General features: G+C 59.7%; 48 protein-coding genes, 2 tRNA genes and 1 pseudogene (2 of these 51 cut by a window edge). 33 read left to right on the forward strand and 18 right to left on the reverse strand.

Features of this window, described 5'->3' with window-relative positions:
• From AACY45_RS12820 to AACY45_RS12835, 4 genes are all read right to left on the reverse strand, one after another.
• Positions 1-750, reverse strand: the 5' end (the start) of a protein-coding gene (locus tag AACY45_RS12820; RefSeq protein ID WP_339545819.1) for a Rieske 2Fe-2S domain-containing protein. 972 nt of this gene lie to the left of the window's left edge; only the first 750 of its 1,722 coding nucleotides appear in the window; the start codon lies at positions 748-750; the stop codon falls past the left edge of the window.
• Complete coding sequence (locus AACY45_RS12825; RefSeq protein ID WP_339545820.1) at positions 747-1,622, reverse strand: aromatic ring-hydroxylating dioxygenase subunit alpha; 876 nt, start codon at positions 1,620-1,622, stop codon at positions 747-749. Before AACY45_RS12825 ends, AACY45_RS12820 begins: the two co-directional genes overlap by 4 nt.
• A 227-nt stretch (positions 1,623-1,849) precedes the next feature.
• A complete protein-coding gene (locus AACY45_RS12830) occupies positions 1,850-3,634 on the reverse strand; it encodes an IlvD/Edd family dehydratase (RefSeq protein ID WP_339545821.1) in 1,785 nt (594 codons plus the stop codon).
• A gap of 48 nt (positions 3,635-3,682) precedes the next feature.
• Positions 3,683-4,864, reverse strand: coding sequence for a fumarylacetoacetate hydrolase family protein (locus tag AACY45_RS12835; RefSeq protein WP_339545822.1), 1,182 nt, complete (start codon positions 4,862-4,864; stop codon positions 3,683-3,685).
• 113 nt (positions 4,865-4,977) lie between these two features.
• On the opposite strand from AACY45_RS12835, the gene AACY45_RS12840 reads away from it, so the two are divergent.
• The 6 genes from AACY45_RS12840 to AACY45_RS12865 all read left to right on the forward strand — a co-directional run bounded on the left by AACY45_RS12840 (position 4,978) and on the right by AACY45_RS12865 (position 11,422).
• The gene (locus tag AACY45_RS12840; RefSeq protein ID WP_339545823.1) at positions 4,978-5,958 is read left to right on the forward strand and encodes a LysR family transcriptional regulator; all 981 of its coding nucleotides are present in this window, start codon (positions 4,978-4,980) and stop codon (positions 5,956-5,958) included.
• Between the two features lie 97 nt (positions 5,959-6,055).
• Positions 6,056-7,636 (forward strand): aldehyde dehydrogenase (NADP(+)), encoded by a 1,581-nt coding sequence (locus AACY45_RS12845; RefSeq protein WP_339545824.1) that lies wholly within the window; start codon positions 6,056-6,058, stop codon positions 7,634-7,636.
• A gap of 91 nt (positions 7,637-7,727) precedes the next feature.
• Complete coding sequence (locus AACY45_RS12850) at positions 7,728-9,110, forward strand: MFS transporter (protein WP_339545825.1); 1,383 nt, start codon at positions 7,728-7,730, stop codon at positions 9,108-9,110.
• Complete coding sequence (locus AACY45_RS12855) at positions 9,107-9,847, forward strand: SDR family oxidoreductase (RefSeq protein ID WP_339545826.1); 741 nt, start codon at positions 9,107-9,109, stop codon at positions 9,845-9,847. The genes AACY45_RS12850 and AACY45_RS12855 overlap by 4 nt, the downstream gene beginning before the upstream one ends.
• A 40-nt stretch (positions 9,848-9,887) precedes the next feature.
• Positions 9,888-10,736 (forward strand): ureidoglycolate lyase, encoded by an 849-nt coding sequence (locus AACY45_RS12860; protein WP_339545827.1) that lies wholly within the window; start codon positions 9,888-9,890, stop codon positions 10,734-10,736.
• A 218-nt stretch (positions 10,737-10,954) separates the two neighbouring features.
• Entirely contained in the window at positions 10,955-11,422 is a 468-nt protein-coding gene (locus tag AACY45_RS12865; protein ID WP_339545828.1) for a GNAT family N-acetyltransferase, read from the forward strand.
• Between the two features lie 42 nt (positions 11,423-11,464).
• Here the strand turns inward: AACY45_RS12865 and AACY45_RS12870 are convergent, their stop codons facing one another.
• Entirely contained in the window at positions 11,465-13,654 is a 2,190-nt protein-coding gene (locus AACY45_RS12870; protein WP_339545829.1) for a TonB-dependent siderophore receptor, read from the reverse strand.
• 739 nt (positions 13,655-14,393) lie between these two features.
• On the opposite strand from AACY45_RS12870, the gene nirB reads away from it, so the two are divergent.
• Together nirB and nirD are read left to right on the forward strand one after the other, a co-directional pair.
• The gene (nirB, locus tag AACY45_RS12875; RefSeq protein WP_339545830.1) at positions 14,394-16,955 is read left to right on the forward strand and encodes a nitrite reductase large subunit NirB; all 2,562 of its coding nucleotides are present in this window, start codon (positions 14,394-14,396) and stop codon (positions 16,953-16,955) included.
• Positions 16,955-17,335 (forward strand): nitrite reductase small subunit NirD, encoded by a 381-nt coding sequence (nirD, locus tag AACY45_RS12880; protein ID WP_339545831.1) that lies wholly within the window; start codon positions 16,955-16,957, stop codon positions 17,333-17,335. Before nirB ends, nirD begins: the two co-directional genes overlap by 1 nt.
• Positions 17,336-17,369: 34 nt before the next feature.
• Here nirD and AACY45_RS12885 read toward each other — a convergent pair whose 3' ends face one another.
• Positions 17,370-17,516: a hypothetical protein gene (locus tag AACY45_RS12885; protein ID WP_339545832.1), complete on the reverse strand. Its 147-nt coding sequence runs from the start codon at positions 17,514-17,516 to the stop codon at positions 17,370-17,372.
• A 111-nt stretch (positions 17,517-17,627) separates the two neighbouring features.
• Between AACY45_RS12885 and AACY45_RS12890 the strand changes: the two genes are divergently transcribed.
• From AACY45_RS12890 to AACY45_RS12925, 8 genes are all read left to right on the forward strand, one after another.
• Positions 17,628-18,791: a DUF1624 domain-containing protein gene (locus AACY45_RS12890; RefSeq protein WP_339545833.1), complete on the forward strand. Its 1,164-nt coding sequence runs from the start codon at positions 17,628-17,630 to the stop codon at positions 18,789-18,791.
• Positions 18,792-19,024: 233 nt separating this feature from the next.
• Positions 19,025-19,615 carry a peroxidase-related enzyme gene (locus tag AACY45_RS12895; protein WP_339545834.1) on the forward strand — a complete coding sequence of 197 codons (591 nt, stop codon included), beginning with the start codon at positions 19,025-19,027 and terminating at the stop codon, positions 19,613-19,615.
• Positions 19,616-19,851: 236 nt separating this feature from the next.
• Entirely contained in the window at positions 19,852-20,628 is a 777-nt protein-coding gene (locus AACY45_RS12900; RefSeq protein ID WP_339545835.1) for an ABC transporter ATP-binding protein, read from the forward strand.
• The gene (locus tag AACY45_RS12905) at positions 20,625-21,347 is read left to right on the forward strand and encodes an ABC transporter ATP-binding protein (RefSeq protein ID WP_339545836.1); all 723 of its coding nucleotides are present in this window, start codon (positions 20,625-20,627) and stop codon (positions 21,345-21,347) included. The genes AACY45_RS12900 and AACY45_RS12905 overlap by 4 nt, the downstream gene beginning before the upstream one ends.
• Positions 21,348-21,455: 108 nt before the next feature.
• Complete coding sequence (locus tag AACY45_RS12910) at positions 21,456-22,670, forward strand: ABC transporter substrate-binding protein (protein WP_339545837.1); 1,215 nt, start codon at positions 21,456-21,458, stop codon at positions 22,668-22,670.
• Positions 22,671-22,743: 73 nt separating this feature from the next.
• A complete protein-coding gene (locus AACY45_RS12915; protein ID WP_339545838.1) occupies positions 22,744-23,631 on the forward strand; it encodes a branched-chain amino acid ABC transporter permease in 888 nt (295 codons plus the stop codon).
• Positions 23,632-23,633: 2 nt separating this feature from the next.
• A complete protein-coding gene (locus tag AACY45_RS12920) occupies positions 23,634-24,638 on the forward strand; it encodes a branched-chain amino acid ABC transporter permease (protein ID WP_339545839.1) in 1,005 nt (334 codons plus the stop codon).
• Positions 24,639-24,722: 84 nt separating this feature from the next.
• Complete coding sequence (locus AACY45_RS12925; protein ID WP_339545840.1) at positions 24,723-25,991, forward strand: OprD family porin; 1,269 nt, start codon at positions 24,723-24,725, stop codon at positions 25,989-25,991.
• Between the two features lie 161 nt (positions 25,992-26,152).
• On the opposite strand, the gene AACY45_RS12930 is transcribed toward AACY45_RS12925, so the two are convergent.
• From AACY45_RS12930 to AACY45_RS12940, 3 genes are read right to left on the reverse strand one after another with little or no spacing between them, the layout of a single operon-like run.
• Positions 26,153-26,761: a TetR/AcrR family transcriptional regulator gene (locus tag AACY45_RS12930; RefSeq protein WP_339545841.1), complete on the reverse strand. Its 609-nt coding sequence runs from the start codon at positions 26,759-26,761 to the stop codon at positions 26,153-26,155.
• Entirely contained in the window at positions 26,748-27,599 is an 852-nt protein-coding gene (locus tag AACY45_RS12935; protein ID WP_339545842.1) for a 3-hydroxybutyryl-CoA dehydrogenase, read from the reverse strand. The genes AACY45_RS12930 and AACY45_RS12935 overlap by 14 nt, the downstream gene beginning before the upstream one ends.
• A 14-nt stretch (positions 27,600-27,613) precedes the next feature.
• Positions 27,614-28,798, reverse strand: coding sequence for an acetyl-CoA C-acyltransferase family protein (locus AACY45_RS12940; RefSeq protein WP_339545843.1), 1,185 nt, complete (start codon positions 28,796-28,798; stop codon positions 27,614-27,616).
• A 176-nt stretch (positions 28,799-28,974) separates the two neighbouring features.
• On the opposite strand from AACY45_RS12940, the gene AACY45_RS12945 reads away from it, so the two are divergent.
• The 6 genes and pseudogenes from AACY45_RS12945 to AACY45_RS12970 all read left to right on the forward strand — a co-directional run bounded on the left by AACY45_RS12945 (position 28,975) and on the right by AACY45_RS12970 (position 33,927).
• Positions 28,975-30,009: an AraC family transcriptional regulator gene (locus tag AACY45_RS12945; RefSeq protein ID WP_339545844.1), complete on the forward strand. Its 1,035-nt coding sequence runs from the start codon at positions 28,975-28,977 to the stop codon at positions 30,007-30,009.
• 61 nt (positions 30,010-30,070) lie between these two features.
• Positions 30,071-30,296, forward strand: a pseudogene (locus AACY45_RS12950) (amidohydrolase); the annotation flags it as partial.
• Positions 30,297-30,384: 88 nt separating this feature from the next.
• On the forward strand, positions 30,385-31,674 hold the full coding sequence (locus AACY45_RS12955) for an NAD(P)/FAD-dependent oxidoreductase (protein ID WP_339545845.1): 1,290 nt from the start codon (positions 30,385-30,387) through the stop codon (positions 31,672-31,674).
• A 25-nt stretch (positions 31,675-31,699) separates the two neighbouring features.
• Positions 31,700-32,257 (forward strand): helix-turn-helix domain-containing protein, encoded by a 558-nt coding sequence (locus tag AACY45_RS12960; protein WP_095169638.1) that lies wholly within the window; start codon positions 31,700-31,702, stop codon positions 32,255-32,257.
• A 23-nt stretch (positions 32,258-32,280) separates the two neighbouring features.
• Positions 32,281-33,627, forward strand: a complete 1,347-nt coding sequence (locus AACY45_RS12965) for a glutamine synthetase family protein (RefSeq protein WP_339545846.1) — start codon at positions 32,281-32,283, stop codon at positions 33,625-33,627.
• Between the two features lie 226 nt (positions 33,628-33,853).
• Positions 33,854-33,927 (forward strand) — tRNA-Cys (locus AACY45_RS12970).
• Positions 33,928-34,185: 258 nt separating this feature from the next.
• Here AACY45_RS12970 and AACY45_RS12975 read toward each other — a convergent pair.
• Both AACY45_RS12975 and AACY45_RS12980 read right to left on the reverse strand, forming a co-directional pair.
• The gene (locus AACY45_RS12975) at positions 34,186-34,815 is read right to left on the reverse strand and encodes a DUF3313 domain-containing protein (RefSeq protein WP_445261182.1); all 630 of its coding nucleotides are present in this window, start codon (positions 34,813-34,815) and stop codon (positions 34,186-34,188) included.
• A 167-nt stretch (positions 34,816-34,982) separates the two neighbouring features.
• A complete protein-coding gene (locus tag AACY45_RS12980; protein WP_339545847.1) occupies positions 34,983-37,070 on the reverse strand; it encodes an alkyl/aryl-sulfatase in 2,088 nt (695 codons plus the stop codon).
• A gap of 170 nt (positions 37,071-37,240) precedes the next feature.
• Between AACY45_RS12980 and AACY45_RS12985 the strand changes: the two genes are divergently transcribed.
• Positions 37,241-38,062 (forward strand): transporter, encoded by an 822-nt coding sequence (locus AACY45_RS12985; protein WP_339545848.1) that lies wholly within the window; start codon positions 37,241-37,243, stop codon positions 38,060-38,062.
• 150 nt (positions 38,063-38,212) lie between these two features.
• On the opposite strand, the gene AACY45_RS12990 is transcribed toward AACY45_RS12985, so the two are convergent.
• From AACY45_RS12990 to AACY45_RS13000, 3 genes are all read right to left on the reverse strand, one after another.
• A complete protein-coding gene (locus AACY45_RS12990) occupies positions 38,213-39,280 on the reverse strand; it encodes a tyrosine-type recombinase/integrase (RefSeq protein ID WP_339545849.1) in 1,068 nt (355 codons plus the stop codon).
• A gap of 2 nt (positions 39,281-39,282) precedes the next feature.
• Positions 39,283-39,540, reverse strand: coding sequence for a hypothetical protein (locus AACY45_RS12995; protein WP_339545850.1), 258 nt, complete (start codon positions 39,538-39,540; stop codon positions 39,283-39,285).
• Between the two features lie 66 nt (positions 39,541-39,606).
• Positions 39,607-39,798: a hypothetical protein gene (locus AACY45_RS13000; RefSeq protein ID WP_339545851.1), complete on the reverse strand. Its 192-nt coding sequence runs from the start codon at positions 39,796-39,798 to the stop codon at positions 39,607-39,609.
• 79 nt (positions 39,799-39,877) lie between these two features.
• On the opposite strand from AACY45_RS13000, the gene AACY45_RS13005 reads away from it, so the two are divergent.
• Positions 39,878-39,962: transfer RNA gene (locus AACY45_RS13005), tRNA-Leu, on the forward strand.
• A gap of 243 nt (positions 39,963-40,205) precedes the next feature.
• Here the strand turns inward: AACY45_RS13005 and AACY45_RS13010 are convergent.
• Entirely contained in the window at positions 40,206-40,598 is a 393-nt protein-coding gene (locus AACY45_RS13010) for a tautomerase family protein (RefSeq protein WP_339545852.1), read from the reverse strand.
• A gap of 108 nt (positions 40,599-40,706) precedes the next feature.
• Here AACY45_RS13010 and AACY45_RS13015 point away from each other — a divergent pair, with 108 nt between their 5' ends.
• Positions 40,707-41,570, forward strand: a complete 864-nt coding sequence (locus AACY45_RS13015) for a LysR family transcriptional regulator (RefSeq protein WP_339545853.1) — start codon at positions 40,707-40,709, stop codon at positions 41,568-41,570.
• 556 nt (positions 41,571-42,126) lie between these two features.
• Here AACY45_RS13015 and AACY45_RS13020 read toward each other — a convergent pair.
• Both AACY45_RS13020 and AACY45_RS13025 read right to left on the reverse strand, forming a co-directional pair.
• Positions 42,127-42,423: a hypothetical protein gene (locus tag AACY45_RS13020; protein WP_339545854.1), complete on the reverse strand. Its 297-nt coding sequence runs from the start codon at positions 42,421-42,423 to the stop codon at positions 42,127-42,129.
• A 257-nt stretch (positions 42,424-42,680) separates the two neighbouring features.
• Positions 42,681-43,301 (reverse strand): TetR/AcrR family transcriptional regulator, encoded by a 621-nt coding sequence (locus AACY45_RS13025; protein ID WP_339545855.1) that lies wholly within the window; start codon positions 43,299-43,301, stop codon positions 42,681-42,683.
• Positions 43,302-43,603: 302 nt separating this feature from the next.
• Here AACY45_RS13025 and AACY45_RS13030 point away from each other — a divergent pair, with 302 nt between their 5' ends.
• The 8 genes from AACY45_RS13030 to AACY45_RS13065 all read left to right on the forward strand — a co-directional run bounded on the left by AACY45_RS13030 (position 43,604) and on the right by AACY45_RS13065 (position 56,661).
• Positions 43,604-45,175 (forward strand): sulfatase-like hydrolase/transferase, encoded by a 1,572-nt coding sequence (locus AACY45_RS13030; protein ID WP_339545856.1) that lies wholly within the window; start codon positions 43,604-43,606, stop codon positions 45,173-45,175.
• 104 nt (positions 45,176-45,279) lie between these two features.
• The gene (locus tag AACY45_RS13035) at positions 45,280-46,977 is read left to right on the forward strand and encodes a DUF1302 domain-containing protein (protein ID WP_339545857.1); all 1,698 of its coding nucleotides are present in this window, start codon (positions 45,280-45,282) and stop codon (positions 46,975-46,977) included.
• 9 nt (positions 46,978-46,986) lie between these two features.
• Complete coding sequence (locus AACY45_RS13040; protein WP_339545858.1) at positions 46,987-48,342, forward strand: DUF1329 domain-containing protein; 1,356 nt, start codon at positions 46,987-46,989, stop codon at positions 48,340-48,342.
• A gap of 153 nt (positions 48,343-48,495) precedes the next feature.
• Positions 48,496-49,446, forward strand: a complete 951-nt coding sequence (locus AACY45_RS13045; protein WP_339545859.1) for a formylglycine-generating enzyme family protein — start codon at positions 48,496-48,498, stop codon at positions 49,444-49,446.
• Between the two features lie 140 nt (positions 49,447-49,586).
• A complete protein-coding gene (locus tag AACY45_RS13050) occupies positions 49,587-51,803 on the forward strand; it encodes a beta-glucosidase (protein ID WP_339545860.1) in 2,217 nt (738 codons plus the stop codon).
• Between the two features lie 116 nt (positions 51,804-51,919).
• Positions 51,920-53,593 (forward strand): sulfatase family protein, encoded by a 1,674-nt coding sequence (locus tag AACY45_RS13055; RefSeq protein WP_339545861.1) that lies wholly within the window; start codon positions 51,920-51,922, stop codon positions 53,591-53,593.
• A gap of 292 nt (positions 53,594-53,885) precedes the next feature.
• Complete coding sequence (locus tag AACY45_RS13060; protein WP_339545862.1) at positions 53,886-55,250, forward strand: DUF1329 domain-containing protein; 1,365 nt, start codon at positions 53,886-53,888, stop codon at positions 55,248-55,250.
• Positions 55,251-55,770: 520 nt separating this feature from the next.
• On the forward strand, positions 55,771-56,661 hold the full coding sequence (locus tag AACY45_RS13065; protein ID WP_445261185.1) for a D-hexose-6-phosphate mutarotase: 891 nt from the start codon (positions 55,771-55,773) through the stop codon (positions 56,659-56,661).
• Between the two features lie 318 nt (positions 56,662-56,979).
• Here the strand turns inward: AACY45_RS13065 and AACY45_RS13070 are convergent, their stop codons facing one another.
• Positions 56,980-57,671 carry the 3' portion of a LysR family transcriptional regulator gene (locus AACY45_RS13070; protein WP_339545863.1) on the reverse strand. 226 nt of this gene lie beyond the right edge of the window, so only the last 692 of its 918 coding nucleotides appear in the window; the start codon falls outside the window, past its right edge; it ends in the stop codon at positions 56,980-56,982.

The raw sequence follows: 57,671 nt of genomic DNA on the forward strand, positions 1-57,671 counted from the left end.
GGGCGCGATGGGCAGGCTGACAGGGGGCCGGCTGCTGGCGATCAACCCGTTCTGGTTTTCCAGGCGCTGGCGCAGCACGTTGAGGATCTGGTTATGCCAGCGCAGTGGGTCGATGCCAGGGTGCCCGGCGAGGGTGCTGCTGTGCACGAGGGTGCGCTCGGCACTTGCCGGCTGCAGCCAGAATCGCACCTGGCAGAGTTGCTCGGCGCTGTGCCAGGACAATTGCAGTTCGTTGTCGGTCTGTTGCAGTTGCACCGAGTCAGGCTGGCAGTGCGGGTCCAGTTGGGCATAGCCGGCCAGGGCCTGGCGCACGTCGTCGAGGGCGGCCTGGAAGGGCAGACTGCGCAATGGCAGGGCCAGGGGCGGGAAAGCCGGTGCAGGGAGGTCTTGAGCCTGCTGCACTTGCAGGTTGACCCAAATCAAACCGTGGGCCTCGCTCACCGCAAAGGTCCGCGCGCACACACTGGCCGGCGGGGTGCTTTGGGAGGCCGCCGGAATCAGCGTGCAGCGGCCATCGCCGCCCCGGTACTGCCAGCCGTGGTACTGGCAGCGCAGCCGGGAGCCGAGGTTGACCCCCAGGGTGAAGCGCACGCTGCGGTGCGGGCAGCGGTTTTCCCAAGCGTTGACCCGCTGCTCGTCATCGCGCCAGAGCGCCAGTTCCACCCCTAGCAACTGACCGTGGAACACATGGCGCAGGGCGAGATCGCTGCTCTGGGCCACCGGGTACCAACGATTATCGGGCTGTTTCATGGCTGCGCTCCCGCTGCCGGTGCCGGCTGGTAAGTGCCGTAGCGAATGCCCTTGTCACGCAACCAGCGGCGATAGGCGCTGGACATCGCGTCCGCCCGGGTGGGGATCTCGAATTTCGGGTCCAGGGGCAGGGTCCGGGGCAGGTGGTTGGAGAGGATCATCAGGTCCTGGCTGAAAATGGTCTGCTGGAACAGGCGCAAATCGCGGTCACTGCTGGTGGCGTCGACATAGGCCAGGACCACATGGGCGATGCACCACTGTTCATCCAGCGGCTGGACAAACAGGCAGATGGCGTCGCGTCGCTGCGGCTGTTCGGGGCTGGTCTTGTAGAGAAGGGCAACGAAGGGGCGGGTCACACGATAGACGTAGTGTGCCTCGATCGCTTGTTTCGACGCGGCGGCTGCCATGGGCTGGAAGATCCGGCAGTCGGTGGCCAGGATCTCGTCCTTTTCCTCGTCGACCTCCACCTGGTAAGTGCTGATGTCGGTGTAGGGTTCGGCCCCGAGAAAGCCGGTATGGACGTAGGGGAAGTGCGCCATGTCGAGGAAGTTTTCCACCACGCGCAGGCCCGAGGCATGCACTTTCATCGAACCGGCCCCCAGCACCCGGCGGTCTGGCTCGGCGAATTCCGCTATCTGGAAAAATTCCCCGTCGGGCTCGCCCAGGGAGGCCCAATGGGTGTGATACAGGGTCGTCGTCCGGCAAGGCGAGCCGCTGTCGTCGGCACGCGTGGCACTGAAGTGCCCCTCGCCATCGCGACCAAAGCGGATCTCGTGCCCCAACAACTGCGTCCGGTAAATCCTGCCATCGACCAGGTCTTCCACGACGGCCAGCGGATACCACTGGTTCCAGATGCTCGATTCGATGCTCATAGGTTCCTCACCGGCGGATTTTTCTTTTTTCGCGACAGTAGAGAAATCCACGGCATGAAACTAACGAGTAATGCTAATGGCTGGTATGAACAAAAATACTACCGGGGAAAATGGCCGGGTAGGCACAACCAGCATCACCGATACCTGACACACCGCCATCCCGAGCAAGCCGCAAGCGAGCGCCCGCTTGCGGCTTGCTCGCGAAGGGGCCGGCCCAGTTTTCCCCTTTAGTGAGAATGCCGCGGCTCGCCGCTGCGGGCGATGATGCGCAGGTGCAGGGTGGCGGGTTCCAGGCAACCGCCAGTGGACAATTGCCCGACCAGTTGCCGGTAGAGCTCCTGCCACGGGGTTTGCGAGGCTGGAATGTTGGGCGCCCAGGCTGCGCGGCGACGGGCCATTTCGGCTTCGTCCACCAGCAGGTTGACCGTCCGCGCATTGAGGTCGACGCTCAGTCGGTCATTGGTTTTCAGCAGGGCCAGGCCACCGCCCACGGCGGCTTCCGGGGACATATTGAGGATCGACGGGCTGGCCGAGGTGCCGCTCTGGCGGCCGTCGCCCAGGCAGGGCAGGGAGTCGATGCCTTGCTTGATCAGTGCCGCGGGCGGGGCCATGTTCACCACCTCGGCACTGCCGGGGTAGCCCACGGTGCCGACGCCACGGATCACCAGGATGCAGCGCTCGTCGATGTCCAGCGCCGGGTCGTTGATCCGCGCGTGGTAGTCCTCCGGCCCCTCGAACACGATGGCCCGGGCTTCGAAGCTATTCTCCGCGCCGGGCTCCGACAGGTAAGTCTTGCGGAACGCTTCGCCGACCACCGACATCTTCATGATCGCGCTGTCGAAGAAGTTGCCGCTGAGCACGATAAAACCGGCGCGGTGCTTGAGTGGGGAGTCGAAAGGGTGGATCACGTCGGTGTTGCTGGTCAGGGTGCTGCGCACGATCTCGCCGATGGTCTGACCGCTGACCGAGGCGCAGTCTTCGTGCAGGCGACCGGCCTTTTGCAGTTCGTGCATCACCGCCGGTACGCCGCCGGCACGGTGGAACCCTTCGCCCAGGTATTTGCCGGCCGGCATGCAATTGACCAGCAGCGGCACGTCTTCGCCAATTCGCTGCCAGTCATCCAGGCTCAGTTCGACGCCCATGTGCCGAGCGATGGCGATCAGGTGCGGCGGGCAGTTGCTCGAGGCGCCCAGGGCCGAAGCCACGGCAATGGCGTTCTCGAAGGCTTCGCGGGTCATGATCTGCGACGGACGCACGTCCTGGCGCACCAGTTCGCAGATGCGCTTGCCGGTGGCATAGGCCATCTGGCCGCGCTCGCGATAGGGCGCCGGGATGCTGGCGCAGCCGGGCAGGGACATGCCCAGCGCTTCGGCCAGGGCGTTCATCGACAAGGCGGTGCCCATGGTGTTGCAGTGACCCACCGAAGGCGAAGCCGCGGTGGTCATTTCCATGAAGCCTTCGTAGTCGATATCGCCGGCGGCGAGCAGGTTGCGCGCATGCCAGAGCACGGTGCCGGAGCCGATCAGTTCACCCTTGTGGTGACCGTCGAGCATCGGCCCGCCCGACAGCACAATCGCCGGCAGGTCGGTGGTTGCGGCCGCCATCAGGCAGGCTGGCGTGGTCTTGTCGCACCCGGTGGTGAGCACCACGCCATCGAGTGGGTAGCCGTGGAGGATTTCCACCAGCCCCAGGTAGGCCAGGTTGCGGTCCAGCGCGGCGGTGGGGCGGCGCGTCTGCTCGGCAATCGGGTGCACCGGGAATTCCATGGGAATGCCGCCGGCATCACGGATCCCGGCCTTGACCCGTTGCGCCAGCTCCAGGTGGTGCCGGTTGCAGGGCGTCAGGTCACTGCCGGTCTGGGCGATGCCGATGATCGGGCGACCCGACTGCAGCTCTTCACGGGTCATGCCGTAGTTCATGTAGCGCTCGACATAGAGCGCGGTCATGTCGGCGTGGGCCGGGTCGTTGAACCATTGCTCGCTACGCAGCGGGCGTTTCGGGGTGTCACTCATGATTCATGGCTCTCTTATAATTGGATGAATCGTCAACCGGCGTCGGGCTCAACGGGCGAGCAGGCCTCGGGACGCCAGGTTGCGCAACAAGGCGCCAACGCCAAAGGTCCAGGGCGTGGCGGCAGAACTGTGGGTGACCCGGTTGTGCAGGCTGCCGAGCAACGGGCTGCTGATCCGCACCTGGTCGCCCAGTTTGTGGGTGAAGCCGCTGCCGACGTGATCACGGTCCTCGGTCGGGGCGAACAGGGTACCGAGAAACAGCAGGAAGCCGTCGGGATATTGATGGTTGGCGTTGAGGGTCTGCCCGGCCAGGTCCTCGGGGTCACGGCTGATCTGGCTCATGGAACTGGAACCGTGCATCCGGTAGCCGTCCGTGCCCTCGACCTGCAGGTCGACCACACAGGCGCGCACATCGTCCAGGCTGAACTGCTCGTCGAACAGGCGAATGAACGGGCCGATGGCGCAGGACGCATTGTTGTCCTTGGCCTTGCTCAGCAACAGCGCGCTGCGCCCCTCGAAATCCCGCAGGTTGACGTCGTTGCCCAGGGTCGCGCCGTGGATCTGCCCGCGGCTGTTGACCGCCAGCACCACTTCCGGCTCCGGGTTGTTCCAGATCGAGCCGGGATGAATGCCGATCGGGTTACCGCTGCCGACGGCGGCGAGGACCGGCGCCTTGGTGAAGATTTCTGCGTCTGGGCCGATGCCCACTTCCAGGTACTGCGACCACATGCCTTGTTCAATCAACAGCGCCTTCAACTGCGCCGCTTGTGCGGAGCCGGGCACGATCGAGCGCAGGTTGTCGCCGATCACCCCATGGACGATGGCCCGCACCTGCTCGGCCTTGCCCGCATCGCCACCGGCCTGCTCCTCGATGACGCGCTCGATCATGCTTGCGGCGAAGGTCACGCCCGCGGCCTTGATCACTTGCAGGTCCAGCGGTGGCAGCAGGTAGGGTTGGCTTGGGTCGGCGTCAGGGCCGGTATTGGCCAGCAGGTTTTCCACGCTGGTCAGGAAGGTGCCGGGGGTTTGGCGCACATCGGCCAGGGGGCTGTCCGACTCCAGCAAATCACTCAGGGTCGCGAAGCGCTGCGACAGGTCGAACACGCCATCGGCCCGCAGGACGATCAGCGAAGGACCGGCAATCGGCCCTGGAACCCAGGCGCGACCAATCAAGGTGCCGGCCACGCCATCGACCGGCAGGGTGTTCTCGGGAGTAAGCAGTAACGACATGGCAAATCTTCCTGGTCCGTAAAGGCTTCACGCTATGACTGGCACTCGATAAACTCCAATGAGATATTTTCAGTAATCGATAACTACAGGTTATTGTTTGACGAGGCACCCCCATGTCCGAACTGTCATTCTCCAGCTTCTGCGGCTGGCTCAAATTCCGGCACCTGCTGCTAATCGACACCCTGGGCCGCACCCGCAACATGCACCTGGCGGCGCAGCAGATGAACCTCAGCCAGCCGGCCATCAGCAAGATGCTCAAGGAAATCGAAAGCCTGCTCGGGTTTGCCCTGTTCGAACGCCAGCCGCGCAGCATGCCGCCCACGGCGCTGGGCGAGCATGTCTTGCGGTACGCGCAGATCGCCCTGAATGACGCACGCTCCTTCGTTGAGCAGATCGGCAGCCTGCGCGAGGGCGGCCATGGTCATCTCAAGGTCGGCGGGATTTTTGCCGCCACCGCCATCGCCCTGCCCGAGGCGATTCTGCAGATCAAGCAGCGCTGGCCGCTGTTGTCGATCGAGGTGGTGGAGCAGACCAGCAACCACCTGATGGAGATGCTCGAAGAGAAAAAGCTCGACCTGGCGGTGGCCCGGTTCACCGAGCACAGCCAGGAGCAACGCTACGACTTCCAGCCCCTGGCCCCGGAACCCTTCTGCATCGTGGTCAACAGCCGCCACCCACTGGCCGACGCCGGCCCGATCTCCCTGCAACAGTTGGTGGACCTGCCGTGGATTCTGTACCCGGTGGGCACGCCGATTCGTGCGCGCATGGAACTGGCATTCGCCGAGGCCGGGGTGGCGCTGCCGCGCAACACCGTCGACACCATCTCCATGCAGACCTTCCTGCAGGTCCTGCAGCGCGGGCCGATGATCGGCATGCTGCCGGACGCCATGGTCTATCCGCTGCTGGAAAGCGGCCAGTTGAAAGCCCTCGACACCCCCCTGCACCTGGCGCCACAGGACTACGGCATCCTCACCCGCAAGGGCGAACAACTGGTGGGGGCGGCGCTGGAGTTCGCGCAAATTCTCAAGGACAACGCGCGCCTGGCCAGGGATCAGGCGACGGAAAGCGGGGCAGCCGAAGGGAAAACTCGATAACGCTTGGTTATCGGTTAATCCAAAAATGCCATTGGGAAAGAATCGATTCGCGGCAGTAGAGTACCGACCAGATTTCCCTCTGGGTCAGGAGACTGTCATGCCCGAACTGTCCGGTCACAACTTCATCGCCGGTGGCCGTAGCGCCGCCGGCTCCGTGGTCCTGCACAGCGTTGATGCGACTACCGGGCAGCCGCTGCCCAACGCCTTTATCCAGGCCACGGCCGAGGAAGTGCACGCCGCTGCCACGGCGGCCCATCAGGCCAACGCACTCTACAGCAACTTGCCGGCCGAGCGCCGGGCCGAATTCCTTGACGCCATCGCCAGCGAACTGGATGCCCTGGACGAGCAGTTCGTGGCCCTGGTCTGCCGCGAAACCGCCTTGCCCACGGCACGCATCCAGGGCGAACGGGCCCGCACCAGCGGGCAGATGCGCCTGTTCGCCCAGACCCTGCGCCGGGGCGACTTCCTCGGGGCGCGGATCGATTTGCCGCTGCCCCAGCGCCAGCCCCTGCCACGGGTGGATCTGCGCCAGTGCCGCCTGGGTGTCGGCCCGGTCGCGGTGTTCGGTGCCAGCAACTTTCCCCTGGCCTTTTCCACCGCCGGTGGCGACACCGCTGCAGCCCTGGCCGCGGGCTGCCCGGTGGTGTTCAAGGCCCACAGCGGGCACATGGCGACGGCCGAGCAGGTGGCCCTGGCAATCCTTCGCGCCGCCGAGAAAACCGGCATGCCGGCCGGGGTGTTCAACATGATCTTCGGTGCCGGCGTCGGTGAGGCGCTGGTCAAGCACCCGCTGATCCAGGCAGTCGGCTTCACCGGTTCGCTCAAGGGCGGCCGGGCGCTGTGCGACATGGCCGCCGCCCGGGCGCAACCAATCCCGGTGTTCGCCGAGATGAGCAGCATCAATCCGGTGCTGGTGCTGCCTGAGGCGCTGCAGGTGCGCGGCGAACAGATCGCCCGCGAACTGGCCGCCTCGGTGGTGATGGGCGCCGGCCAGTTCTGCACCAATCCGGGCCTGGTGATTGGCATACGTTCGCCGCAGTTCAGCGCTTTCCTGCAATCGCTCGGCGTGCTGATCGCCGAACAGCCCGGGCAGACCATGCTCAACGCCGGTGGCCTGCGCAGTTACGTCGAAGGCTGCGCCACCTTGCGCGCCCATCCCCAAGTCACGCACCTGGCCGGACAGGCGCAGCAGGGTAATCAAGCCCGGGCGCAACTGTTCCTGGCCGACGTCCAGTTGCTGCTCAGCGGTGACGAACTGCTGCAGGAAGAAATCTTTGGCCCGGCCACCGTGGTGGTCGAAGTGGCGGATCGCAGTGAACTGCTGGCGGCCTTGCAGGGGTTGCGTGGGCAACTGACCGCCACCTTGCTGGGTGAGCCGGGCGAACTTGCACAGGCTGCCGACCTGGTGGCGGTGCTGGCGCAGAAAGTCGGCCGGGTGCTGGTCAACGGTTACCCGACCGGCGTCGAAGTGTGCGACGCCATGGTTCACGGCGGCCCCTGGCCGGCGACGTCCGATGCCCGTGGCACCTCGGTGGGCACCCTGGCCATTGACCGTTTCCTGCGCCCGGTGTGCTACCAGAACTTTCCGGATGCCTTGCTTCCCGAAGCCCTGCGCAACAGCAATCCCTTGGGGTTGACGCGCCTGGTCAACGGAGAAAAAACCACCCAGGCACTCTAGTCCACGCAGCAACGCCGGGTGAATGGCTCGCCCGGCGTGACCCATTCGATAAAAACAATCAGGCATGTCCACATGCCCAGGGGTTACCTCCATGCAAACGATATCCGAGCACCTGCCCGCGCAGGCGCAAGCCAGCGAACTCGACTTTGAAGACCGCACCTACCGCAAAGTGATCTGGCGCATCCTGCCGGTGCTGCTGCTGTGCTACATGGCCGCCTACCTGGACCGAGTCAACATCGGCTTCGCCAAGCTCGACATGCTCAACGAGCTGCAATTCAGCAACACCGTCTACGCCCTGGGCGCCAGCATGTTCTTCTGGGGCTACTTCCTCTTCGAAGTGCCCAGCAACCTGTTGCTGCATCGCTTCGGCGCGCGCTTCTGGATCGCCCGGATCATGCTCAGTTGGGCGGTGATCTCCATGGCCGTGGCCTACACGGTGCCGCTGGCGGGGTTCTTCGGGCTTGAATCGAGCACCATGTTCTATGTGCTGCGGTTCCTGCTGGGGATCTGTGAAGCGGGCTTCTTTCCCGGGGTGATCCTGTACCTCAACTACTGGTTCCCGACCCATCGCCAGAGCCGGGTGATGTCCGGGTTCCTGATGGCCATGCCGATCAGCCTGACCCTGGGCGGAATCCTCTCCGGCTGGCTGATGAACAGCATGCAAGGGGTGCATGGCCTGTCGGGCTGGCAGTGGATGCTGATCATCGAGGGTATTCCGTCGATCATCATGGCCTTCGTCGTCATCGTTTGCCTGGCCGACAACATCGACAAGGCCAAGTGGCTGTCAGCCGCCGAAAAAGCCATGCTCAAGGCCAACCTGCAGACCGACAACCAAGGCAAGGTGTCGCGCCTGGGCGAGGTGTTCTTCAACCCGCGCGTGTGGTTGCTGGTCCTGATCCTGCTGACCTTCAACACCGGCTTCTATGGCCTGGCGTTCTGGATGCCATCGATCATCAAGAGCACCGGCATCACCAACAGCCTGCACATCGGCCTGCTGACCGCGATTCCCTATGCGGTGGCCACGGTGGTGATGCTGCTCAACGCGCGCCACTCCAACCGTACCGGCGAGCGTCGGCTGCATGCGGCGATTCCTGCCTTCATCGGCGGCGCCGGGCTGATCCTCAGTGCCTTTTTCGCTGACAACCTGATGCTCTCCGTGCTGTTCCTCAGCGTCGCCGCCTCGGGGATTCTCAGCCTGATGCCGATTTTCTGGACCCTGCCGGGCACCGTGCTGTCGGGTGTGGCGGCCGCGGCCGGGATCGGCATGATCAACGCCATCGGCAACTTGTCCGGCTTCACCGGCTCGATGATCACCGCCGTGGCCGAGAACCTTACGGGCAACATCAACAACGGTACTTACGTGCTGGCGGCGTGTCTGTTCATCAGCGGCGCGCTGATCCTGGCGATCCCCGCGGCGATGCTCGGCAGGACCGCAAAAAACGCGGCCAGCAGCGCTAGCCTGGAGCGAGTATGAAGATGCAGAACAAGCGGGTGTTGGTGACGGCGGCCGGGCAGGGCATCGGGTTGGCCAGTGCCATGGCCTTTGCCGAGGCGGGTGCGCAGGTGTTCGCCAGTGATATCGAGGTGCGCGGGCTGCAAGGGATCCCGGGCATCGAAGCCCTGACCCTGGACGTCACCTCGGCCAGCGCTATCAGCGAGGCGTGCCAGCGGATCGGTGGTTTGGATGTGTTGTTCAATTGCGCCGGCTATGTGCACAGCGGCAACATCCTGGCGTGCGATGAAGCGGCCTGGGCCCGCTCCATGGACATCAACGTGACCGCCATGTACCGGATGATCCGCGCGGTGCTGCCGGGCATGCTCGCGCGTGGCGGGGGCTCGATCATCAACATGTCGTCGGTGGTTTCCAGCGTCAAGGGCGTGCCCAATCGTTTTGCCTACGCGGCCAGCAAGGCGGCGGTGGTGGGCCTGACCAAGGCGGTCGCCGCCGACTTCATCGGCCAGGGCATTCGCTGCAACGCGATTTGCCCCGGCACCGTGGAGTCGCCGTCGCTGCGCCAGCGGATCGCCGAACAGGCCGCGCAACAGGGCGTGGCCGAGGCGCGGGTGTACCAGCAGTTTCTCGATCGCCAGCCCATGGGTCGGATCGGCAGCGCCGCGGAGATCGCCCAGTTGGCCTTGTACCTGGGCAGCGATGCCTCGGCCTATACCACCGGTGGTGTGCACGTCATCGATGGCGGCATGAGTATCTGAGCGCCACCCGGCACCTATTCAGTAGAAGCAGGAGCGACACATGAAATTAGTGCGTTATGGCGACAAGGGTTCGGAAAAGCCGGGCCTGCTGGATGCCCACCAGCAGCTTCGCGACCTCTCGGGCCACGTTGCGGACATCGCCGGGCAGACCCTGACCCCACAAGGCCTGGCGGCCCTGGCGGCGATCGACCCCAGCAGCCTGCCATTGGTGCCCGGCCAACCCCGGATCGGCGCCTGCGTCGGCCAGGTGGGCAAGTTCATCTGCATCGGCCTGAACTACGCCGACCATGCCGCCGAGTCGAATATGGACGTGCCGAAGGAGCCGATCATCTTCAGCAAATGGACCAGCGCGATTTGCGGCCCCAACGACAACATCGAGATCCCCCGTGGTTCGCTCAAGACCGACTGGGAAGTCGAACTGGGGGTGGTCATCGGCAAGGGTGGGCGCTACATCGATGAGGCCAATGCCATGGACCACGTCGCCGGTTACTGCGTGATCAACGATGTCTCCGAGCGCGCCTGGCAACTGGAGCGCGGCGGCACCTGGGACAAGGGCAAGGGCTTCGACACCTTCGGCCCGATCGGCCCGTGGCTGGTCACCCGCGATGAAATCGCCGACCCTCATGCGCTGGACCTGTGGCTGGACGTCGACGGCCACCGCTACCAGAAAGGCAACACCCGCACGCTGATCTTCTCGGTGCCGCAACTGATCGCCTACCTGAGCCGTTGTATGAGCCTGCAACCGGGCGACATCATCTCCACCGGCACTCCACCAGGCGTCGGCCTGGGCATCAAGCCCGACCCCGTCTACCTGCGCCCCGGCCAGACCATGCGCCTGGGCATTGCCGGGTTGGGCGAGCAACTGCAGGTGACGGTACAGGCGGATTGAGCCTCCCCCCTGACTGCGGGATTGACAGGTGGGGGCTGGGTCAACAATATCGAGCCATGACCAGAAACCACCGCCTGAACAGGATGTGCTGCTCCATGACCGCCGCTGGCGGGTCGTGAGGTCAGGCGTGTTCAGGATATGACGTTATGACCCAAGGCCCCGCCAGCAATGGACGGGGCTTTTTTTGCGCTGTCCGAAGCTGGCCAATGGAGAACGATATGCTGCAGATTCGCCGCGCTACCCAGGACGACGCCCAGGCCGCTTTCGAGATTCGCCTGCGCGCGATCCGCCACCAATGCATCGGCGCTTATACCGAACAGCAGATGCTGACCTGGACCGCCGGCTCAGCGGCGGATGGCTACAGTGCGCTGATGGACTCACACTTCTACATGGGGTGTGTCGATGGCGTGGCCGTGGCCACCGGCATGCTCGATCTGCCGCGGCGGGAAATCGGCGCGATCTTCGTCCTGCCCGAATTCATGCAGCAGGGGATTGGCCTGTTGATGCTCCAATTCCTCGAACAGTTGGCGCGGCAGTTGGACCTGGAGCAGGTGGTACTCGACGCGACCTTGAATGCGGCCGACTTCTACCGGCGCTGCGGCTACCGTGGCGAGCAACTGGCCATCTACCATTCCCCCTCGGGCCTGCAACTGGCCTGCGTGCCCATGGTCAAGCAGCTGGGGTGACCCCGGCCGTCAAATCCTCAAGCGTGGCCTCGGCGGGCCGGATCAGAAGTTGACCGATGCGCTCAAGCGGGCGGTCAGCGGTGCCCCCTGGAACAGGTAGTTGTCGCCCATGTATTCACCGGCATCGCGCCAGTAGCGCTTGTCGAACAGGTTGTCGACGGTCAGGCGGAACACCGTGTCGTAGCCGTCGATGCGCGTGCTGTAGCGGCTACCGATGTTGAACACGGCGTAGGCGCTGGCCTCGACCTGGCCTTGCTGGCTGGCGTATTTGCTGGCGCTGTATTGCACCCCGCCGAGCAGCGCCAGGCCGTCGACCCAGGGCAGGGCATAGTCGCCATAGAGACTGGCACGCAGGTTCGGTACGTTGAGGGTCTGGTGACCTTCGTAGGCTGGGGTGTCGGTGCCGCTGACCCGCGAGCGGATCGCTGCGACACTGGCGGAAATCTGCAGGCGCTGGCTGGCCCAGCCATTGGCCGAGAGCTCCAGGCCGGTGTTCTTCTGCTCACCCTGCTCGGTGAAGGTGAAGCTGCCATCGGCATTGGGCTGGGAATACTGATAGCCCTGGCGGATCTGGAACAGCGCTGCGCCGAGGCTCAGGCGTTGCCAGTCGTACTTGATCCCGGCTTCGATTTGCCGCGACACGGTCGGCGCGAGGATCTCGAAGTAATTGCTGGCGAACCACGGCGCCTCGCCACCCAGGGACAGGCCTTTGCTGTAGCGGCTGTATAACACCAGGTTCGGCAGCGGTTTGTAGATCAACGCGGCCTGGGGCAGGAACTCGTAGCGCTGGGTATGGCGGGTGGTGTCGCCCTGGCTGTCGAAGGTCTCTTCATCGAGGCGCACTTCGCGCCCGCCGAGCACGGTCTGCCACTGTTCGTTGAAGCTGATCCGGTCGTTGAAGAACAGCCCATACTGCCGGCTGTCCAGGTGTCGATACGCATCATTGAGCGGACCCGCGTAGCGCGGGAAATCGACCGGCTCGCTGGCGATATTGGCACTGCCGATCCACTCGTTGATCGGTTCGCGCTTGTCGACGATACGCCGAAACGCGCTGCTGCCGACGGTCAGTTCGTGGCCCAGGCCCGCCGTGTCGAAGGTGCCGCTGAGGGTGGCCTGGGCTTCGTCGTTGCGCCGGGTGTCGTCGGGGCTGCGGAAGTCGTAGATGTCGTAGTCACCCTCGGGATTGAAGTAGTTGGGCACCACCGCACCTGCACAACTCTTGATGGGGTCGCAGCCCCAGGCGAACGAGCTGTAGTCATCGATCACCACCCGGCTGCGTGAAGCGCTGAGGTTGCCTTTCCAGGTGTCGCTGAAGCGGTACTCGAAGTTGCCGTTGAGGTTCAGCGCATCGGTGGTCACCGGTTTGGAGCCGCTCTGGTGTGCCAGCAACTGCTTGGGCGAGGCGTGGTGCGGCAGCTCGGTGCCGCCCAGCAACTGGTAGCCCGGTGCCGAACGCTGTTGCTTGGTCTGGTACTCGACATCCAGTTGCAACAGCGCGGCGTCGCTCAGGGTCCAGTCCAGTGCCAGGGAGGCGAAATCGCGCTGGCCATTGGTGTGCTCGACGTAGGAGTGCAGGTCCTCATGGGCCAGGTTGGCGCGCAGACCGAACTGTTGTTCGCTGCCAAAAAAACCACCGACGTCGGTGGCCAGGTAACCGCTGCCGCGATCGTCGGTGGAGACCGTGACCGAGCGCACATCGGTCGGCCGCTTGGTCACATAATTGATCAGCCCGCCGGGCTCGCTGACCCCGCTCTGCAGGCCTGCCAGGCCCTTGAGCAGTTCCACCTGCTGTTTGTTCTCCAGGCCGACGTTCTGCTCGCCGGTGATGGTACGGCCGTTGATCTTGTAGCTGCTGGCGGCGTTCAGGGAGAAGCCGCGCACCACGAAGTTCTCGTAGTAGCCGACCGGCGCATAGCTTTCACCCACCGAGGCGTCGTTTTTCAACACTTCACTGAGCAGGCGTGCTTGCTGGTCCTTGATCAGGGCGTCGTTGATCACCGCAATCGAGGCCGGCGTGTCGAGCAAGGGCGCAGGGTCGAACCCACCGACCGCAGCCTCGGAGACCTGGTAGCCGGAGTGGTCGTCGGCATTCACGGTCACGGCCGGCAGCAGGGTCTCGGCAGCGTGGGCCGAGGGCAGGGCGCTGGCCAGCAACAGGCCGAGCCTCAGTTGATTGAAGGCGAAGCGCGGGGCGCAGCCGTCCTGGGGGGACGTCCGGTAAAGCCTATCCATGTGAAACTCCTTGATGACTGCGAGCCCGGGGCAGGCGAACACCGGGCGCAGGGGCCCAGGTGCGCTCCAGGAAAGCGCTGTGCGGTAAAAACAGGAATTTGGGGTAAATACGTGCCCCGAGGGCATCAGTCCGGAGTTGCTCCGGTGCTCATCGGCACGTTCGAATCCGCGGCCCATTCTTAAAGTGAACCATCATACAAGAGCACGTCGCCGCCGCCGACCAGGGAAAACACCAAGCGAAAATTTCGCCGCGACAATACAGCACCAAGGGCTCGTGCCCGTTGTTGAGCCTGTTTGCGCTAGCGCTGTGTCAGGTGCCATCGACGTTGGCTGTGCTGGCCCCATCGCGCGCAAGTGGAGCATCGCTAGGCCATGCACTGTTATAAAGCCCGCGCCACCTTCCGTGCACTAAGCCAAGTCACGCCGCGAGGTGTTCGCTCCAGGCCGGGCGCCCGTGCACATGGGCTGCGAGCGCCCTGAATCGCGGGTGTGGGGGGCTGACAGCGGTTCTGGCACAAAGGCTGCAAAGCATCCTGCAGGCCTGGCGCGCGGCAACACCGTCGTCCAGGCAGCCCCCTCGGTCAACGACGATCGATTGGCCGCACAGGTCGTGGGCAACAGCGTTGAACCGGGCACAGCAGTCGGGTTTGTACAGCGCAAATGAACAGGCAAAGACGCCTGGAACCGCAAGGTTTCAGGCGTTTTTTTTTGCTTTTAGAACAGTGATCGGGTGCTACTTATGAACTCCAATGTTGCCGCGTTGAACACCTTGCAAACCCTGGTCGTGATCGGAAACGGCATGGTCGGCCATCATTGTGTGGAACAACTGATCGAGCGCGGCGCCCTTGGGCGCTATCAACTGCATGTCTTCAGCGAGGAACCGGTCCGGGCCTATGACCGGGTGCACCTGTCCGAGTACTTCACGGGACGCGATGCCGAGTCACTGGCGCTGTCCGACGCGGCGCTGTACCAGACGCCGGGTGTGACCCTGCACCTGGGCGTACCGGTACTGGACATCGACCGTGCCGGGCGCCAGGTGATGACCGCCCAGGGCAGCGTCGCCTACGACACTCTGGTCCTGGCCACTGGTTCCTACCCCTTTGTGCCGGACATCGATGGCGCCGAAGGCGACTCGCGCCTGGTCTACCGCACCCTCGAGGACCTCGACGCGATCCGGCGCGCCGCCAGCCACGCGCGGCGCGGTGTGGTGGTGGGCGGGGGGCTGCTCGGCCTGGAGGCCGCGAACGCCCTGAAAAGCCTCGGCCTGGAAGCCCATGTGGTGGAATTTGCCCCGCGCCTGATGCCGGTGCAACTGGACGAGTTGGGTGGCCTGGCGTTGAAGGCGCAAATCGAACGGCTGGGTGTTGGTGTGCACCTGTCCCGCGCCACGCAATCGATCAGTGCCGGCGAGCAGTACCGCTACCGGATGAACTTTGCCAATGAAGAAAGCCTGGAAACCGACCTGATCGTGTTCTCCGCCGGGATCCGCGCCCAGGATGCCCTGGCTCGCCAATGCGAACTGCAGATCGGCCCGCGCGGTGGGGTGGTGATCGACGACCAGTGCCTGAGCAGCGACCCGCACATCTATGCGATCGGCGAGTGTGCCTCGTGGAATGGCAGCCTGTTCGGCCTGGTCGCACCGGGCTACCAGATGGCCCGCAGTGTCGCTGCGCAGTTGTGCGGTCAGGACGCCGAGCCTTTTATCGGCGCGGACATGTCGACCAAGCTCAAACTGCTGGGGGTCGACGTCGGCTCCATCGGCGATGCCCATGCCCACACCCCGGGGGCGCGCAGCTACCAGTTCATCGATGAGGCCAGTGCCAGCTACCGCCGGCTGGTGGTCGACGCGACCGGCAAGCAGGTGCTGGGGGCGGTGCTGGTGGGTGACAACAGTTACTACGACACCTTGCTGCAGTACGCCCAGAACGGCATCGCCCTGCCGGCCGAACCGGCCGGCCTGATTCTGCCATCCTCGAGTGGCGCGCCCACCCTGGGCCCGGGTGCCTTGCCCGAATCGGCCATGGTTTGCTCGTGCCATAACGTCAGCAAGGGCGCGATCTGTTCGGCCATCGACGGTGGCTGCAGCGATCTGGCCCAGCTCAAGACGCAAACCAAGGCCTGCACCGGCTGTGGCGGCTGCGCCGGCCTGCTCAAGCAGGTGTTCGAGCACGAATTGACCGCCCGTGGCGTCAGCGTCGACAAGAGCCTGTGCGAGCACTTCGCCTTTACCCGGCAGGAGCTCTACGCCCTGGTGCGGGTCGAAGGGCTGCACAGTTTCGAAGAACTGTTGGCCCGCCATGGCCGTGGGCACACCGGCTGTGATGTGTGCAAGCCGGCCGTGGGTTCGATCCTCGCCTCGTGCTGGAACCAGCCGATCCTGGACGCTTCGCTGGTGCCGTTGCAGGACACCAATGACACCTTCATGGCCAACATGCAGAAGAACGGCACCTATTCGGTGGTGCCACGTATTGCCGGGGGCGAGATCAGCGCCGAGAAACTGATCGTGATCGGCCAGGTGGCGAAGAAGTACCAGCTGTACACCAAGATCACCGGTGGCCAGCGCATCGACCTGTTCGGCGCCCAGTTGCACCAGTTGCCGCAGATCTGGGGTGAGCTGATTGAGGCCGGTTTTGAAACCGGGCATGCCTACGGCAAGTCGACCCGCACGGTGAAGTCCTGCGTCGGCAGCACCTGGTGCCGCTACGGGGTGCAGGACAGCGTGGCCATGGCCTTGCTGATCGAGGACCGCTACAAGGGCCTGCGTGCGCCGCACAAACTCAAGTTCGCGGTCTCCGGCTGCACCCGTGAGTGCGCCGAGGCCCAGAGCAAGGACGTTGGCGTGATTGCCACCGAGAACGGCTGGAACCTGTACCTGTGCGGCAACGGCGGCATGCGCCCGCGGCACGCCGAGCTGTTTGCCACCGACCTGGATGACGCGACCCTGATCCGCTACATCGACCGCTTCCTGATGTTCTACATTCGCACCGCCGACAAATTGCAGCGCACTTCGGTCTGGCGCGAGAGCCTGGAAGGCGGGCTGGATTACCTCAAGCAGGTGGTCATCGACGACAGCCTGGGGCTGGGCGAGGAGCTGGAGTCGCAAATGCAGTTAGTGGTCAATCGTTATGAGTGCGAGTGGGCCAACGCCCTCAAGGACCCGGACAAACTCAAGCGTTTCCGTACCTTCGTCAACGATGAACGTCCCGACCCGAGCATCCATTTTGTCGAGGAGCGTGGGCAACGCCGGCCCATCATGGCCGCCGAACTCAACCTAATCCCTGTCACCGAGGAGCTTGCCTGATGAGCCTGTCCAATTCCCCGCGCGCCGACGCCCGCTCACCCCTCTGGCAGTCGGTGTGCAGCCAGCATGACCTGGTCCGCAACTCGGGAGTGGTGGTGTGGTTCGACGGCGCGCAAGTGGCGCTGTTCTACCTGCCGGACGCCGAGGGCAAGACGCTGTATGCCATCGACAATCACGATCCGCACTCGGGGGCCAACGTCATCGGTCGCGGACTGGTGGGCAGCCTCAAGGGCCAACTGGTGGTGGCGTCGCCCCTGTACAAGCAGCACTTTCGACTCGAGGACGGGTGTTGCCTGGAGCATCCGCAACAGCGCCTGCGTGTCTGGCCGGTGCGCCTGAACGACGGGCAGGTGCAAGTGGGCGTGGCCAACGAGCACTGACCCCCAGGGGCGAATGGCTGGATGACAATCTGACTCAGAAGCGTCCGCTCAGGGTGGACTCGACGGCCAGGTGAATCCGCTCGCTGTCGAGCTCTGCCTGGCCGGTGTCGAGGGTGATACTCGCGGCCGTCCTCAACCAGCCCGCGAGACTGATGCTGAGCCGAGCCGGCCAGCAGCGCATGCCTGTGCAACGGGGTTTCGAATGGGTTATGCAATGTAATACTATTGCGCAGATTATCAAGCCCAATGGCCTGTGCAGGCTGTTTCCTCCACCTCTGCGTTGCGACCCCCCATGACAAATGCTGTTGTCCGACCCGCCGGCGCTGGCCGGTTGCTGTCCATCGATGCCTTGCGAGGCTTGGTGATTGTGTTCATGTTGCTCGACCATGTGCGGGAAACCTTTCTGCTGCACCGCCAGGTCAGCGACCCCATGGACATCGCCACCACCGAACCCGCGCTGTTCCTGAGCCGCACCCTGGCCCATCTGTGTGCACCGATCTTTGTGCTGCTCACAGGCCTGTCTGCCTACCTGTATGGCGAAAAATACGCGGGCAAGGCGGATGTCTGCGGGTTCCTGTTCAAGCGCGGGTTGTTCCTGGTGTTGCTGGAAATCACCCTGGTGAACTTCGCCTGGACCTTCCAGATCCCGCCGACGGTGATCTACCTGCAGGTGATCTGGGCCATCGGCCTGAGCATGCTGGCCCTGTCGGCGCTGGTCTGGCTGCCACGCCCGGTGTTGCTGGGCTTGAGCCTGCTGATCATCGCCGGGCACAACCTGCTGGACGGCCTGCACGTTGGGCTGGAGTCGGCGCTGCACGTACCTTGGGCGGTGCTGCATGACCGCGGCTGGATCGAGCTCTGCGAAGGCCTGCGCCTGCGCACCTCCTACCCGGTGCTGCCGTGGATCGGCGTGATCGGCCTGGGATATGCCCTCGGTCCCTGGTTCGCCCAGGCCAGCGACGCAGCCTGGCGCCAGCGCGCACTCTTGATCGGCGGTGTCGCCGCTCTGGCAGGCTTCGTCGGCTTGCGCTTGCTCAACGGCTACGGCGACAAACCCTGGGCCCAGGGGGACAGTACCCTGCAGACGCTGATGAGCTTTTTCAACATCACCAAGTACCCGCCGTCCTTGCTGTTCATCACCTTGACCCTGGGCCTCGGCCTGCTGCTGTTGCGCGGGTTCGAACGGCGCCAGGGCAGCCGCTGGATCCTGGCATTGAGCGTGTTCGGCTCGGCACCGATGTTCTTCTATCTGCTGCACCTGTACGTCCTGAAGTTCGCCTACCTGTTGGCAGTGGCGTGCTTGGGCCTGAATCAGGGCAGCTATTACGGGTTTGATTCCGTGTGGGCGGTGTGGTTGGCGGCGGGGCTGTTGGCGTTGGCCCTGTACCTGCCGGTACGCTGGTTTTCCCGGCTCAAGAGTCGTCGCCGGGATTGGGTCTGGCTCAAGTATTTTTAAGTGGGTCAACGGCCACAGGGATGAACACAATCCCTGTGGCACCCAGTGAAACCGCCCCCCACAAGCCGGTGACGCTGAAGGCGTTCACGTCATGCCGGCGCTGTAGAAAAAGCCGGTTGTCGCCGCATTACCTTTACGTTAACGTAAATGCCGCGTAACACCCGGCTCGGGTTTTGATGTTCGTTGTGCGCCTGAGTCTTTCGCCCATCGTGGTCATTGATCAAGGACGTCCCATGTCTTCTGGTATCAGCCATTTCCCGGTTCCGCAGACCCTCGAGCAACTGCCCGCCGACGTGCGCGAGCGTATCCTCGCGGTGCAGGACAAGGCCGGTTTTGTCCCTAACGTGTTCCTGATGCTGGCCCACCGGCCGGCGGAATTTCGCGCCTTTTTTGCCTACCACGATGCCTTGATGGACCGTGAGTCCGAGAGCCTCACGCCGGCAGAGAAGGAGATGATCGTGGTCGCCACCAGCGCGCGCCACGGTTGCCTGTATTGCGTGGTGGCCCATGGCGCGATCCTGCGCATCTACAGCAAGGACCCGCTGTTGGCCGACCAGGTAGCGATCAACCATCGCACCGCGCCGATTGGCGAGCGCCAGCGGCTGATGCTCGATTTTGCCTTTCACCTGGGCGCCGTTGGCGGCGCGCTCGACGATGCCTGGCGCGAACGCCTGCAGGCGGTGGGCTTCAGTGACGAGGACATCTGGGACATCGGCGCGGTGACGGCCTTTTTCAGCCTCTCCAACCGCCTGGTGTCCTTGGCTGGAACGCCGCCCAACCCGGAGTTCTACCTGATGGGCCGTGTGCCCAGAAGCGCGAAATGAGCGGCGGGCAAGGCCCTGATCGGGGTGTTTATACGGCCTCGATCAGCCCGCTGAGGCCCGTGCTTGAGCCTCTGGATAGCACCTGTTGCACCTCTGATACATTTGGTCACAAGTTGTTTCTGTAGTCCCTGTAGGACTTTTGTATATTTCATAACGTTTACGTAAGCGTAAACAAGAAGTAGAGTGTGCCAGCAGCGCCATAACCAATAAAAACAATCAAGGTTAGAGGGCTCCACATGTCACCAGAGTTTGTCTTGGAAACACGCGGCCTGACCAAGGAGTTTCGCGGTTTTACCGCCGTAGACTCAGTTGATCTGCGTGTGCAGAAGGGCCACATCCACGCCTTGATCGGTCCCAACGGGGCCGGCAAAACCACCGTGTTTAATCTGCTCACCAAGTTTCTCCCGCCGACCCGCGGCGAGATCCTCTACCTGGGCCAACCCATCACCCGCCTCAAGCCCAACGAGATTGCGCGCCTGGGCCTGGTGCGCTCGTTCCAGATCTCCGCCGTGTTCGGCCACATGAGTGTGGTGGAAAACGTGCGCGTGGCCCTGCAGCGCAAGCGCGGCGACTCCTACCATTTCTGGAAGCCGCAAAGCAGCCTCGATTCCCTCAACGAGCGGGCCATGCAGATGCTCGACGAGGTGGGCCTGCTTGACTACGCCCACACCCAGACCATCGAACTGCCTTATGGCCGTAAACGCGCGCTGGAACTGGCCACCACCCTGGCGCTGGACCCCAGTGTGCTGTTGCTCGACGAACCGACCCAGGGCATGGGGCACGAGGATGTGAACATGGTGATTGAGCTGGTGCGGCGCGCAGCGGTGGGGCGCACGGTGTTGATGGTCGAACACAACCTGAGCGTGGTCAGTGAGCTGTCCGACCGCATTACCGTGCTGGCCCGTGGCGCGATTCTGGCCGAGGGCGACTACGCCAGTGTCTCCGCCAACCCGCAGGTGCGCGAGGCGTACCTGGGCAGCGAGGCGGTGATGGTTGAAGGGGCGCAAGCATGAACGCGCTGCACAGCCCTGAATTCGAACAACTGCGGGTCAATGACCTGCATGCCTTCTACGGCGAGTCGCACATCCTGCATGGCATCGACCTGCAAGTGCGCCGTGGCGAGTTGGTCACGCTGCTGGGGCGCAACGGCTCCGGCCGCTCGACCACGCTGCGGGCGATCATGAACATGGTCGGGCGTCGTACCGGTTCCATCGTGGTCAACGGCACCGAGACCATCGGCCTGTCGGCGCACCTGATCCCGCGCCTGGGCGTCGGTTTCTGCCCGGAGGAGCGGGGCATTTTCGCCAGCCTCAATGTCGAGGAAAACCTGCTGTTGCCACCAACGGTGCGCAGCGACGGCATGAGCCTCGATGAAATCTACGAGATGTTCCCCAACCTCTACGAGCGCCGATACAGCCAGGGCACGCGCCTGTCGGGTGGCGAACAGCAGATGCTGGCCATGGCGCGGATCCTGCGCACCGGCGCCAACCTGTTGCTGTTGGACGAGATCACCGAAGGCCTGGCCCCGGTGATCGTGCAGAAGCTCGCCGAGGTGTTGATCAAGCTCAAGCACAAGGGCCTGACCATCGTCCTGGTGGAACAGAATTTCCGTTTTGCTGCGCCGTTGGCTGACCGCCATTACTTGATGGAGCACGGTCAGATCGTCGAGCAGATCAGTGCCGCTGAACTGGACGCCAAGCAGGAACTGCTGCACCGCTGCCTGGGCGTCTGAACCCGTTTTACCCCGCGCATCACGCAGGTCGCCGAGTCTTGAGGCTCGACGGCACGGGGCCGCTTTGCCTGGAACAATAAAAATAACTTCGGACAGTGGGTGAACTACATGAAGGTTTTTCAGCACACAGCAAGCGCCATCCTGGTTTCCAGCCTGATCGCCGGTGCGGCGCAGGCGCAGATCAGTGACGACGAGATTCGCATCGGCTACCTGGCGGACATGTCGGGCACCTATCGCGACCTGTCCGGTCCCGGTGGCCTGGAGGCCCTGAACATGGCCATCGAGGATTTCGGTGGGCAGGTCAACGGCAAGAAGATCGTGGTGTTCAACGCTGATGACCTGAACAAGCCGGACGTCGGCGCCAACACCGTGCGCCAGTGGGTCGATGAGCGCAACGTCGACATGGTCACCGGCATGGTGGCGTCTTCGGTGGTGCTGGCCGCCAGTAAGGTGGTCGAGCAGTCGGGCAAGCTGGCGCTGATTTCCGGCGCCGCGGCGTCGAGCCTGACCAACGAGTACTGCTCACCCAACCACATCCACTGGACCTATGACTCCTACGCGCTGGCCAACGGTACGGCCAAGTCGGTGCTGGCCGAAGGCGGCAAGAAGTGGTTCATCCTCACCGCCGACTATGCCTTCGGCCATGCGATGGAAGCGGACATCACCAAGGTGGTCGAAGCCGATGGCGGCCAGGTGGTCGGCAAGGTGCGCCACCCATTCCCGAGCAGCGATTTTTCCTCTTACATTCTCCAGGCCCAGGGCTCCGGCGCGGACGTGATTGCCTTCGCCAACGCCGGCTCCGACACCGTCAACTCGCTGATGACCGCCAGCCAGTTCGGCGTGGCCCAGTCCGGGCAGAAGCTGGCCGGCATGGTGGTGTTTCTCAACGATATCCATGCCATGGGACTGGATGTCACCAAGGGCCTGATGCTGACCACCGGCTGGTACTGGGACATGAACGACGATAGCCGTGCCTGGGCCCAGCGCTACCACAAACGCTTCGGCAAAATGCCGGGCATGGTCCCGGCGGGCATCTATTCGGCAACCACCCACTACCTCAACGCGATCAAGGCCACCGGCACCGACGACGCCCAGGCCGTGCGCAAACAAATGATGGCGACCCCGGTCAACGACATGTTCGCCAAGAACGGTAAGGTCCGCGCCGATGGCCGCATGGTCCACGACATGTACCTGGCCCAGGTCAAGACCCCGGCCGAGTCCAAGGGCGAGTGGGATCTGTACAAGATCGTGCGCACCATTCCCGGCGCCGAGGCCTACCGTCCGGAATCCGAAAGCAAGTGCAAGCTGCTGACCAAAGGCTGATAGACGCGCTGCACACGCTTGTTGCCCGGCTGCTGGCAGCCGGGTGTCACGGATTTCCTGCGAGTGGTGAATCATGACTTTGATTTTTGGTATCCCCCTGAGCGTCATGTCCGGGCAGTTGCTCCTGGGGCTGATCAACGGTGCGTTCTACGCCTTGCTCAGCCTTGGCCTGGCGATCATTTTCGGCCTGCTGCGCATCATCAACTTCGCCCACGGCGCGCAATACATGCTCGGCGCATTCGCCGCCGTGATGGGGCTCAACTACCTGGGCGTCAACTACTGGATGGCGCTGGTGCTGGCGCCGTTGCTGGTGGGCGTGGTCGGGGTGCTCATCGAGCGCTTTCTGCTGCGGCGCATCGCCGGTGAGGATCACCTCTACGGCCTGCTGCTGACCTTCGGCCTGGCGCTGATCCTCGAAGGGTCTTTCGTCAAGCTGTTCGGGGTGTCCGGTTCGTCCTACCCGATGCCGGAGCAACTCAAGGGCGGCTACAACCTGGGCTTCATGTTCCTGCCGACCTACCGCGCCTGGGTGATTGTCGCGGCGTTGGCGGTGTGCCTGGTGACCTGGTTCCTGATCGAGCGCACACGCCTGGGTTCCTACCTGCGCGCCGGCACCGAGAACCCCAAGCTGATGCAGGCGTTCGGGATCAACGTGCCGCTGCTGATCACCCTGACCTATGGCTACGGCGCGGCCCTGGCGGCCTTCGCCGGGGTGCTGGCGGCGCCGATCTACTCGGTGACGCCGACCATGGGGGCCAACCTGTTGATCGTGGTATTTGCCGTGGTGGTGATCGGGGGGATGGGCTCGATCATGGGCGCCATCGTCACGGGCCTGGCCATGGGCCTGATCGAAGGGTTGACCAAGGTGTTTTATCCAGAGGCGGCCAACACCGTGGTGTTCCTGGTGATGGTGCTGGTGCTGCTGGTGCGTCCGGCAGGACTGTTCGGTAAGGAGGCGTGAAGATGACGAGTCTGCAGATCAAGACGGGCGCTGCGCGCCTGCAACCCCAGGCCGTGCTGGAGCGGCAGCAGGCGGCCACGCGCCGCAAGCGCTGGTTCTACCTGGCCCTGTTCGCCGTGGCACTGGTGGCGCCGATGGCGATCTACCCGGTGTTTCTGATGAAACTGCTGTGTTTTGCCCTGTTCGCCTGTGCCTTCAACCTGCTGCTGGGGTATGCCGGCCTGCTGTCGTTTGGGCATGCGGCGTTTCTCGCCACGGGGGGGTATGTCACCGGCTTCTTGCTCAGTCACTACAGTGGCCTGGGTACCGAACTTGGGATTCTCGCCGGCACCCTGACCTCGGCGGTGCTGGGGCTGCTGTTCGGCTTGCTGGCGATCCGCCGACAGGGGATCTACTTCGCGATGATCACCCTGGCGTTGGCCCAACTGGTGTTCTTCATCTACGTCCAGGCGCCGTTCACGGGCGGCGAGAACGGCCTGCACGGGGTACCGCGCGGCCAGTTGTTCGGGCTGTTCGACCTGAACAACAACCTGACCCTGTACTACTTCGTGCTGGCGGTGTTCGTGTTCGGCTACGCGGTGATCCAGCGCACCATCCACTCGCCCTACGGCCAGGTGCTCAAGGCGATCCGCGAGAACGAGCCTCGGGCGATTTCCCTGGGCTACAACGTCGATGCCCACAAGCTTTTGGCGTTCGTCATCTCGGCGGCGCTGACCGGCCTGGCTGGCTCGACCAAGACCGTGGTGTTCCAGCTGGCGTCGTTGACCGACGCGCACTGGCACATGTCCGGCGAGGTGATCCTGATGACCCTGCTGGGTGGGGTCGGTACGGTGCTCGGGCCGCTGGTGGGTGCCACCGTGGTGGTGACTTTGGAGAGCTACCTGTCCAACGGCCCGCTGGGGGAATGGGTACACGTGATCCTGGGGCTGATTTTCGTCATCTGCGTGCTGCTGTTCCGGGTCGGCATTGTCGGCTGGGTACTCAAGCTCAGCCGCCGCAACTTCTAATAGCCGATTTGCCGTGTCTGCTGTATGGAGCCCGTGCAGGGTTGCACGGGTGCGCTTCACAACAACAATAAAAAAGAGAGCCTTATGTACGTCAAACGTTCTGTCCGTATCGTTCAGTTGTCTGGTATTGCCGGGGTCATCGGGGTGTGCGCGCCGGCGTCGGCGGCCTTTGTCGAAGACAGCAAGGCCAGCGTGGAAACCCGCAACTTCTACATGAACCGGGATTTCCGCCAGTCCGGCGCTGCGCAAAGCAAGGGCGAGGAGTGGGCCCAGGGGTTTATCCTGCGCATGGAATCGGGGTACACCGAAGGGCCGGTAGGGGTCGGGATCGATGCTCTCGGGCAGTTGGGGATCAAGCTCGATTCCAGCCCGGATCGCGCCGGGGTCACCGGGCTGCTGCCCCAGGGACCGGTGTCCAAGCGGGCCCCGGATGACTACAGCGAACTGGGCCTGACCGGCAAAGTGAAGGTCTCGAAAACCACCCTCAAGCTGGGCACCCTGATGCCCAAGTTGCCGGTGCTGGTACCCAACGAATCACGCTTGTTGCCTCAGACCTTCCAGGGTGGGCAGTTGAGCTCGCTGGACCTGGAGAACCTGTCGTTCAACGGCGGCCGCCTGACCCAGGTCAGCCAGCGCAACTCCAGCAACCGCGAAGACATGACACTGATGAAGGGGCCGCGGCGCAATATCGTCACCGGTGCCAACCCCTTTACTGACCAGTTCGATTTCATCGGCGGCGACTACAAATGGAACAGTGCGCTGACCACCGGGTACCACTATGCGCACCTGGACGACTTGTACAAACAGCACTACCTGACACTGACCCACACCTTGCCGGTGACCGAAGGGCAGTCGTTGAAGTCCGACCTGCGCTGGTCCAGCGCCACCGATGACGGCAACAGCAACGTCGACAACCGCATGCTGGGGGCCATGTTCACCTACTCGCTGGGGGCCCATGCGTTTGGTATCTCCTATCAGGACATGAGCGGCGACACCGGCTTTGCCAACGTCAACGGCACTGACCCCTACCTGGTCAACCTGCTGCAGATCAACGACTTCGCCAACCAGGACGAACAGTCGTGGCAGGCGCGCTACGACTTCAACTTCGCCGGCCTCGGCATTCCCGGCCTGACCTTCATGACCCGTTACGTCAAGGGTGATGACATCAACCTGGGCGCCGCCCCAGGGCAAGGCAAGGAGTGGGAGCGCAACACCGACATTGGCTATGTGATCCAGAGCGGCGCGCTGAAGAACGTCGGGCTCAAATGGCGTAACGCGACCTACCGGTCCAGCTTCGCCAGTGACATTGATGAAAACCGTTTGATCGTCAGCTACACCTTGGCGCTTTGGTAACACAGGCCAGCGCCTGCAGGTCTTGTATACATCAGGGCCTGTAGGAGCAACGCTTGCTTGCGATGGTGGTGTGTCAGGCGCCAGCGATGTTGGCGGTGCTGGCGCCTTCGCGGGCAAGCCCGCTCCCACAGGGTGCGTGGCGATTCTGGGATGGGGAGTTGTCAGGCGACGTTGGCTTGTAGCGGGGCGTTGTCGGCCAGGATGCGTTCGATGGCGCCGACCAGCAGGCTGTGCAGCAGGCGGTCGCGTTCGCGGGAGGGCAGGGGGTGTTGGCCCAGCCAGCCGGGGGCGCTGTTGAGCAGGGAGGCGATGGTGTGTCCGGCGGCCAGCAGGGCTTGCTCATCGAGTCGGATCGCGGGGCAGAGCATACGCATCAGCTGTTGCTCGTAGCGCTGCTGCAACTGGCGGACACGTACTTGCTGGTCGTCGTTCAGGCAACTGCTGTCGCGCTCCACCAGGCGAAAATGCCAGGGCATGTCCTGATGCAGCTTCAGGTGCGCCTGGATCAGGGGCAACAGGCGGTCCTGGGAGGTGCGCGAGCGCCGTTCGATGCGGGTGAGGGTGGCCAGCAGTTCTTCGTAGAATTCTTCGATCAAATCCAGCAGCAGGTGCTGTTTGCTCGGGTAATGGTGATACAGCGAACCTGGGGTAAGCCCCAGGTTCGCCGCCAGTTCACGCATGCCGACCTGGCCAAAGCCCTTGCTGGCGAACAGCTCCAGGGCCTTGTCCCGGCTTTGGGCAAAGCGCGAGCAGCGCTCAGTCGTAGACATGGAAGCCGCGTCCGGTCTTGCGACCCAGGTAGCCGGCCGCGACCATTTCCTTGAGCAACGGAGCCGGGCGGTACTTGCTGTCGTTGAAGCCGTCGTAGAAGGCTTGCATGATCGCCAGCAAGGTATCCAGGCCAATCAGGTCGGCCAGGGCCAGCGGGCCGATGGGCTGGTTGCAGCCCAGGCGCATGCCGGCGTCGATGTCTTCGGCACTGGCCAGGCCTTCCTGCAGTACCAGCACCGCTTCGTTGATCATCGGCACCAGGATCCGGTTGACCACAAACCCGGGACGGTTGCCCGCAGTGATCGCGGTCTTGCCCAGGCGCTGGGCCATGTCCAGGGCCAGGGCGTGGGTCGCGTCGCTGGTCTGCAGGCCACGAATCACTTCGATCAGCGCCATCACCGGCACCGGGTTGAAGAAGTGCAGGCCGATGAACCGCTCGGGGTGGCTGACGCTGGCGGCCAGTTGGGTGATCGACAACGACGAGGTGTTGGAGGCAATCACACACTCGGCGCTGACCTGGGCTGCAGCCTGTTGCAGCAGGCGCAGTTTCAGCTCGAGGTTCTCGGTCGCGGCCTCGATCACCAGTTGCACGCCGTGCAGGCTGGCGTAGTCGGTGCTGGTGCGGATCTTGTCCAGGGCGGCGAGCTTCTGCTCCTGGCTCAGGCTGCCCTTGGCCACCTGGCGATCGAGGTTCTTGCCGACGGTGGCCAGGGCCTTTTGCAAGGCGCTCTCGGCGATGTCGATCAGGGTCACCTGGAAGCCAGCCACCGCGCAGACCTGCGCGATGCCGTTGCCCATGGTGCCGGCGCCAATCACGCCGATGTGCTGCAGATTCATGTCGATGTCCTTGCTCATACGCGTTCGAACAGCACGGCAATGCCTTGGCCGCCGCCGATGCACATGGTTGCCAGCGCGTAACGGCCCTGCACCCGGTGCAGTTCGTGAATGGCCTTGGTGGCGATAATCGCGCCGGTAGCGCCCACCGGGTGACCCAGGGAAATCCCGGAACCGTTAGGGTTGACCTTGGCGGGATCGAAGCCCAGTTCCTGCGCCACGGCACAGGCCTGGGCGGCGAAGGCTTCGTTGGACTCGATCACGTCGAGGTCGGCCACGGTCAGGCCGGCGCGCTCAAGCACCAGGCGGGTGGCGGGAATCGGACCCAGGCCCATCATCGACGGCTCGACACCGGCGTGGGCGTAACCCACCAGGCGTGCCATCGGCTTCAGACCTTGCTCCTGCACGACTTTGCCGGTGGCCATGATCAGTGCACCGGCACCGTCGTTGAGGCCCGAGGCGTTGCCGGCGGTGACGCTACCGTCTTTCTTGAACGCCGGCTTCATGCGCTCCAGCTGTTCGCTGCTGACGTCGCCACGCACGTGTTCATCGGTGGCAAAGGTCACGGTGCCTTTGCGGGTAGCGATCTCGATCGGCACGATCTGCCCCTCGAAACGCCCTTCGGCAATGGCGCGGGCAGCGCGCTGCTGGCTGAGCAGGGCCAGTTGGTCCTGGGCCTGGCGGCTGATGCCGAAATGCTCGGCGATGTTTTCCGCGGTGATGCCCATGTGGATCCCGGCGAATGGGTCATGCAGGGCGCCGAGCATGTAGTCGATGCCCTGGATATCGCCCATGCGCGCGCCCCAGCGTGCCTGCGGCAGCATATAGGCGCCACGGCTCATGGATTCCACGCCACCGGCCATTGCCGCGCCGGCGTCACCGAGCATCAGGCTCTGGGCGGCACTGACAATCGCCTGCAGACCGGAACCGCACAGGCGGTTGACGTTGAAGGCCGGGGTTTCCTTGGGCAGGCCGGCGTTCATCGAAATCACCCGGGAGATGTAGGCGTCGCGGGCTTCGGTCGGGATCACATGGCCCATCACGGTGTGGCCGATGTGCTCGGGGGCCAGGCCAGAACGCTCGATGGCGGCGCGGCACACGGCGGTGCCCAGGTCGATCGGCGAGACGTCCTTGAGGGAACCCCCAAAACCACCGATGGCGGAGCGGACGGCGCTGAGGACAAAAATATCGGAAGGCTTCATGACTATTTCCTGGGTATCGTGGGCAGCGCGCGGCTCACGTAGTATGAGCGGCGCTGGAGGAGGCTGGTTTATGGCGCTGAGTCTAGAGTCAGCCGCGCCACGGCGCCTATGCCAAAACTGCGCAAGGGTGGTGGCGTTTTTTGCCATGTTCAGATGATCGGGAGCCAGGGAATTACATGCGGGAGACGGATTCGGTAGCGGTGTACTTCGTGTACCCGATGATCCAGGCCTTGCGCGCGGACCCACAGCGCCTGCACGCGGTGCTGCGGCAAGTGGGGATCGACCCGCAACTGCTCGAGCAGCCGGCGGCGCGGGTCCCGGCCTCGGCGTTTGCCGCGTTGTGGCTGGCGCAGATCGGTGAGTTGCAGGACGAATTCTTCGGCCTCGATTCCCACGGCATGCCACCGGGCAGCTTCGCCCTGATCTGCCGGGCACTGATCCAGGAGCCGACCCTGGAAAAAGCCATGCGCCAGTGCCTGGCCAACTTTGCCCTGTTTCTGCGGGACTTTCGCGGCACCCTGACCGTGCGCGGCAAGCGCGCGGTGATCAGCCTGCAGACCCAGGCACAAAGCGTGGAACTGGCGCGTTTTGGTGAAGAGACCTTCCTGGTGCTGATGATCAGCCTGCTGTGCTGGCTGGGCGGACGACGGATCGCCATCGACCGCGCCGACTTCCAGCACCCACGCTTGTCCCTGGAGGACGATGCTTTGTTGTGGGGCGCCAACCTGACCTTTGGCGCGGCCCGCACGCAAATCGAGTTCGACAGCCGCTTCCTGCAACTGCCGGTGACCCAGGACCTGGCGTCGCTCAAGGCCTTTTTGCGCAGTGCCCCGCAATGGCTGGTGATTCGCTTCCGCAACCAGCACGGCCTGGCGGCGCAGGTTCATCAGCGGCTGCGCAACAGCGATTACAGCCAATGGCCGACCCTGGAAGCCTTTGCCCGCGAGCAGCACCTGAGCCCCAGCACCGTGCGGCGCAAGCTCGAGCGCGAAGGCTGTGCGTTCCAGGAGATCAAGGACGAGGTGCGTCGCGCGGTGGCGATTGAACAATTACGCCGCACCCAGGCCAGCGTCACCACGATTGCCGCGCAGATCGGCTTCCAGGAGCCCAGCGCGTTTCACCGCGCGTTCAAGAAGTGGACGGGGGAAAGCCCGGGGCGCTATCGGGCTCGGTTCCAGGGCGCGCAGGCAGTGCCGGTGGAGGATGAGTAGAGTCGGTGTTCGTCTCGCCTGACTAATCCAGTCTGCCCAGGGCGTTACTCAACAGCTGTTGGGTATCGCCATGACTCGGGAATACCCGCTCAACTCGACCCGCCCATTCATACGCGAACTCAACCGCCTGGGGGGCACCAGCGCGATCGATACTGGCGGCCAAGGATCAACTGACGATCCGCATTGCCTACCACCTGTTCATTCAGAAACCCAAGGAAGCGCCCAGCGACTTCAAGCACTGCACCGCCAGCGTCACCCTGCACCAGGGCGATGATTTCCTGCGGCACCTCTGAGGTGTGGCCAGCGATTGCGCTAGTGAAAATTATGATGTAATTTTTCATGAAATTATAAAAACATAATTTCATAGGTAGACAAATGTTTCAGCAATCCAAGCAGCACGTCGCCAGCTACTACGCCCACAGTTGCGCCGATCGATTGCTGGAGCGTGCGGTGTTTACGGGCGAGCAGGACACCGAGGTGGTGATCGTCGGTGCCGGTTTCAGTGGTTTGCACACCGCGTTGCGCCTGGCCCTGGCCGGCAAGCGCGTAACGTTGCTGGAAGCCAGCCGAGTAGCCTGGGCTGCCTCTGGACGCAACGGCGGCCAGGCGATTCTCGGTTGGTCCTGCGACATGCCGCCCCTGGAAGCGGCGCTCGGCCTTGAGCGCGCGCGGCGACTGTGGGACAGCATGCGCTGGGCCGCTCGGGAATTGCGTGAACTGCCGGCACGCCACGGCTTCGACTGTGACTATCGCCCAGGGCATCTGTGGACGTCGGTGATGCCGCGGCGGGTCAGCCTGTTGACCGAGTGGCAGCACGAGGCCAGCCACAAGTGGGGCCACGATGGCCTGCAATTCATCCCCCGCGAACAGTTGCCGCAGTGGGTCGCCAGCGAGCGTTACCAGGCTGGGCTGTTCGATCCCGAAGGCGGGCACCTGAACCCGTTGAAACTGGCCCTGGGCCTGGCCGCCGCCATCGAAAGCGCAGGTGGGCGCATCTACGAGCAAAGCAAGGCCCTGAGCTACCGTCAGGTGGGTGACCGGTATGTGGTCGACACCGAGCAGGGCAGTCTGCGCGCCGATGTGCTGGTGCTGGCCTGCAACGCTTACCTCGATCAACTCGATCCGCAGTTGGCCAGTCGCGTGTTGCCGGTGGGCACCTACCAGGTCGCTACCGCGCCGCTGGCGCCTGCATTGGCCAGGGCGTTGCTGCCCAGCAATGTGTGCGTGACCGACAACCAGTTCGTACTCGACTACTTCCGTCGCACCCCGGATCAACGCCTGCTGTTCGGTGGCGGCTGCACCTACCTGGGCGGCATGCCCAGGGACATCGGCGCGGCAACCCGGCCGTTCCTCGAGCGGGTGTTCCCGCAGTTGCAGGGCGTCGAGCTGGAGTACACCTGGGGCGGGCACATCGACCTGACCCTCAAGCGCACCCCGGACGTTGGCCGGCGCGGCGATCTCTACTGGCTGCAGGGCTACTCGGGGCACGGCGTGTTGCCGACCCTGGCCGCTGCGCGCGCGGTATCGGCGGCCATCCTCGGGCAGACCGACGAGTTGGCCCTGTACCAGGGCCTGCAAAACGAGCGTTTTCCCGGCGGTAAGTACCTGGCCGCGCCGTTGGAAGCCATCGGCAAGGCCTGGTACCGACTGCGCGACAGCATTTGATCAATCCTCTTCCGGAATTTCAGGCATGAACAAGCAAGAAGAAATTGCCGCGCTGGCGATCCTGATCCACGACCTGCGCAAGCACAAGAAATTCACCCTCAAGGAGCTGGCGGACAAGATCGAGCGCTCCGTGGGCTTCCTGTCGCAAGTCGAGCGTGGCCTGTCCCGCCCGACCGTGGCCGACCTGACGGCGATCAGCGAGACCCTGGGGGTGCCGACCACCTACTTCTACAGCCTGCCCAAACCCAAGGTCCTGCCGTGGGTCACCCGGCCGGATGAGCGCCGCACCCTGTACTACGCCAACGGCATCACCGACATCCTGGTCTCGCCGAAAATGCGCGCCACCTTTTCGATGCTCGAAAGCCGCCTGGAGGCCGGGGCCAACAGCGGTGAGCGGCATTTGAGCGACAGTTCGGAGCAGGGCGGCTACGTGCTCGAAGGCGAACTGACCCTGTGGCTGGACGAGGACGACGAGCCTGTCACCTTGCTGGCCGGCGACAGTTTCCAGCTCGACAGCCACACCCGCTGCCGCTACGGCAACCTCACTGACCAACTCACGCGTGTGCTGTGGGTTTACACCTGATCACTACCACGGGAACTTTGAAGATGGACGCTGCCTGCTCTGATCTGTTGGCCGAAGTACGGGCTTTTCGCCAACGCTACCCTGAGGTGCGTTATGTCGACCTCATCTCCCTGGACATTCCGGGGCACTTCTACGGTAAGCGCTATCCGATCGACATGCTGGAAAAAGTCGCCGCCGGCACGGCCCTCAAATTGCCGCAGAACTGCGTGCTGCTGGGGGTGCAGGGCGGTCTGTTCAAGATCGGCGACTATTGCTTCCACGACGGCGACCCGGATGCCGTGCGGCGCCTGGTGCCGGGCACCCTCAAGCCGGTGACCTGGGAGTCCCAACCGTTGGGGCAGATGCTGATCACTTCCGACGGCACCGCCAAGCCCATCGAATTCGAACCCCGGGAAGTCCTCGCCCAAGTCCTGCAGCGCCTGCGCGGCAAAGGCATTCACCCGGTGGTGGCGTTCGAGCTGGAGTTCTACCTGTTCGACAAGCAACTGCGTGACGGCCTGCCACAGTTCCCCCGCGACGGCCTGACCGACGACACCGACGATCAACCGAACATGCACATCGAGCGCCTGTCGCGTTTTTCCCCGGTGCTCGATGACATGGTCGAGGCCGCCCGCATCCAGGGCATCGATACCACGGAGATCACCGCCGAACTGGGCCCGGGCCAGTTCGAAATCAACTTCGGCCACCTCGACGACGGCCTGCAAGCCGCCGACTGGGCCGCTCTGTTCTGCCGCAGCACCCGGGGCGTGGCCCTCAAGCACGGCTATCGCGCCAGCTTCATGGCCAAGCCGTACCTGCAACACCCCGGCAGCGGCATGCATGTGCACGTCAGCCTGTACGACGGCGCCGGCCAGAACCTGCTGGCGGCCAACCAGCAACAGGCCCTGCGCCATGCTGTCGCTGGCTGCCTGGAACTGCTGCCGCACTGCATGCCGATCTTCGCCCCGAACCAGAACGCCTACCGCCGCCTGGGCGGCACCGTCAACGCCGCCACCCGCGCCAGTTGGGGCTTCGAGGACCGCGACGCTTGCGTACGCATCCCCGAGTCCGACGCCAAGAACCTGCGCATCGAACACCGCCTGGCCGGCGCCGACGCCAACCCGTACCTGGTGCTGGCCGCGATCCTGGTCGGCCTGGAGCAGGGCCTGGACGCCGGCCGCGACCCCATCCCACCCCTCAACGAAGACCGCAACAGCGGCATCGACTTCCCCCTGGACATGCTCGAGGCCGTACGCCACATGCAACACCAGCCACAACTGCGCGAAGGGCTGGGCGCCGAGTTCGTCGACGTCTACTGCGAAAACAAACGCCAGGACCACTTGGCCTTCCAACAGGAAATAAGCGCACGGGAATACCGCTGGTATCTATAATCACCCCCTGGCCCGGCTCACCCCGGGCCAGGGAATTGAAAACCTTGAGATTTTTTTACTTTGCGTCCTTGACAGGACATCGGAAGCAGTCCAGAATTGCGTCCATTCCCGCTTAGGGAGCGAGAAAAACCCTTTAGATTTCAAAGGGTTGGAAGTAGATAGAAATCTAGTTTCCCTCTCCAGTTTGTTTGCGTTTGGTGTTGTTTTTCAGGCATCCGACGTTTGAGGCCGAGTAGCAAAATGGTTATGCAGTGGATTGCAAATCCACCTACGCCGGTTCGATTCCGACCTCGGCCTCCACTCTTAAAAACCCCGTAGATCAATGATCTACGGGGTTTTTTATTGCCTTCAGAAAAGTGGAGTGTTCCGCAATTTTGGGGTGGTGTTCCGCAACTGCGAACTTGGGGGGCATATTTGGTTAGGGTGATGGCTGGCTGCAGTCGACCCAAAGCGGACCTCACCCAGTTGAGAGAAACGACCATCAGCATTACCTGGCCAAACCGCATCACTCGATGCAGTAAACCTCAGCAAGGCAATCCTGTTGGTCGGATCAGATCATTACTTGGTCTTGAGTTGTTTGTACGATTTGACGATGTCTTGCGCCCAGACATCGAGCACCGCCTTGAAGTCTTTGGCTTGAACGACCTCTGAGGAGTTTTCCAGATCAGTTCCTGCACCTTTACGAACCATTTTGGCAACTACCAGGTTGTCGCCACCATCTAGAAACGCAGCTTCAGTGGCCAGGCTGGTGTCCTGGTCACGGATGCCGGTCGCCGCACTGACGCCGGCTGCTACCAAGGCAATCGGGATCACCTCATAAGGTCTGAGACCCTTGGTTTTGGCACTGACGGCGGTAATGGCCGGACGCACAACCAGTACTCCCGGCCTTGGGCCGGTAGCAAGCGGAAGCTCTCTGGAAAAGGCATTTTTCAAGGTTTGATTGTAGTACTGAGTAATGCCACTAAGGATGCTCTGGGGAATTTTCTCGGTTGCTTGCGGTTTGGGATATAGCTGGCTAGGTTCGACGTAGACGCTGGTGTAGCGACTCACGTCTACTTTCGGGTCGATCCAACGCATGACGTCCGCCCCGGATGGCGATTTCTCTTCTTTGAGTACGCTGTAGTCCTTCAAAAATCCTGAGTACTGCTCAGGATCGACGTAGGGACTGGCACAACACAGCGAGTGCAAGCGTCAATACACATGCTGCGAACGATTTCATCTTCATAAAAGCTCCCGAGGGATCTGTGAAGGCAAAACAAGTGTCGTCGGCAAGTCAGAATGACGGCAGCTTTTGATGCGCTGCCGCCTTCTGAGAGCGTGTTTTATGGGGGCAAAACCCCTTAAAAGTTGATGTGTTACGGCGTCACGATGTTGAACCAGAAATCGAAGTTGTCCATGTAAGACACCAGTTCCTCGAGCTTGCCTTGCGCCCCGTCAATCTTGATATCACCCGAGGCCATCGCATCTTTCAGTGAGGTCTCTTTCAACACGATTTTGTTCAGCGTGTCGCGGGTCAGGGTTACCTTCGCATCGGCATCCTTGGTTTCAACGCCTTCGGTGTGGTTGAGCACGCCATTCTCCATCTCCAACGAATATTTCTGTTTGAGGTCGGTGAAGTCGAAGTTGAGCGATAGGCGTTTGCCTTCGGCTTTTGGCCCGTTCAAGCGCATGGCCAGGAAGTCAAAGAACAAATCCAGATCCATCGCCCGCACGGTATCTGGGCTGGCCGTATTCGGGGTCGGCAGCTTCATCACCCCTTCACGTAGTTCCTTGGCACCGGTGAGGTAGAAATTGCGCCATGGCCCGCTTTCGGCCTGGTAACCCAATTGCTCCAAGGTATCGGCTTGCAGGTTCTTCGCCGCCTGGTTGTTTGGATTGGCGAACACCACATGGTTGACCACCTCGGCAACCCAACGATATTCGCCTTTGTCGAAGTACTCCTTGGCTTTTTTGAGCACGGCCTCTTCGCCACCCATCATCTCGACGTAATGTTTGCCACCTTCCTCCGGTGGCAGTTCATGCAACTGCGCCGGGTTGCCGGTAAACCAGCCCAGATACAACACATAGGTGGCCTTGACGTTGTGGTTCACCGAACCGTAGTAGCCACGGTTGGAGAATTTGTTCGCGATCGCTTTGGGCAGTTTGAACTGCTCTGCGATCTCGACCATGGTGTAGCCCTTGTTGATCATCCGCAGGGTTTCATCGTTGATGTAGCGGTACATGTCGCGCTGCGAGGACAGTTGCTCGCGCACCTCCTTGTTGCCCCAGACTGGCCAGTGGTGCATGGCATACATCACCTGGACATCGTCGCCCCACAGCTTGAGCGCCTCGTTGAGGTATTTTGACCAGGGCAGTGGTTCGCGGATCTTCGCGCCGCGCAACGAGTAGGTGTTGTGCAGGGTGTGGGTGGAGTCTTCGGCGGTGTTGAGCGCTTTCTTCTCCTTGATGTAATAGAGCATTTCGGCCGGCGCTTCACTGCCCGGCGCATACAGGAACTGGTAGGTCAGGCCGTCAATGACATGGGTTTCGCCTGTGGTCTTGATGATGTCGGTCGGTGGGATCAGCGTCACCGTGCCAGCCGACGTCGTGGTGCCCAGTCCTGCACCCAACTGACCGGTCGGAGCGGGAGGCAGTAGGTTGCCGTACATGTAGCTGGCACGACGACTCATGGCCGTGCCTGCCATGACGTTTTCGGCTACCGCATGCTCAATGAATCCAAGGGGGGCATAAACCTTCACCTTGCCGGCTTTCACATCTTCTTCATTGATTACACCGCGCACACCACCGTAGTGGTCAACGTGACTGTGGGTGTAAATCACCGCTACGACGGGTTTTTTCGGCCGATGCTGGTAGTAGAGATCGAGTGCTGCCTTCGCGGTTTCGGCGGAAATCAGTGGGTCGAAGATGGTAATGCCGTCCTTGCCCTCGACGATGGTCATGTTCGATAGGTCGTAGTTGCGAACCTGATAAATACCGTCGGTAACCTCGAACAGGCCGGAGATGTTGATCAGCTGGGACTGCCGCCAGAGACTGGGGTTAGTGGTGTCCGGAGCGTCCTCACCTTCTTTGATGAACGAGTATTTCGCCGGGTCCCAGATCACATTGCCCGACGCGCCTTTGATGACCGTCGACGGTAGGGGCGCAATAAAGCCTTTGTGCGCCAGCTCGAAGGATGTCTTGTCGTTAAATGGCAGTTCCTTGAGCAGCGCACTGTTAGCAGCTTTGGTCGACTCCGAGGCGGGTTTTGCTTTCTCTGCATCGGCTGCAACCGCTTGAGTGGCCAGTGCAATGGCTGCAACGAGTGAGCAAAGCGTTCCCGCTACTTTGAAGGGCCGCCCCTCATGTTGATAGCGGGCGAGCTTCTTCAATGTCATCTCGTGATTCATCTTCAAGTTCCCTCTAGTGGCAATGAGCCATACCAAAAGTGGTAGCGGCGGGCTCAAACAAAACTAGTACGAATCGAGGAAATTACGAGTAGTAGAGTTTGGATCAGATAGCTCCAGCGTAAAAAAGTGTTTCCCAAATGCACCTCTCTTTGAGAAAAATTGCACATTGCTCACTGTTGCCTACGCTTGTCTCTTGCTGCGCTTTTGTCGACTACAGGTGATGAGCAATGGATTTAAAAGAGCGATGGAGTTACACCTTTTCGGCATTGGTTGCCTGGTTGTGCGTCGCGCCCTTGTCCCAGGCCGAGGATTCGGCAGAACTAGCCAAAAAAGCCCTCAACCCGGTGGCGGCCATGTACAGCCTGCCGGTGCAGTACAACTGGGACCAGAAAATGGGGCCGACCGGTGAGGGCATGCACAGCGTGACCAACCTCCAGCCGGTGCTGCCATTTACCCTTAACGATGACTGGAACCTGATTTCCCGGACCATCCTGCCTATCATCGATCAACACGGTCTGGCACCCAATGGTGCGGCGGACAAGTCCGGGGTCGGCGATATCACCCAGAGCTTTTTCTTTTCGCCGAAAAAGCCCACGGACAGTGGCTGGATACTCGGCGTCGGCCCGGCAATCCTGATTCCCACCGGTAGTGATGAATTGCTGGGTAGCGAGCAGTGGGGGATCGGCCCGACTGCCGTTGCGTTGAAACAAGCCAATGGCTGGACTCACGGCATACTTGCCAACCATATCTGGGGGCTGGACGGCAGCCCGCCGGACGACAAGGAAAAGGTCAACCAGACCTTCCTGCAACCCTTCCTTTCTTACACCACCAGCACCCTTACGACGTACGGGGTGAACACCGAATCCACCTACAACTGGCAGTCACGCGAATGGTCAGTGCCGGTCAACCTTATGGTCACACAACTGTTGAAAATTGGTGGTCAGCCACTGACAGTGCAAGTCGGACCGCGTTACTGGCTCGATAGTCCAGATGACGGTCCTCAAGGATGGGGATTCCGGGCGGCCGTTACCTTTTTGTTTCCACGTTGAGAGCGAACCGACGTCAGCGGTTGGATGCTTGCCCTGGGTTGGGCTAAGTGTCCGCTATTGGCCGTTTTCTGCCTTTGGCCAACGGCAGCTTTGGGGTAGATCTGTCCTCGCAGGGGTAATCTACTGGTAGCCGCCCATCGCGCCCCTTAGTTATTTTGTAGGTCGCACAATTTCACCAACACGGCGATAAACCTTTTTCGTCATCTCCTGCGTTGAGTGACCAAGCAGGCGGCTAGCATGACTAATGTCGTCAATTTCGCTGGCAGCTTTTGGTCGGATGTCGCGGAATTGGAACTGGCGGATTGCGGCGGAAAGCGTTGCATCACCTTCAGCCGCGGTCTTCGCGGCTGCTTTTTCTCGTGCTTCATCCCACCGATTTCTCAGCATTGCGTAACTCATTCGCAGGCCTGCCTGGTTGGTGATCAGGCTTGAACTTCTGATGCCTGCCATGGCTTTGCGCTCGAGTAGGGCATCGAGGAAGGTGCTGAGCCCTGATGCGTCTGCGCCGTCGTGTAGACGGATGCGTAAGCGTTTCTCAGTCTTACCCTGGCCTACCATCAGGAACCCGTTGTTCAAGTCGGCAGTTGATGCTTTGAGCACATCGGCGGGGCGCTGGCCCGTCAGATAAGCCAGATCCATTGCGTCCTTGAGTTCGGGCGGTGCCTCTGCGTACACCGCGTCCCAAACGATTTGGCCAGCATAGAAGTCGCGGGGTGTCTCTTTGTTCCTGCGCAACCGGGTGCAAGGGTTTGCCTTTTCAGTGAGCCCCCATTCACGGGCAAATGTGAATATGGTCGAGAGGAGGGCGATCTCGCGGTTAGCGCGCACCTTTGCTGTCCGTGCGTCGCGATACTGGGCGATCACCTGTGGGGTAAGGGCTTCGACGGGGGCTGATTCGAAGGCGTTGCGCAGCTGCTTCAAACCTTTGAGGTAGTCCTTTTGGGTGCCGCACTTCAACCCAGGGATGACCCTTTCCTCGTAGTCGTCGAACAACCTGGCCATCAAGTGAGAAGACTTAGGCGTGGCTTTGCGATCCAGGCGCGCCCATTCAACTTTGGCCTCATCGAGGTCGCCGCCGAGAGGTATCTCCACTCGGCTACCGTCGGCATCCCTGCCGTTGTAGTAGTAACCCACCCAGATGCTCCCATTCTTTCTCTTCCGGATGCGCCGAATCATTCGTGGTGGAAGATCTCGGTTGACTGCTTTCTTCTGGCGCATTGTTAACCTACGCGGGAGAGATCAAGGGACCAGGTTTCAGCGACGGCATTGGTTGCTGAAGGTTTCAATCCGGCGAGGTTCAGGCGGGCATACACGCGGCCTACGACGGGGCGTTGTGCTGCGGTGTGATTTTTAAAAGTCTTGCGATAGTCGTCGATGGTGCACTCAGTGAGCTTTGCTTTTGCGATCAACATGTCCTCGAATGCGCTCTCGACAGTCACGTCGTCCTGCAAGTCTTTCGTGGGTTTTTCCTCCAGCATCCCAGGTTCGTGTATACCGACAGGGCTTCATCGCCGAATCATCGGAATTTTTGTAGTGCGTTTGTCCTAAGCGCCCAGCTTAATCCTGTGGTCTCGCCCCTTGATTTTTCGCACGACGAAAAATGTTTTACCACCAGTCTTTGTTACCCGGACGGCTAGGCCCTTGGCTTCGGTGTCGTACACCATAAAGTCGGATTTGCCTTTCGGGCACGTAAGATCGTCCAGTGCGGACTTGGTGAAATTGATTTTCATGGCCATAAGAGGTGCCTCATTTCCTAAGTGATTGATTCTGGTTTTGTTTTAGGGTTAAATCAGCGCCTGCTTTTGCATTTCCCATGCCCCGATGGTGAAATTGGTAGACACATCAGACTTAAAATCTGCCGCCGCAGGGCGTGCCGGTTCGATTCCGGCTCGGGGCACCATCTCGCTTCATCAAACACACCCCTATCTGTCACTAGCGTCTAACGAGACCCTAGTGTTTTTTTGCTGTCTACGATTTGGTAGTCAGCACCTTAATTTTGGTAGCCGGCTTGGGAGCTTTGCTGGCAGCTTTCGCCATTCCAGGCCTGCCGAGCTCAACTCTCACCCGCGTTTCAATGCCGCCATGAATGTCTGCAAGGTATTGATTTAAAAATTTTTAAACCTGTGTGTTGGTGGTTTTAGTATCAGGGGTGGTGATGTTTATATTCTTGGCTCAGGCCGCCATATCCATACGCACTGGCCCTGCAGTCGATGACATGGATATTGGAGTGTGGATGCAGGTTGCCGATTTCCCCGGCCAATAGCGCGAAAGCCTCACGCTGAAAGCGCGCTTTCTGCGCTTTGGTGTTCGTCTCATCCGTGATGGTGACTTCCAGACGGAACGAGTTGTAACCCAGTTCGGCCAGCGAGCAACTGTTGATGAACCACTGCTCATGAGGCACGAGATGCACGATCACAAGTGTCTGCTCCGGACGCTTCTCCAGCACATCACAGGTTAGCGCGGTGAGCTGGGAGACGATTCCCTGGACTCGTGCATGGTCAGGTTGGCCAGAGATTTTGAGTGTGATGCCGGGCATGTTGAAGTCCTCGTAGGAAGTTGATGTCTGGCTCAGAGTAAGGAGTGGGTTGAGCGCTGAAAAGCCGGAAGATATGATCGTATCCTTCGGAAAAACAGCAGGATGAGCATGCGCCCCTTTGACCTAGAACTTTTGCGAGCCTTCGCGGTTGCGATGGAGTCAGGCAGCCTCTCGGAGGCCGCGCCTAAGCTGTGTCGGTCGCAATCGGCGTTAAGCGAGCAATTGCGCAAGCTCGAGGCCTTCACCGGGGTCACGTTGCTGGAGCGGGGTAAAAAAGGCGTAAGACCGACACCGGCTGGCGAACGTTTATTGGTACATACACGAGACATGCTTGCCTTGAGTGATCGTGCCCTTGAAAGCGTGCGTGGCGTGACCTTTGTCGGTGAGTTGCGGCTCGCCATCACCGACTACTTCCTGCCCAGCTCGATCGCCGACCTACTGAAGAAACTGCGAGTACGCTATCCGCACCTTCGCCTGCATGTGTCGGTACGCAAGAGCATGCAAATCGAGAGCGGGGCGGATTCGGGTGAATTCGATATCGGCCTTTCAATGCGAATTCTCGACGGACGCAGCCTGCCTGAGGGCTTGCCGGTTCGACGGGAGGCGCTGCGTTGGGTGTCGGTCGCGGGGTTCGAGGCTGAGCGGGAGGAAAATACCCCGTTGCCACTTTTGGTACTGCCGCAGGGATGCAGCCTACAGCGCCTCGCCAGGGAGACCTTGGAGGCTTACGAGGTGCCCTATGTGGTTGCGCATTCGGCGTCCGGAGTCGCGGGGCTGCAATCAGCGTTATTGGCTGGGTTGGGTGTTGCTTGTTTGAATGCATCCGCTGTGCCGATGGGGGCGGAGGTCTACCGGTCGGCGCAACATTTACCGGTATTGCCGGATGTTGAGTTCAGTCTGTTACCCCCTCGTCCTGGTGAATCTCAATTGGTAAGTGCCGTACGGGAAATGCTGGCGAGCCAGTTCAGTTAATCCTCCGAGCATCCAGCAGCGCAGTTATGGCGCTATTCGGGGTAATCCAGCATTTAGGAGAGTGAGGGGCCGCTGCTAGGCTCTTGAGCGTTTTCCAGCTAGCTCCGAACAGTAAATATATTTACTGTCTCGTTTCTATACATGGCCCAAGTAACGAGCCATGCAAATCAAAGCGTCCATTGAGATCAAAACCGAGCCTGATCGCGTTTTCCGTCTGTATCAGGACGCTGCCCACTGAGGACTGGGATCCGGAGGTGACCGCCGCAAGTTTGCCCGATGGTCTCAAGCTGGGGGCTAAGGGGTGGCTGAAGCCCAGGAGCAGGCCGAAGGCCAACATACAGGTCGTGGAGGTGACGCAAGGCACGTCATTCTCGGTGCAGAGCCGGTTGCCGTTGTGCCGCATGCCTGCCAATGCCGTTGCATGTGTATCAATGTTGACGTTTAGGCCAGTGCCGTCCAGCGATTATGTGGCGCACCACATAATCGGGACATCATCGAAAGTGGGGTGTTTACATGCGCGTCAAAATTGGCGGAACAATGAGGATAAACTCATCTATTACTTCAATTTTGCCAAGTCGTGATCAACCGCTTTGAGCTGCTTGTCCTGGATACGTCCGTCGGAAAATGGCTGAATGTCCTTTAAAGTCATTCCACGGAACATACTTGCTTGCGGATGATCTGCCAGGGAGGGGAAATAGCGGTCCATCACTACACGTGTCTTGGGGTTATCCAGCAATTCGCTTATTGGCGTTGCCGTTGTGCTGTACGTGGGAGTGTTTTCGGCGAACGCCATCGACTGAAGCGAAAGCCCCATAACAAGCACCACCGCACCGGTAATTTTGGAAATACTCATGATCCTTCCTTCTTATGATTGTTTGTTTGTTGAGACATAGTTGAATTTGCAGCTACTACCACTATCGAAAAATTAAACTGCTAACCTTCGGAGCTACCTTCAGCAGCTTATAGGTTGGCACGCCTGCTCTATTGACACTAAGAAGCGCGCTTTAGCGTCGCACTTGACTGTCATCACAGTTCATCACTCGGCTTGTAACAAATCGACCTGGAAACGTTGCGAAATGGTTGCAAGCCGAGCGGCACTTTGGAGTCTGGTTAGGTCCGAAAAAAGAGCCATATCACAGCATCGGCGTGGGCTTCGATGGCTTCTGGTGCCAGTGCATCGCGACCGTGGGTGTACTTTAATTCTGCCGTCAGCAGATAAGGCATCTGCACAACCGAGACGATCATGTACAGAAGCATCAGGGGGTCGATATTGCCAATACCGTTCCCTTGCTGGGCATTGGTAATCATCTGCAACGTACTTTCATGGGCCGGGCGGATGAAGGTTTGCGCGACCCACTTCAAACGCTCGGATCCTGCAATGGATTCCTGGACCATCAGCCGCGCGTGCTCGGGATGGCGTGCGCAGTATCGAACATAGTTGCGCACGTATTCCTTAAGATCGTCGAGATTTGCATCCCCGGTGGATAGATCGAGAGGAGGCAACTCTTCGCGTAGGCGTTGGAACAGGTAAGTGGTGCTTTCCTTCCAGAGCGCATCCTTGCTGCCAAAGTAGTAACGAATCATCGCGTGATTTACTCCCGCCTGGTCAGCAATGTCCCTGAGACTGACCGCTTCAAAACCATGGGAGGAGAACTCTTCGAGCGCTATTTCCAGGATGTGTGCGCGAGTTTGCTCGCTTCGGTCCTGTTTTGTAACTCGAGGCACGTGCATTGCGACTTTCCTCCTGATGGTCGTTCACCTTGGCTGAACGTTTTTACTCGCCATTCCAGATGTTGACAATGTACACGACAATCGACATATTTATCCAGTCGGATAAATTTTTTTGTTGCAAGACAGCCATGGTTCCTTCGTGGAGCACGTGGCAGATGGCCAGGGCAGACCTGGAAAGTGACCATAACAACAATAAAGGCGTGTTCTGTTCCGATTGCTTCAGAGCTTGAACGCTGCTGCAGGGAGCAATCAAGTGATGCATCAGTTGAGCGGCTTAGCGCCATAATTAAAAGGTTCCAGCGATGAAAGACATCACATTTCCCTCGCGTCCTGTCTCAGGTGAGCTCCTACCATTTCGCAAAAGGTGTTGTGCGGTCGCAGTACTGGGTTTCTGCGCCCTGAACGCGGTGATGCAAGCCCAGGCGTCGCCAACTGCGCCGAACTCCGCGCGACAAAACATTGTCCTGTTGATTGCCGACGACATGGGCTGGGGTGATCTCTCCAGCTATGGTCACCCGGTGTTCGAAACCCCCAATATCGATCGCATGGCGCAAGAGGGCCAGCGCTGGACCGACTTCTATGTGAGTTCGCCGATCTGCTCGCCGAGTCGTGGTGCCATGCTCACGGGGCGAGTCGAAACCAGAACAGGGCTATACGGTGTGACCAATTCCGTGGTGGTCGAGAATGACCCGAACAGGTTCCTGGACAAGGAGGCCACGATCGCCCAAGTGCTGAAGGGTAATGGCTATAGCACTGCCTTGTTTGGCAAGTGGCATTTGGGAGATTCCGCAGGGGCCTATCCGACCAGGGTTGGATTCGATGAGTGGTGGGGAACGCCTATGTCCAACGATGCTTATTTCGTTGGTGGCGTGACTAATGAACAACTACGCAAGCGAGCAATGAGCGGTGAGCCGCTCAAGAAAATCTTTGGCGAATACCTTGCCCAGGCAACTGCGAATTTCAGCCAGCCTAGGAGTGAGTTGTGGAATACCCCGCTCATCACCAGCAAGCGGGTAGGGGCGGGTACTGAGGCTCGCTACAAAGACCAGGAACTGGAACGCCCTATCGACCAGAAAACCTACAACCGTCGGTTGACAGATCAAGTCGTCGATTACGTGGGCAAGAAACACGCTCAGCCCTTTTTCGTCTGGGTTGGATACGAAAAGCCGCATTTACCGCACTTCGCTGGGCCCGAGTTTGAGGGCAAGAGCAAGGGCGGACGTCTGGGGGATGCGATCGCGGAACTTGATCACAGTGTCGGTCGAGTACTCGAAGCATTGCGAAGTGGTGGAAACGACAAGGATACGCTGGTCGTGTTCGTCAGCGACAACGGCCCTTGGTTATGGTTCGAGGCACTGTCCGGCTCGACAGGTATTCTGCGTGAGGGCAAGAAGTCCACATACGAAGGGGGAGTGCGGGTGCCGGCATTGTTCTGGCAGCCGGGTACCATCAAGCCTTCTGTCGTGCATGGCATTGGTTCCACCTACGATCTGCTCCCCACATTTGTGGCGATGGCCGGTGCCAAGTTACCCGTCACTGAACTCGACGGTGTTGATCTCTCTGTGACTCTCAAAGACGGAAAGGATAGTCCGCGCCACACAATGCCTTATTACTTGGGCGGCAAGCTGATGGCCTGGCGAGACGGTGATTGGAAACTCAATATCTATGAGGCGAGTGCACATTTCGGCGGACGAAATGGAAAGCTGCCCCAACCGACCCTTTACCACCTGGGTCGCGACCCAGGTGAAAAATATGATCAGGCGGCCAATGAGCCAGCCATCGTCGAACGTCTCCTGCGTAGTGCCTCGGATTTCGAGCAGTCGGTCGCCAAGGCAGAGCCAGGTTTCGATCGGATACTAAAAGCGTCCAAGTAATTGATTCAGTCCTTTCCAGGACTAGCAGAGTAATCAAGAGGCTAACGGGTCAGGTTCGTGCCTGAATCGCCGGAATTACAAAAACAAGAATAAAGGTGGTGAAGATGAATGCAATTGGATGCAGGTCGTCCTCTGGCTCTATACAAGCGATTCCAAATCGGCGAAGCGGTCATTACTCAAATTTGGCCGCAGCTGTTGGGGCGGTACTTGTCGCACTACCGTTCTCAGTTGTACACGCTTATCAATTCAGCTCAGGGGATTGGGTGGGGTCTCTCGATACCACCATTTCTTACGGCGTCAACTATCGTGCCGAGGGACAGGACAAGAAGTTGATTGCCGCCGCTAACGGCGGTACGGGAACGAACCCCAAGCGAATCAATTCTGATGATGGCGACCTGAACTTCAAGAAGGGCGATCTATTTTCAGAAGTAGCAAAGATCGTCTCAGAGCTAGGGTTGAAGTGGCATGACCAGTACGGACTTTTTTTGCGCGGACGTGCGTTCTACGATTTCGAGTTGATGGACGACAATCGTCGACATCGGCAAATAACAGCGGGTGGATTAGATGAGGCTGGATCCAACGCGGAGTTATTAGATGCATTTGTGTACGGTAGCTGGATGTTCGGTGAGCGTAGTCTCAATGCTCGAGTTGGGCGTCAAGTCATCAACTGGGGCGAGGGGCTGTATTATCGCAACGGTATTAATGCGAGCAATCCCATCGACCTCAATGCGCTGCGCGCTCCAGGGTCGGAGGTAAAAGAGTCGTTGATGCCGACCTTCAAGATCTATACCTCTTATCAATTAAGCGAAAGTCTCACATTTGAAAGTTACTATCAGCCAGCTTGGGCTAACGATAAAACCAAGCTTGACCCCTGTGGGTCCTATTTTTCGACCACAGATGTTTTCGACGATGGCTGTGATTATCTAGCGGTCGGCTCATTCGATAACCCCTCTGTTCCCGGCGCTTCTCCCTTTTTGTTCGTCCCGCGAGCGCCGGATATTGAAGCGGACTCGGCAGCGCAGTTTGGTGTCGCCTTGCGATGGTTTGCACCAGCGCTTAATGACACTGAATTTGGACTGTATTACCTGCGTTTCAGCGATCAATTACCGCGGCTTGGAGCGACCGTTTCCCGCAGGTTAGGTACCCAGCCTGTTCCTAGTACTGGGACCTACTATGCCGAGTATCTGGAAAATCGCGAACTGTATGGCCTCAGTTTCAATACCACCATTGGGGGCGATAACATTTTCAGTGGGCAATCGCTGTTTGGTGAGGTGAGCTATCAGCCCGATGCCCCCATCAACCTGACAACCGGCACTATTTTAGGGGCGGCGCTACTTGATCCGGCAGGCCTTCCCTACGGGGCGAGAGTCGAGAATTACCGAGAGAAGGACATGTATCAGGCTTCGCTTGGGACTATCCGAACCGGACGTGGAGTGCTCGGCTCCAACTCGACAACTTACATCGCCGAACTGGTGGCTAACCGAGTGATGGGGCTCGAGACAGATTTGGACTACGGGGATGTTACAAGCAGCGCATATGGCGCTACCGCCAGTGTCTCAATGACCTATAACGACGTATTCAGGGGAATCAACGTCATTCCGTCGTTGAGCCATGCTCGAGCATTCAATGGTGTGGCACCTACCTTAACCAACGGTCTCAGCGAGCGAGCGTGGAGTACTTCGGTAGGGGTCGACGCGAGTTATCTGGACGCGCTCTCTTTTGGTGTTCGGTATGTCGACTTCACCGGCGGTGCTACTGGTGATCGTGATTACCTTTCCTTCAATGTTAAATATAGTTTTTGAGGGCCTATCATGTTCAGACTGGAATTTCTGTCTACCGGCGTGTTGATTTCCGCATTGCTGGCATCTTCGATGGCATACGCCCAAGTAGATGCCGCTCAGGCTGCTCGACTCGGGAAGGATCTCACCCCGATAGGGGGAGAGAGGGCGGGCAATACTGAAGGAACTATCCCTGCATGGGACGGTGGTCTGGCCAAGCGTGTCGACGCGTACGATCCTGTGATGGGCTACAAGGATCCTTTTGGCGCCGACAAGCCGCTGCTTACGATCAACGCAGCCAATGCCGACAGGTACGCCGACAAGCTCAGTCCCGGTCAGATAGCGATGCTCAAACGCTATCCGAAAACCTGGAAACTGCAGGTGTATCCCACTCGTCGTTCAGCCTCTTATCCAGAGCATGTATACGAAGCGGTCAAACTCAATGCGCTCAACGCCAAGCTTGTGGAGGATGGTAATGGTGTTGCCGATGCCAAGAATGTCGTGCCGTTTCCTATCCCGCATTCGGGGCTGGAGGTGCTCTGGAACCATCTGATGCGTTACCGGGGAGTCGGTATTAAGCGCAACTTCGCCAGTGCACAACCACAGATCAACGGCGACTACGTATTGACAAAGCTGTCGGACATCATTCTGTTCAATCAGGATGTCACCGACAACAGCAAAAGCAATGGCAACATTCTGGTGTACACATTGCAGTCTACTCTTGCGCCGGCACGTCAGGCGGGTGGAGCGACGCTGGTGCATGACACCGTCAATCAAGTGAATACCCCACGCTTGGCATGGAACTATGCAGTGGGTCAGCGCCGAGTTCGGCGTGCACCGCAGATTGCGTATGACAACCCGTCGAATGACGGACTGACGACTACCGATAATAACGACATGTTTAGCGGGGCGCCTGATCGCTATGACTGGCAACTGATTGGCAAAAAGGAAATGTATGTTCCGTACAACAGCTTCCGCCTTGCTTCCAAGACGAACAAATACAGTGACATCATTCGACCTGGTCATGTAAATCCAGAGCTCCTGCGCTACGAATTACACCGGGTATGGCATGTGCGTGGTGTGCTGAAGGAAGGCCAGCGGCACATTTACAAACAACGCGATCTGTTCCTGGACGAAGACACATACCAGATCGTAGTCGCCGACCATTACGACAACCGTGGTGAAATTTGGCGGGTTGGTGAAGCTAATACCATCAATTACTACGACCAGCCTTTGGTGTGGGTGACGGGCGGGGCGACGTATGACCTGATTTCCGGGCGTTACAACATCGGCGGCTTGGCAAACGAGGAGGTGCCGTTTGATTTCAATGCATCGTTGTCTCCGGCGGACTTTTCGCCTGGGAAGTTGCGCCAAGGTGGTGTTCGCTGAGCGACCAGAGTATGCGCCAAGCTCTGGCGAAACCATCGAAACGTGCTCGTCAGAGCTATTTCTAAACGGGCGAGTTCATTGAGTCTGCTCAGCGCAAAGAACCGCTGAAAAATGGGACCTGACATTGCGCAATGAAGATAGGAGAGGCAGTACATGGTAATGCACACCAGTCCCCCGGAAGGCATGGTTTACCTGTCCGGTGGCATTTTCAGAATGGGTTCTGATCGCTTCTATCCTGAAGAGCGACCTGTCCGCAAAGTGCATGTCGATGAGTTCTGGATCGATGCCACACCGGTCACCAATCGACAGTTCTCCATCTTCGTGGAGGCCACTGGATACAAGACTTTCGCTGAGTGCGCTCCGGATCCTGAGGATTATCCCGGTATGCCACTGGAGATGGCCAAAGCTGGTTCCCTGGTTTTTGTGCCGCCGAAGCCTTCCGTGAACCTGGTAAGCCCGGCGCAATGGTGGATCTTCTGTTTCGGCGCCTGGTGGCGAGAACCGCTGGGGCCGGGAAGCTCGATTGAGGGGCTGGAAGACCATCCGGTCGTCCATATCGTCTATGTGGATGCTGAAGCTTACGCTGCCTGGGCTGGTAAAGCGTTGCCGACCGAAGCGGAATGGGAATATGCGGCTCGCGGTGGCAACGATGGATTTGATTTCGCCTGGGGTGACTGTCTCGCCCCGGATGGACAGATGCTTGCGAACTATTGGCAAGGCCGCTTCCCCGTTGAGAACCAACTGCTAGATGGTTGGGAAAGGACCTCGCCGGTAGGGGCTTTCCCAGCCAACGGCTACGGTCTGTTCGACATGATCGGTAACGTATGGGAGTGGACAGCCGACTGGTTTGCATCGCCCTCGGCAGGATTGCCACCGACTGCGCATTGTTGCGTACCGAGCAATCCACGTGGTGGTCGGGTAGAGGACAGCTACGATCCCGATACTCCCAACCTACGCATAGGTCGCAAGGTGCTCAAAGGTGGATCGCATCTTTGCGCACCGAACTATTGCCAGCGATATCGCCCCGCCGCGCGTATTCCGCAAGCCGATGACACTTCAACTTGTCATGTTGGTTTTCGCTGTGTCTGGCGTGCGTCGTCCTAGCCCGAAGCGATAGAAGAGAGAAAGGATGGTCACTGCGTGGCCATTTCATAAATGGTCGAACATCCCTGGAAGGGGTGACGGTCGGGTGTTCGCTTATCAAAAGCGTTCATCGCATCGATATATCAAGTATGGGAGCGTTCATGTTGAAGAAAAACAATAAGAAGACCGGCATTGCAGTAAGTGCAAGCTTATTGCTTTCGTTCACCCAAGCTGGGCTCGCCGCTTCAGCCCAACAAGACTCGTCGGCGGATGATCGAGCCCGTAAAACCGAGCAGAGTATGACCAATGCAGAGCGATATTCGCTCCTCTATAGCCTTATGCCTGTTCATCTTGTGTTCGGAGGGAGGGATCAGCGGGTTTCAGATCAGGTGCCGGTGGGTGCGGGCCATGTACCAGGCGTGCCGCGCTTGGGTGTCCCTGCGTTATCCATGACTGATGCCAGTTTGGGAGTGACCAACCCCCACAACTTCAGAACCGGTGACTCAGCGACGGCATTGCCGGCGGGACTCGCTTTAGGGGCGACCTTCAATCCGCAACTTGCTAAAGAAGCAGGAGCCATGCTGGGTAGAGAGGCTCGCTCCAAAGGTTTTAATGTACTGCTCGGTGGAGGCATGAATTTGGCGCGCGATCCGCGCAATGGTCGAAACTTCGAATACATCTCGGAGGATCCTCTGCTCAGTGCGCGTATTGCCGCCGGTACGATCAATGGTACCCAGAGCGAAGGGGTTATCTCTATGGTCAAGCACCTCTCACTGAACGGCAACGAAACCAACCGGCATTGGCTCAATGCCGTGATCGATGCGGCTGAACATCGAGAGTCGGATCTTTTGGCTTTCCAGATGGCGATAGAACTGGCCCAGCCCGGATCGATCATGTGTGCCTACAACAAGGTAAACGGCGAATATTCCTGTGGTAATGAACATCTGTTGAATGATGTGTTGAAAAAGAGCTGGGCGTATAAGGGCTGGGTCATGTCCGACTGGGGCGCGGTTCAGGACTGGTCCTATGCACTTAAGGGGCTAGATCAGGAGTCCGGGGCCCAGTTGGACAAGCTTGCCTGGGGTAAGGAGTGGTTCAATGAACCGCTTCAGGCAGCCCATGCCGAGGGCAAACTACCCGATAAGCGTCTTTCGGATATGGTGCAAAGGATCCTTCGCTCGATTTACGCAGTGGGGGTCGATAAGCCGGTCAAAGAAACCCCTATCGATCTGGATCAGCATAACCAGATTGCACTTGAGGTGGCGAGACAGGGGATCGTTTTGCTGAAAAACGAAGCAATATTGCCCCTTCAAAGCGAAAAGCCGATGCGTATCGCGGTGATCGGTGGTTTGGCAGACACCGGCGTTCTGTCCGGCGCTGGTTCGAGTCAAGTGATCCCGCGGGGCGGCTTTGCCACGGTCATACCTGTGGGCGGACAAGGGTTGATGGCGAACCAACGCAAACAGAGTTTCCTCCCATCGGCACCAAAGTCGGAGCTGCAGAAGCTGATGCCGAAGGCTAGCATCACCTATGATTCAGGCGCTTTCCCCGTGGAGGCCGCCATACTCGCCAAGCAGTCTGATGTAGTCGTCTTGTTCGCAACGCGCCACGAGGCTGAAGGGTTCGATAGTCCTGATTTGTCCCTGCCTTTTGGTCAGGATGCGTTGATTGACGCCATTGCAAGCGCCAATCCCAATACCATCGTTGTTCTGCAGACTGGCAATCCAGTGGCCATGCCATGGCACACCAAGGTTAAAGCAATTGTCGAGGCTTGGTTCCCGGGGCAGGCGGGAGGGCAGGCGATCGCCGAGGTTCTAACCGGCCAGGTCAACCCATCCGGCCATCTCCCGATGACGTTTCCAGCTGATATCGGACAAACACCACGGCCTGAACTTCCTGGCTTCGGTACGCCGTTCGGCACCCCGCTGACGGTCAACTATTCGGAAGGGGCCGAAGTGGGCTATCGATGGTTTGCAAAGAAGGACGAGAAACCCCTGTTCGCTTTTGGTCATGGACTGAGCTACACCAGTTTCGCTTTCGATGATCTTAAAGTCAGTGGGGGAGAGACGATCACGGCGAGTTTCACCGTGACGAATACGGGCAAGCGTAAGGGTATTGATGTTCCACAGCTCTACCTCACCGACGCGGCAGGTGACAAACGAGTTCGTTTATTAGGTTTCGAGCGATTGGAGCTTGAGCCAGGTGAGTCTCGTCGGGTTTCGGTCAAGGCAGACCCACGCTTGCTAGCACGTTTCGACACAGCGTCCAATCAGTGGCACGTTAATGCGGGTGAATATCGTGTGGCGCTGGGCGAATCTGCGCAGGCGCTACTTTTGACGGCAACGACAGATCTGGTGGAACAGCGTTTCGTCGATTGATCCCTCCGCTGGCTCACGGCGAGTCGACTGGAGACACGAATACAAGTAGTTATCTGGGTCAGCATCGCAACCCATTCGATTGCTAATACGTTGTTACGGCGGAAGAAGGAAACAACATGAAACCGCGGAAACATTTGCTGGGAGTAGCTATCGCTGCTTTCGCGACGATGCTAAGTGTCAGCCCAATGACCTTGGCAAGGGAAACAGATAAAAAAACACCACCGCGCAATATGGTCTTTATTCTGGTCGACGATTTGCGTTTTGACGGTATGGGTTTCTTGCAGCCAGGGTTGCAGACTCCCAACATCGATCAATTAGCCAAGGGAGGGGCTTATTTTCCCAATGCCGTGGTCACTTCGGCGCTTTGCTCTCCGAGCCGCGCGACGATTTTGACAGGGCAAACGGCGCGGACTCATGGAGTGATCGATAACAACAATTCATCAGAGAAAGGTCTGACTTTCTTTCCACGTTACTTACAACAAGCGGGATATCAGACGGCCTTAATCGGTAAGTGGCACATGGGGGCTGAAACCGATGAGCCGCGTCCTGGTTTCGACAAGTGGGTGAGCTTCAAGGGGCAGGGGAACTATTTTCCGACTGACTTCTTGTCACCTGCAGCGATGAAGGCCGGGGTTGTACATACATTTAATGTCGATGGCAAGGTGGTACCTCAAAAAGGTTATATCACCGACGAACTTACTGACTATGCGATGCATTGGCTGGAGAAAGAGCGCGATACGTCAAAGCCGTTCTTTCTCTATCTTAGCCATAAAGCAGTGCATAATTTCCCGAGGCCTCCGGAGCGTTATAAGGGGCAATATAAAGATGCCACTTTTAAACTTCCGGAGAGCGCCGTCGATACGCCGGAGAATAAGATCGGTAAACCGATGTGGGTGCAGAACCAGCGTAACAGTTGGCACGGCCTGGATTTTTTCTATCACTCGAATGTGAAGATGACGGATTACTTGAAAGATTACTACGCCACGTTATCCCCCGTGGATGATAGTGTAGGTCGGATTATGGAGTACTTAAGGAAGAATAACCTCGAAAAGAACACGATGGTGGTGTTCTATAGTGATAACGGTTATTTGATCGGTGACCATGGTTTGATTGACAAGCGTAATGCTTATGAGGGTTCGATAAAAGTACCATTGGTGGTGTATGCGCCTGGACTGATTCCTGCGGGAGTTACTAATCCTGTCAGGGTGCGTAACTTGGATATTGCCCCGACACTCCTGGATGTCGCGGGTGTTGAGGCGCCGCCTCAATTTGAAGGAAAAAGCGTACTGGAGGTCGCGAGTGGACGGCTGCCGGTTGGGGACTGGAAAGTCCCGGATTTTGTCTACGAGTACTACTGGGAATGGACCTATCCGATGACACCAACCACTTTTGCAATCCAGCGCGATCAAATGAAGTACATCCAGTACCAGGGTATATGGGACATCGAGGAACTCTACGATCTGGAAAGTGATCCGCGTGAGATGCACAATCTGATCGATGAACCACGTTATCTGGAAACCAAGACTGCTCTGCGCAAGGCATTGTTCGAACAAATGGCCAATGCCGATGGCAAGCACGTAGTGCCCTTCACTGAGAGATACTCAAGAGGTGCGGTGCGGCGTCATCGTGAAGGCCCAGGTGCGGCCCCGTTTCCCGATCAGTGGCTGGTAGAACCTAACCGTTTGGACAGATTCAACGACCAGCTGGCAGATACTCCAGCCAAGCTAAAGGCGGAACAAGAGGGGCGGATTTATTTTCCAGATGCAGACGACACACGCTCGCAGCGATAGCAAATGAGGACCCTGCCGAATTCAGCTGTTTTGATGTAGTTGAATTCGGTGGGGAAGTAGCAGTCAGTATTCAATAGTATGGTTTGCCATCAGAGATAATGGGGGTAATGGGTGTAATTTAGTCCCTGTTTGCTGTATTGGTTTGGTGCTTTTAGCTCTCTTTTAGTTAGTGTTCCGATGCGCTAGGTGCATATTTGGCAATGGCTCCGTAAGTTCGAACTGTACATTCAATGTTGTGAATCAAATATCAAACCGTGGCGCCAGAGTCTAAACACCTGATAAGGAGCCCCTGATGATCAGTTGTACCCAACAGACTCAGGCCATTGGCCTGGGCTTGAGCCTGCTCGTTACCCAGTCGCTGGCAGCGGTGCCGGTCGATCAGGTAAGCCGACTCGACAAGGACCTTACCCCCATTGGTGCCGAGCGTACCGGTAATGCCGATGGCACTATTCCGCCCTGGACCGGCGGTTTACCGAAAGCGAGCGGTCGGCGCGACGCCAATGGGTTTCTTCCAGATCCCTATGCCAACGACAAGCCACTGTTCACCATCACAGCGCAGAACGTCGAGCAGTATAAAGGCAGGCTGACTCCTGGGCAGTTGGCGTTGTTCAAGCGCTACCCAAACAGCTATCGGATCCCGGTTTATCCAAGCCGCCGTTCGGTCAGCCTGCCGCAGAAGTATCTGGACAGCACCCGCCTGAACGCAGCCGATACCCACTTGGAGAACAATGGTGATGCCCTGCAGAATTATCGCAGCAGCGGCTTGCCCTTCGTTATTCCGCAAAACGGTCTGGAGGTCATCTGGAACCATATTGGTCGCTACCGTGGGCGGTCCTTCCAGCGTCTGGTGGTGCAAGCCTCGCCGCAGGTCGACGGCAGCTTCACACCGAGCCTGATCGAGCAGCAACTTGTCTATCCGCAAGGGTTATCCGATTACAGTCCGGGTGAGATGGCAAACATTCTCTACTTCTTTCGCGAGGAGGTCCTGTCCCCGTTGCGTCTGGCCGGCAATGTAGGATTAGTGCATGAGACGATCAACCAGATCGAGGAACCGCGAATGGCCTGGCAGTATTACGCTGATCAGCGTCGCGTACGACGAGCTCCGCAGGTTGCCTACGACAGCCCTGCTGCCGAGGGCATGCGGACCACGGACGATTTTGACATGTTCAATGGCGCCCCCGATCGCTTCGATTGGAAGCTGGTGGGTAAAAAGGAGTTGTACATTCCCTACAACGCCTACCCGTTGGGCTCACCCAAGCTGCGCTATGACGACATCATTAAGCCGGGTCATCTGAACCCCGAGCACGCCCGTTACGAGTTGCACCGAGTCTGGCACGTAACCGCCACGCTCAAGCCGGGGCAGCGACATGTTTACTCGCGGCGCGATCTGTATATCGAAGAGGACAGCTGGCAGGCCGCTGAAGCGGATGCGTATGACAGTCGTGGCAATCTGTGGCGCGTTTCCGAGGGGCATACCAGTTTCTTCTATGACCAGCAGATGCCATTGTTTAATGCTGAGGCCCATTACGACGTGCAGTCCGGACGTTATACGGTACATGGTCTCTACAATGAACAGATGAACGCCTACCAGTTTGATCTTGATTTCAACCGCAAGCAGTTCACACCGAGTGTACTGCGAACCAGCGGTGTTCGCTGATTCCAGGAATAGATCCTGAGCTCTCTGGCGATGCGCTCAATCATCCGAAATTATCGTAACTGACCTGAGAACTACATGCCGTTACTGATTAAGAAAAATAATGTGCAAGTTTATGTGGTTTTTAAACAGTGTTATTTATCTCAAGGGAGCATGGCAAGCATGCGGTTGTCGCTTAAAAGACATGGCTCTGCGGTGTTATCGAGCTACTTAGATGTGTCGGCGTATTGTAAATCGGCGTTTGACTGAATGGGCGAACTCCGACTCAGCCTGTGCTTAGTGGGGGAGTATGGTGTTGTTGTGCCGTGTCCGGTTCAGTGTCGGGTTGGCTTTTGCTAACTCGTCAGGATGCTGATTAGCTTGGTTTTTATGGCTCGGTAAATAATCTCTTTTCAGTTTTCAAACAACGCCAACATGTCATATCCAGTAATGCAGGTTTGGCGACTGCTTTGGAAGAAAATTACGGGGGAAAAGTCGTGCTTCATGAGCGGGTTGTATCCATTTTGAATGTGGCGGGAAGTTTATCGTGAGTCTCGCTCATCCTACAGGCCCTTCGCTTGAAGGCGATTGGGAAAACACTTTGATCCGACTGTTGCGATCAAACAACCATCAACTTTTTCGCTGGACAGAGCACCAGGGGCGCGAGCTTCTTCTGATTCAGCATCCGCGCTGCGAAGCCGTGTTCAGTCGAACGGGTGGGCAGCTTTTACATTTCCGTCCGCGTGGAGAGCGGTCGTTGCTATGGTGTGCCACACACTGGCCTAAAGTTGGGGCAATTCGGGGCGGCGTGCCAGTCTGTTGGCCTTGGTTTGGTCGCCACCCTGTAGAGCGTGGCTTACCTCATCATGGATGGGCCCGGCTCACCGACTGGCAATTAATCAAAAAACAAGCAGATAGTCAGGGGGTCCAGTTGCATTGGTGTCTGGAAATGCACGATTGGCGAGTTGAACTGAAGGCAGTATTGGGTGATGAACTCCATCTGCAACTCATCACTAGCCACCGTGACTCGGAGCCCTGTGTTCTGAGCCATGCCTTGCATGCGTACTGGCGTGTAGCGGATGTTCTGGAAGTCACCCTGGATGGTCTAGAGGGGGCTCAGGTACATGACCTGTTCACACAGGAAGCGTTTACCCAGAAGGGAACCGTCAGAATAGTGAATGAGCATCATCGAGCTTATCGACAAGGCGCAGTGATGCACCTCAGCGACCCGGTTTGGCAACGTCGCTTGCGTATTGATGGGGCCAGCAATATGAACACTGTAGTTTGGCATCCGGGTAGCATGCCGCTCAGTGATGTCAGCAGAATCGAAGGAAGGGAATTCCTGTGCATCGAGGCTGCGAGATGCTTGGAGGACAGTCTAGTGCTGGCACCAGGACAAGAGGCGCGGCTTGAACTAAGAGCGAGAGTAGACTGAAAAGCCCTTCCTTTAGCCGGCAAATTCGATTGTTGGAAATGGAGCTTGGCACTTACCTGTTTGATCTACATGGCTGCCAAACGCTACAACTTGGTTGCGTTAGACAACTCATCAATCAGTCAAACCTTTGAGGTGATCGCGTGTATATCAGGTGTGGCGGCGAGACTGGTAAGCGGTGCCAGCAGGGCAAGGGTGAGCAAAGGCTGTGGAAAAAGCATGGAGCAGTCCTTGTTATTGTTTGGGCGATCCACTGTAGGGAGCGGTTCGAGCCGTAGCCTATACCAGAGCGGTATGCCAGCCATCGTATTGGGTAATGGTTCAACTCGGTTGAATCGCCAGGACCTGCGCCTCAAGCCAGGTCAGCGCCGGGTCGTGCTGGCGATGCGTCAGGCGTACCAGCTCCAGATCAAAGGGCGGCAGCGCGAACGGCAGTTCATACAGCTTCAGGGGCAGCAGCCGGGCGAACTGCAGTGCCAGTTGCGTCGGCAACACGACACAGAGTTCGGTCGCAGCCACCAGATGCGCGGCTTGCAGATAATTGGGCGTGGTGTAGACGATCTCTCGCACGAGGTTCTGCTCCGCCAGCCATTGGTCGACCATGCCTCGGGTCTGGCCACCATGGACCCAGACGTGGCGCAATTGCAGGAAGCGCTGCAGGTCCAGGCCGTCATTCAGTCGCGGATGGTCCTGACAGACCGCGACTCGCAGTGTTTCACTGCGCCAGAGCTGGCGGGTGAAACGTGCCGGTACGTGATCGAAACGGCCCAGCACCATGTCCAGTTCGCCCCTATCCAGCGCCTCGGCGGGCAGGTTGGGAGTCAGGTGAGCAACATCAATGCGCAGGTGCGGCGCTTGAGTTTGCAGGCTTGCCAGTAAGGACGGCATGCACAATTGTTCAACGAAGTCGGTCAGGGCAATCCTCAATTGACGACGGCTGCGCTGTGGGTCGAACGCGTCATCGGTGGACAGTGTCTGCTCGATTTGTTGCAAGGCAGCGCGAATAGGCCCTT

The sequence above is a fragment of the Pseudomonas sp. RA_35y_Pfl2_P32 genome (genome assembly GCF_963970735.1).
Taxonomy (GTDB): Bacteria; Pseudomonadota; Gammaproteobacteria; order Pseudomonadales; family Pseudomonadaceae; genus Aquipseudomonas.

Excerpts from the sequence above, each read along its gene's own strand:
- AACY45_RS12825 (WP_339545820.1), bottom strand. The coding sequence starts at position 1,622 with ATGAGCATCGAATCGAGCATCTGGAACCAGTGGTATCCGCTGGCCGTC.
- nirD (WP_339545831.1), top strand. The coding sequence starts at position 16,955 with ATGAGCCTGTCCAATTCCCCGCGCGCCGACGCCCGCTCACCCCTCTGG.
- AACY45_RS12945 (WP_339545844.1), top strand. The coding sequence starts at position 28,975 with ATGCGGGAGACGGATTCGGTAGCGGTGTACTTCGTGTACCCGATGATC.
- AACY45_RS13040 (WP_339545858.1), top strand. The coding sequence starts at position 46,987 with ATGTTCAGACTGGAATTTCTGTCTACCGGCGTGTTGATTTCCGCATTG.
- AACY45_RS12850 (WP_339545825.1), top strand. The coding sequence starts at position 7,728 with ATGCAAACGATATCCGAGCACCTGCCCGCGCAGGCGCAAGCCAGCGAA.
- AACY45_RS12900 (WP_339545835.1), top strand. The coding sequence starts at position 19,852 with ATGTCACCAGAGTTTGTCTTGGAAACACGCGGCCTGACCAAGGAGTTT.
- nirB (WP_339545830.1), top strand. The coding sequence starts at position 14,394 with ATGAACTCCAATGTTGCCGCGTTGAACACCTTGCAAACCCTGGTCGTG.
- AACY45_RS12905 (WP_339545836.1), top strand. The coding sequence starts at position 20,625 with ATGAACGCGCTGCACAGCCCTGAATTCGAACAACTGCGGGTCAATGAC.
- AACY45_RS12845 (WP_339545824.1), top strand. The coding sequence starts at position 6,056 with ATGCCCGAACTGTCCGGTCACAACTTCATCGCCGGTGGCCGTAGCGCC.
- AACY45_RS12915 (WP_339545838.1), top strand. The coding sequence starts at position 22,744 with ATGACTTTGATTTTTGGTATCCCCCTGAGCGTCATGTCCGGGCAGTTG.
- AACY45_RS12910 (WP_339545837.1), top strand. The coding sequence starts at position 21,456 with ATGAAGGTTTTTCAGCACACAGCAAGCGCCATCCTGGTTTCCAGCCTG.
- AACY45_RS13000 (WP_339545851.1), bottom strand. The coding sequence starts at position 39,798 with ATGGCCATGAAAATCAATTTCACCAAGTCCGCACTGGACGATCTTACG.
- AACY45_RS12835 (WP_339545822.1), bottom strand. The coding sequence starts at position 4,864 with ATGTCGTTACTGCTTACTCCCGAGAACACCCTGCCGGTCGATGGCGTG.
- AACY45_RS12865 (WP_339545828.1), top strand. The coding sequence starts at position 10,955 with ATGCTGCAGATTCGCCGCGCTACCCAGGACGACGCCCAGGCCGCTTTC.
- AACY45_RS13010 (WP_339545852.1), bottom strand. The coding sequence starts at position 40,598 with ATGCCCGGCATCACACTCAAAATCTCTGGCCAACCTGACCATGCACGA.
- AACY45_RS13025 (WP_339545855.1), bottom strand. The coding sequence starts at position 43,301 with ATGCACGTGCCTCGAGTTACAAAACAGGACCGAAGCGAGCAAACTCGC.
- AACY45_RS12890 (WP_339545833.1), top strand. The coding sequence starts at position 17,628 with ATGACAAATGCTGTTGTCCGACCCGCCGGCGCTGGCCGGTTGCTGTCC.
- AACY45_RS12870 (WP_339545829.1), bottom strand. The coding sequence starts at position 13,654 with ATGGATAGGCTTTACCGGACGTCCCCCCAGGACGGCTGCGCCCCGCGC.
- AACY45_RS12885 (WP_339545832.1), bottom strand. The coding sequence starts at position 17,516 with ATGCGCTGCTGGCCGGCTCGGCTCAGCATCAGTCTCGCGGGCTGGTTG.
- AACY45_RS13035 (WP_339545857.1), top strand. The coding sequence starts at position 45,280 with ATGAATGCAATTGGATGCAGGTCGTCCTCTGGCTCTATACAAGCGATT.
- AACY45_RS12920 (WP_339545839.1), top strand. The coding sequence starts at position 23,634 with ATGACGAGTCTGCAGATCAAGACGGGCGCTGCGCGCCTGCAACCCCAG.
- AACY45_RS13015 (WP_339545853.1), top strand. The coding sequence starts at position 40,707 with ATGCGCCCCTTTGACCTAGAACTTTTGCGAGCCTTCGCGGTTGCGATG.
- AACY45_RS12840 (WP_339545823.1), top strand. The coding sequence starts at position 4,978 with ATGTCCGAACTGTCATTCTCCAGCTTCTGCGGCTGGCTCAAATTCCGG.
- AACY45_RS13060 (WP_339545862.1), top strand. The coding sequence starts at position 53,886 with ATGATCAGTTGTACCCAACAGACTCAGGCCATTGGCCTGGGCTTGAGC.
- AACY45_RS12855 (WP_339545826.1), top strand. The coding sequence starts at position 9,107 with ATGAAGATGCAGAACAAGCGGGTGTTGGTGACGGCGGCCGGGCAGGGC.
- AACY45_RS12990 (WP_339545849.1), bottom strand. The coding sequence starts at position 39,280 with ATGCGCCAGAAGAAAGCAGTCAACCGAGATCTTCCACCACGAATGATT.
- AACY45_RS12985 (WP_339545848.1), top strand. The coding sequence starts at position 37,241 with ATGGATTTAAAAGAGCGATGGAGTTACACCTTTTCGGCATTGGTTGCC.
- AACY45_RS12955 (WP_339545845.1), top strand. The coding sequence starts at position 30,385 with ATGTTTCAGCAATCCAAGCAGCACGTCGCCAGCTACTACGCCCACAGT.
- AACY45_RS12960 (WP_095169638.1), top strand. The coding sequence starts at position 31,700 with ATGAACAAGCAAGAAGAAATTGCCGCGCTGGCGATCCTGATCCACGAC.
- AACY45_RS13030 (WP_339545856.1), top strand. The coding sequence starts at position 43,604 with ATGAAAGACATCACATTTCCCTCGCGTCCTGTCTCAGGTGAGCTCCTA.
- AACY45_RS12930 (WP_339545841.1), bottom strand. The coding sequence starts at position 26,761 with ATGTCTACGACTGAGCGCTGCTCGCGCTTTGCCCAAAGCCGGGACAAG.
- AACY45_RS12925 (WP_339545840.1), top strand. The coding sequence starts at position 24,723 with ATGTACGTCAAACGTTCTGTCCGTATCGTTCAGTTGTCTGGTATTGCC.
- AACY45_RS12940 (WP_339545843.1), bottom strand. The coding sequence starts at position 28,798 with ATGAAGCCTTCCGATATTTTTGTCCTCAGCGCCGTCCGCTCCGCCATC.
- AACY45_RS12860 (WP_339545827.1), top strand. The coding sequence starts at position 9,888 with ATGAAATTAGTGCGTTATGGCGACAAGGGTTCGGAAAAGCCGGGCCTG.
- AACY45_RS13020 (WP_339545854.1), bottom strand. The coding sequence starts at position 42,423 with ATGAGTATTTCCAAAATTACCGGTGCGGTGGTGCTTGTTATGGGGCTT.
- AACY45_RS13050 (WP_339545860.1), top strand. The coding sequence starts at position 49,587 with ATGTTGAAGAAAAACAATAAGAAGACCGGCATTGCAGTAAGTGCAAGC.
- AACY45_RS13055 (WP_339545861.1), top strand. The coding sequence starts at position 51,920 with ATGAAACCGCGGAAACATTTGCTGGGAGTAGCTATCGCTGCTTTCGCG.
- AACY45_RS12965 (WP_339545846.1), top strand. The coding sequence starts at position 32,281 with ATGGACGCTGCCTGCTCTGATCTGTTGGCCGAAGTACGGGCTTTTCGC.
- AACY45_RS12995 (WP_339545850.1), bottom strand. The coding sequence starts at position 39,540 with ATGCTGGAGGAAAAACCCACGAAAGACTTGCAGGACGACGTGACTGTC.
- AACY45_RS12935 (WP_339545842.1), bottom strand. The coding sequence starts at position 27,599 with ATGAATCTGCAGCACATCGGCGTGATTGGCGCCGGCACCATGGGCAAC.
- AACY45_RS12830 (WP_339545821.1), bottom strand. The coding sequence starts at position 3,634 with ATGAGTGACACCCCGAAACGCCCGCTGCGTAGCGAGCAATGGTTCAAC.
- AACY45_RS12895 (WP_339545834.1), top strand. The coding sequence starts at position 19,025 with ATGTCTTCTGGTATCAGCCATTTCCCGGTTCCGCAGACCCTCGAGCAA.
- AACY45_RS13045 (WP_339545859.1), top strand. The coding sequence starts at position 48,496 with ATGGTAATGCACACCAGTCCCCCGGAAGGCATGGTTTACCTGTCCGGT.